Below are 50,618 nucleotides of genomic sequence, written 5' to 3'. Positions count from 1 at the left end.
AAGCCGGGGAGCGGGGAGCCAGGGGGCTGGCGAGCGGCCGAGAGGCGGCAGCGAACAGGAGCGTGCCGGGCCCTGTCTTAAGATTTCCTTAAGCCTGGCCCGATAGGATTCGTGCGGATGAGACGGCCGTCGGGTGGCGCTCAGCGTGGCAGCCGGCGCTCCTTGGCCGGATCCTGCCCCGAGTAGTAGAGCACCCGCTGCACGTACTCCTGGGTCTCCCGATAGGGGGGCACGCCGCCGTGGCGCAGGACGGCCTGCTCCCCGGCGTTATAGGCGGCGCTGATCCTGACCCAGTCGGGGCCAAACTGCTTCTCCAGCCACTTCAGGTAGATCATGGCGCCACGGATGTTCTGCCGGGCGTCGAACGGCCGGGTCACGCCGAAACGGGCCTGGGTTTCGGGGATGAGCTGCATGACCCCCTGCGCCTGCTTGGGGGAGACGGCGGCGCTGTTCAGATTGGACTCGGCGATGGCGATGGCCAGCGCCAGCTGGGGGTTGACTCTGTGACGTTTGGCCGCCTGGCGGATCATGCTGGCCAGCTGCTGCTTGCTCGTGGATTGGCGGGCCAGGTAGCTGTCCTGATCGAAGGGGGTGCTGGGCCGCACCCAGGGCGCGCCGCCTCCGCTGCCACCGACGCCACAGGTGCCGAGGGGGGCGTTGCCGACCCGTTCGTTGTAGTAGCGGGCGGCCTGCTGATTGCCGAGGCGCATGGCCATGGCCAGGTAGGCGTTGGCGTGGCGCGCGTTGCGTATCCCTTGAGGACCGCGAGCCAGAAGGCGACCGATGCGGTAGTAGGCTTCCGGGTTGCCCAGGCTGGCGGCGGTGCAGTAGTGGGCGATGGCCTGCCTCGGGTTGCCGCGCTCCATGGCGGCGCCCTGGCGCAGGGCGCTCATCGCCTTGGGGGCCTGGCGAAATGCATCGGCATGGGCCGATGCCGTGGTCAACAGCAGGAGCAGCCCCCAGCCCCAGGCGCAGAGTCTCTGCATGATGGTTACCTCGTTGGCTTGTCCGGAAGATATAGGTTCTCCACGGGTTGGCTGCCAGCCAGACGATGGAACATGTGGTTATGTGTCAGGTCATCAGAGACGAAAACGGTATGGAACTTTTAGGCGGGAGAAGATCCTGCTGGTGGTGACGACCTGAGGTGCGGGCAGGGCGCGCTGTTGTGCTGCCCCTCTTAGTTGATGCGATTGTTAGTTGTCGGGTGATAGACGGCGATCATCATGATGTAATACCTTGTATTTGTGCGGGTTCTGGCGCTCAGTCCACCTTCTTCATGATGTGCGCAACAGGATCCCTTGGATTCTTTTCATTGTCGGGAAGCTCATATGGGTGATTCAGTCGATGTGTCAGTCGTAGTACCAGCCAAGGATGAACGGGACAATCTGGCTCCCCTCATCAGTGAAATCGACGCCGCTCTGGGGGGCGGATACGAGTACGAATTGATCTACGTGGATGATGGCAGCGAGGATGACAGCTATACCCTGCTGTGCGAGCTGAAGTCCCGCTTCACCAGGCTGCGGGTGGTGCGCCACGCCAGGGCCGTCGGCCAGAGCATGGCGGTGCTGAGCGGGGTGCGCCAGGGGCGCGGCGACTGGCTGGTGGTGCTGGACGGCGACGGCCAGAACGATCCGGCGGACATTCCCGCCATGCTGGAGGAGGCCAAGCGCCGTTTCGCGGCGGACAGGAATCAGGTCGGGCTCATCGGCCACCGGGTCACTCGCCGGGATGACTGGGTGAAACGCCTCTCGTCCAGGCTGGCGAACGGTTTTCGCGATCTGCTGCTGCGGGACGGCATCCCGGATACCGGCTGCGGCCTCAAGGTGGTGCGCCGCGACTGGTATCTGCGCCTGCCCGGCTTCAACCACATGCACCGCTACATCCCGGCCTTGATCCAGGCCCAGGGGGGCCGCATGTCCCCCTGGCCGGTCAACCACAGGCCGCGGCAGGCGGGCGTTTCCAAGTACGGCGTCTGGAACCGGCTCTGGGTCGGGCTGGTGGACGTGGTCGGCGTCTGGTGGTTGCAGCGTCGCTCCAAGGTGGTCGAGATCCGGGAGATGCTGGAGTGATGGACACCCTGCTTTCGTTGTCATCGGTCTGGCCGGACCGGGATGAGGTCGCCCCCCATGTCGGCGGTTTGAACCGGGGAGGGCGGCGATGATCGATGCCCTGCTTTCCATGGAGCTGACCTGGTTTGACTGGACGGGTCTGCATGTCACCGGCTGGAAGCTCATCGGCTACACGGGGGCGCTCATGTTCGGCGGGCGCTGGCTGGTGCAGTTCCTGGCCTCTAAGCGGGCCGGCCGGCCCGTCATTCCCCGCCTGTTCTGGTACATGAGCGTGCTCGGCAGCCTGATGACTCTCAGCTACTTCATCTTCTCCCCCAAGCAGGACTCCGTCGGCGTGCTGCAGAACCTCTTCCCCACCTTTACCGCCCTCTACAGCCTCTATCTGGACATCCAGCACAGAGGGTGGAAGCGGGACAAGGTCGTCGACGACTATGAGGTTCGTCATGGTAAATGATCGTTATCTGCTCAGGCAGGAGTCGCTGGGCTGGCTGCTGCTGATCGCCCTGGTGGTGCTGGGGGCGGGCCTCGGCCTGCGGGATCCCTGGCCCGCCGACGAGCCGCGCTTCGCCCTGATCGCCAAGGAGATGGTGGAGAGCGGCCAGTGGCTCTTCCCCATGCGCGGCGGCGAGATCTACCCGGACAAGCCCCCCCTGTTTATGTGGGGGATAGCGATAGGGTATCTGCTGACCGGCTCCATCAAGGTGGCCTTCCTGCTGCCCTCCCTGCTGGCGGGCCTGCTGACCATCGCGCTGGTGTGGGATCTGGGGCGCCGGCTGTGGAGCGCACAGGTCGGCTTCATGGCCGGTCTGCTGCTGCTCTTTACGGTCCAGTTCACCCTGCAGGCCAAGACGGCGCAGATCGATGCGCTGGTCACCTTCTTCATCACCTTGGGGGTCTATGGCTTCGTCCGCTTCCTGCTCTGTGGTGGCGATTGGCGCTGGTACTGGCTCGGCTGGTTCGCCGCCGGGCTCGGCATCATCACCAAGGGGGTGGGGCTGCTGGCCCTGCTGATCCTGATCCCGGCCGTCTGGACCCACAGGGAGAAGATCCGCGCCGCCACCAGGGGCGATTGGCTCAAGGGGCTGGCGGGGCCGCTCTTTATGGTGCTGGCCATCGCTCTCTGGCTGGTGCCCATGTTGCTCGCCGTGGCCCAGAGCGGGGATCCCGTGCTGCAGGCCTACCGGGACAACATACTGCTGCGCCAGACGGTGACCCGCTATGCCAACGCCTGGCACCACGTCAAACCCTTCTGGTACTACCTCACCTCGGTGATCCCGCCATTCTGGCTGCCGATCTCCCTGCTGCTGCCCTGGCTGGTGGTGGCCTGGCGCAAGGCCATCCAGGGGCAGGACAGGCGCATCATATTGCTGCTCGGTTACCTGGTGCTGGTGATCCTCTTCTTCTCGGCCTCGCCGGGCAAGCGCGGCGTCTATGTCACGCCGGGTACGCCGGCGCTGGCCCTGCTGACGGCTCCCTTCGTCGCCGATCTGCTGGCGCGGGTCTGGCCCGCTCGCCTGCTGGGGGGGCTTGGCTGGCTGCTGGGGATCGTCTGCGTGGGCGCCGCCGGGGCCCTGGCCTTCAGCGCCAGGCTGGCGAGCAGACTGGGGGATCTGGGCCCAGCCCCCTGGCTGCCCCTGCTGGCGATGGGGGGCGCGCTGCTGCTGGTCAATGCGCTGCTGCGCCGGGCGCCGCTCAGTGCCCTCCTCTGTTCGCTGGCGGTGGGGTGGCTCATCTACTCCAGCTGGATCTGCGTGAGGCTCAACGACATGCGCACCCCGGAGGGGGTGATGGCGCTGGCGGCGGAGCGGGTGCCTGCGGGGAACGAGCTGCTGCTGGCCGGTTTCAAGGAGCAGCACCTGCTGTTCAGCCAACGGCCCCTGCGACATTACCCTTATCTGATGGGGGATGGGGAGCAGGCGCGCGAGGCGGCGGCCTGGATTGCGGCCGCTCCCGGTCGCTGGGTGCTGGGCGCAGCCGATCTGATGGCGGTCTGCTTCGACGCAGATCGCATGGAGAGCCTCGGCAACCGCCACCGCACAGGCTGGCTGCTGGCCGGGCCTGAGGCCCTCAAGCCGGCCTGTCGCTGTCTCAGCCCACAGATAGTACCCTTCAGCTATGCCCCCGGCCCCTGAGGCTGGAGACCCGAACCCGGATAAACAAAAGGGGCTGCCATTGGCAGCCCCTCTCTCTTTTATGATGATGCGGCGCGATCAGACCTTGTAATACGCCTTGTACCAGTGGACGAAACTCTCGACCCCTTCGGTCAACCCTACCTTGGGGCGATAGCCGGTTGCCTCGAACAGCGCCTCTGTGTCGGCCCAGGTGGCGAGCACGTCGCCGGGCTGCATGGGCAGCATGTTGCGGATCGCCCGTTTGCCGAGCGCCGTCTCTATGGCCTCCACGAAGTCCAGCAGCCGCACCGGGCTGCCGTTGCCGATGTTGAAGAGGCGGTAGGGGGCCGGGCTGGCATCCGTCTGCCCCCGCCAGTTGGTATCGCCGACCGGTGGCCTGTCCGCGACCCGCACTATCCCCTCCACGATGTCGTCCACATGGGTGAAATCCCGGCTGAGCTGGCCCTGGTTGTAGATGTCGATAGGCTCGCCCTTGAGGATGGCGCGCACGAACTTGAACAGCGCCATGTCGGGGCGACCCCAGGGACAGTAGACGGTGAAGAAGCGCAGGCCCGTGGTGGGAAGGCCGTAGAGGTGGGAGTAGGAGTGGGCCATCAGCTCGTTCGCCTTCTTGCTCGCCGCGTAGAGAGAGACAGGGTGATCCACTCCGTCCGAGGTCTTGAACGGCATCTGCTCGTTGAGGCCATAGACCGAGCTGGACGAGGCGTAGACCAGGTGCTGTACCCCGTGATGGCGGCACCCCTCCAGCACGGTCAGGGTGCCGGTGAGGTTGCTGTCGGCGTAGGCGAAGGGGTTGTCCAGGGAGTAGCGGACCCCGGCCTGGGCGCCGAGGTGGATCACCCGCTCGAATTGCTCCCGGGCGAACAGCTCGGCCATGGCGGTGCGATCGGCGAGATCGAGGCGCTCGAAGCGAAAACCGGGCAGGGGGCCGAGCCGCACGAGGCGCGCCTCCTTCAGGCTCACCTCGTAGTAGTCGTTGAGGTTGTCGATGCTGACCACCTCGTGGCCCTCGGCGCACAGCCGTCCAGCCAGGTGAAAGCCGATGAAACCGGCGGCGCCGGTGACGAGATACTTCATCGCGGCTGCCCCAGACCGTGCGCCTGTTCCAGGCTGTCGCCTCGGCCGATGGCGTAATAGGTGAAGCCGCGCTGGCGCAGGCGGGCCGGATCGTAGAGGTTGCGACCATCGATGATGACGGCCTGCTTCAGGGTGCGCTGGATCAGCTCGAAGTCGGGGGCGCGGAACTGCTGCCACTCGGTGCAGATGAGCAGGGCATCGGCGCCCTTGAGGGCCGCCTCCTGGGTGCCGCACAGGGTCAGGTCGTCCCGCAGGCCGTAGAGGTGCTGGGCCTCTTTCATGGCCTCGGGGTCGTACGCCTGCACCCTGCCGCCGGCGGCCCAGATGGCGTCCATCAGCACCCGGCTCGGGGCCTCCCGCATGTCGTCTGTGTTGGGCTTGAAGGCGAGCCCCCAGAGCGCGAAGGTGCGGCCGCTCAAGTCGGCACCGAAGTGCTGGTACAGCCGCTCGGCGAGCCTGTGCTTCTGCCTGTCGTTAACCTGTTCCACCGAGCGCAGCAGCGGCGCCTCGCAGCCCGCCTCCTTGGCGGTGTGGATCAGCGCCTTCACGTCCTTCGGGAAGCAGGATCCGCCGTAGCCGCAGCCCGGATAGATGAAGTGGTAGCCGATGCGCGGATCGGCGCCTATGCCCTTGCGCACCGCCTCGATATCGGCCCCCAGCTTCTCCGCCAGATTGGCCATCTCGTTCATGAAGGAGATCTTGGTGGCCAGCATGGCGTTGGCGGCGTACTTGGTCAGCTCGGCGCTGCGCTCATCCATCTGGATGATGCGATCGTGCTGGCGGTTGAAGGGGGCATAGAGCTCCTCCAGCAAGGCGAAGGCATGGGACGAGCCGGTGCCGATGATGATGCGATCCGGTCGCAGGCAGTCACTGACGGCGGCCCCCTCCTTGAGAAACTCGGGGTTGGAGACCACCTCGAGCGGCAGCGAGACGCCGCGCTGGTGCAGGATGGCCTCGATGTGCCGACGCACCCTGGTCGCGGTGCCGACCGGTACCGTGCTCTTGTTGACCACCACCTTGCCCGTTTCCATCAGGCGGCCTATGGTGCCCGCCACCGCCAGCACGTGCTGCAGATCGGCTGAGCCGTCCTCATCCGGCGGGGTGCCGACCGCGATGAAGATGAGCTCGGCGAAGCCCACCCCCTCGGCCACGTCCGTGGTGAAGTGCAGGCGACCGGCCTGGTGGTTGGCCTGCACCATGGGGGCCAGGCCGGGCTCGAAGAGGGGAATGTGTCCCGCTTTCAGGGCCGCGACCTTGTCGGCATCCACATCCACACAGGTCACCTGGTGACCCATCTCCGCCAGTACGGCGGCCTGAACCAACCCGACATAACCTATTCCGAATACGGCGACTCTCATCCGCTGTTGTTCCGCTGGCAGTGACAAGCGACTCATTCTAGAACGATTCGGGTGCGGGGGCAGCGCCCCGTTTCAGGTTTTTCAGCATCATGCCGGCGGTGAGCGTGGGACATTTTGGTGCAAGGATTGTAACGCTTGGATGACGCGCACCATTTTGGCGCGTGAAGGGCGGGACTTGTGATCCATCTCACTCAAAATGGAGACTGTCGGCATAACGAAGCCCCGGTTCACGGGGCTCGCTCCGCCCGACGGGGGCCAACACTCTCTTACTTCGCGACTGGATACCTGGTTATGGACAACACTTCACGCTCTGCGCACCCGCTCTATGAGGATGTGCTCGCCCTGCTGACCGCGGCAGGCTTCGTCTCCCTCGGCATCTTCCTGTTCCATCAGGTCGGCCTGCTCACCGGCGGCACCGCAGGGCTGGCGCTGCTGCTGCAGCAGGTGACCGGCATCAGCTTCGGCCTGCTGTTCTTCGCCATGAACCTGCCGTTCTACGCCCTGGCCTGGCTCAGGATGGGGCCGCGCTTCACCCTCAATACCTTTGCCGCCGTGGCCACCGTCTCCTTCATGACGGATCACCTCAACGCCGTGCTGCAGATAGGCAAGATCGAGCCCGTCTACGCGGCGCTCATCGGCGGCACCCTGATCGGCATGGGGTTGCTCATCATGTTTCGCCACAAGGCGAGCCTGGGTGGCTTCAATATCCTGGCGCTCTTCATCCAGGACAGGTTCGGCATCCGGGCAGGCAAGCTGCAGATGGGACTGGATTGCGCCATCGTCGTCGCCTCCTTCTTCGTGGTCTCTCCCTGGCTGCTGGTACTCTCCGTGGTGGCCGCCATCATCTGTAACCTGGTGTTGACACTCAATCACAAGCCGGGCCGCTACCAGATCGCCTGACCAATCCCGCAGACAAAAACAAACAGAGCGCCCGAGGGCGCTCTGTTTGTTTCTGAATCTCACCAATATGCCGGCCAATCACACCACCATGGGTTGTTCCATGTCGGGGTGGTGGATGGCTGGTACGGGATGGTCGTGGACTGAGAGGGCGATGCGCCCGCCATCACACCGCCATGGCGGACTGCCCCGTCTCGGGATGGTGGATGAACGGCATCACACCACCATGGGTTGTCCCGTCTCGGGGTGGTGGATCACCTGGGCGGGGTAGTCGTAGAGCCGGGCGATGAGCGCCGGGGTGAGCACCTCGGCCGGGGGGCCGTCCGCCATCAGGCGACCGCGCTCCAGCATCACCAGCCGATCGGCGTAACGGGCCGCCAGATTGAGGTCGTGCAGCACCACCAGCACGGCGGTGTTGCGACCGGCCAGGGCGCGGGCCATGGTGAGCAGCTGGTGCTGGTACTTGAGGTCGAGGGCCGAGGTGGGTTCGTCGAGCAGCAGCAGCCGCGCTTGCTGCGGTTCGTCCGGGGCCTGCCAGATCTGGGCCAGCACCCGGGCGAACTGCACCCGCTGGCGCTCCCCGCCGGAGAGGCCGGGGTAGAGGCGGCCCGTCAGGTGATCCACCCCGGCGTGGGTCATGGCGGCACGCACAATCTCGTCGCGTCGGCTTGCCGGCTCGCTGTGGGGCAGTCGCCCCATGGCCACCACCTCCTCGCACAGGAAGGGGAAACTCAGGGACGAGCTTTGCGGCAGCACCCCGAGCCTGTGAGCCAGCGCGTTGCCGGCCCACTCCTGTCGTTTCTGGCCGAACAGGGCGATGGTTCCCTCATGTGCCAGCTCGCCGGTCAGGCATTTGAGCAGCGAGCTTTTTCCGGCGCCATTCGGGCCGAGCAGGGCGGTCAGACTGCCGGCCTGCAGCTCGAGATCCAGGCGGTCCAGAATGAGGCGGTTGCCCAGGCGGAGGCTGAGCTCCCGGCAGACAAGCAGGGGGGATCCGGGCAAGGTGACGTTCTCCTGTTACAGCGTCCGGCGGCTCTTGACCAAGAGCCAGATGAAGAAGGGCGCCCCCATCAGGGCGGTGATGATGCCCACCGGCAGCTCGGCCGGCGCCAGCAGGGTGCGGGCCAGCATGTCGGCCCCCAGCAGCAGGACTGCCCCCAGCAGGGCCGACAGCGGCAGCAGGCGGACATGGTTGGGCCCCGCCAGCAGCCGCACCAGGTGGGGCACCACCAGGCCGACGAAGCCGATCATGCCCGCCACTGCCACCGCCACGCCGACCCCGGCGGCGGTGAGCAGGATCAGGCGCCGCTTGAGCGCCTGCACGTTTACCCCCAGATGACGGGCCTCTCCCTCTCCCAGCAGCAGGGCGTTGAGGGGGTTGGCATCGCGCATGAAGAGCCACAGCAGGGCGGCCAGGGTCGCCAGGGCCAGCGCCACGTCCAGCGGCTTGCCCGCGGCCAGCGACCCCATCTGCCACAGGCTGAGGTTGCGCAGCATCTGATCGTCCGCCAGGTAAGTCAGCAGCCCTATCACGGCACCGGACAGCGCCGTGATGGCGACGCCGGCCAGCAGCATGACGGTGACCGAAGTGCCGCCTTCCCGGGTGCCCAGCAAATATACAAGCGTGGTGGTCAGTGCCCCGCCGAGAAAGGCGAGCAGGGGCAGCAGGCCGAGGCCGAGCAGGTTCTGCCACTGTTGGCTTAAGGGGGCCAGCTGCACTATGGCCAGGGCGGCGCCCAGGGCTGCTCCGCCAGAGACCCCTATGATGCCGGGGTCGGCGAGGGGGTTGCGAAACAGCCCCTGCATCACGGCGCCGCAGAGGCCGAGAATGGCCCCCACCGCGATGCAGAGCAGGGTGCGTGGCAGGCGGATCTCCTGCACGATCAGCAGCTTGTGTGCCTCTATCCCGCTCTGTTGTCCGGCGAACAGGGCCTGCAGGCTTTCGCCGAAGGAGAGCGACATGGGACCGGTGGCGAGGGACCCGACCAGCAGCAGCGCCAGGGCGGCGGTGGTGAGGGTGAGCAGCCAGGGCAGCGGCAGACGCATCATGAACCCTGCTTGATCCACTGGGCTATCTGGTTCGCCTGCTGCAAGGATCTCAGGCTGAGCCCCCCTTGCAGGGCGTGACCGTCGATGGCGTGGATGGCCCTGTTCTTGCCGGCCGGCGTGGCGGCCAGGGCGGGCACCTGGCTCAGCACGGTTTCAGGATCCTGATACCGCTGCCAGTCGCGGCCGCTCACCAGCACCAGATCGGGCTGCAGCTCGATCAGGGATTCGGTGGAGACGGGCTTGTAGTCGTGGAGCCCAGCCACCGGGTTGATGCCGCCGGCCAGGGTGAGCAGGGCACTGGCGGTGGTGTTGCCGCCGGCGATGCTGGTGGGCTGGCCCTTGTGCAGCAGCAGGAAGACCACCTTGAGCGGCTTGATCTGCTTCGCCTGGGCGGCCAGCTGCTCGCTCTGGGCCTGGATCTCGGCCTTCAGGCGGGTGCCGGCGGCCGGGTTCTTGAGCAAGCCGGCCAGGGTGTCGATCCGCTCGTTGAGGTTGGCCAGGGTCGGGGCCGTGGCCATGACCTTCACCTCGACGCCGGCCCGGCGCAGTTGATCAAGCGTGCTGCTCGGACCCATCTCGTCGCTGCCGACCACCAGGGTCGGAGCCAGGCTCAGGATCCCTTCGGCCGCCAGGGCGCGGTGGTAGCCGACTCTCGGCAGCCCCTTGGGTTCTGGGCTGCTCACATCGGTGGCGACCAGGCTCTGCTCGCCCCCCAGGGCCAGGATGAGTTCCGTGGTGGCCGGGCCTATGCTGACGATACGCTCCCCTGCCATGACGGATGGGGAAGAGAGGGAAAGGGCACAGCCGAGCAGGCTGAATGCGAGGGCAAAACGACGGCCCATGGGAACCTCCGAAGGGTGAGTGGGATTGCTGCCGAGAATATCAAGCGCAGAAGAAAAATGCACTGATAATGAAATCGATTATCAATTGCATTGAAGGGGCTGCTTTATTACAGTATCCGCCGCGATACCGAGCACCATCGCCAGATCATCCAGGGGAGAACCGATGAGCATTGCACAACGCATTCACGCGCTGCTGGAGCAGGATCCCAGCGCCCATCCTTCCATCATCGCCACCCAGCTGGCCGTCAGCGAGTGGGAGGTGGTGCGCCACCTGCCGACCGAGCTGGTTACCCTGGTGCCCGCCGAGCAGGCCGAAGCCCTGCTGGCGGAGCTGGCCGGCTGGGGGCCGATGACCACCATCGTCGAGTCAGACGGCTCCATTTTCGAGGTGAAAGCCCCCTTCCCCAAGGGCAAGACGGCCCGTGGCTACTACAACCTGATGGGGAGGGACGGCGAGCTGCACGGCCACCTCAAGCTCGACAACGTGGTCGGCATTGCCCTGGTCAGCAAGCTGTTCATGGGCAAGGAGGGGCACTCCTTCCAGTTCTTCGGCCACAGCGGTCGCTGCATTTTCAAGATCTACCTGGGGCGGGACGAGCAGCGTCGGCTGCTGCCTGACCAGGTGGAGCGTTTCAAGGCACTGCGCCACCAGTATCAAGAGGAAGTGAAAGCATGAGTGAACGTCAGGAGCGCCTGCAGAACCGCCTGCAACCGGAGATCCGCGAATTTCGTGACGGTTGCCGCACCCTGCAGCTCGCCACCGTGGACAGTGAAGGCAATCCCAATGCCAGCTATGCCCCCTTCGTGCTGCAGGAGGATGGCTACTATGTGCTGATCTCCGAGATAGCCCGCCATGCCCGCAACCTGCAACAGGTGCCCAAGGTGTCGCTGATGCTGATCGAGGACGAGACCGGCGCCCGCGAACTGTTCGCCCGCAAGCGCCTCACCTTTGACGCCGTGGCCGAGGTAGTGGCCCGCGACGACGTGCGCTGGGAGAAGGCCATTACGGCGCTGGAAGGGCGCTTCGGCGACATCGTCAAGGGGCTCTCCAACCTCAAGGACTTCGTGCTGTTTCGCCTCAAGCCCGAGCAGGGACTGTTCGTCAAGGGCTTCGGCCAGGCGTTTCGGGTCTCCGGTGACGAGCTGGTGGACTTCGTCCACCTGGTGGAGGGGCACAAGCGCGTCGACAACGGCGCCGAGTTGACCAGCGAGACGGACGCACCGGTCTGAGGAGCGGGATCATCAGATGAAAAACGGGCAGCCTGGGCTGCCCGTTTTGTTATCGGTGGAGCATTACTCCTGCCAGGAGGCCTTGTTGGGGAAGGCGTCCCGATCGGCCTGGGTGGCGGTCTCGTTGCACTCCCCCCGGATCTTCCAGGAGGTCTGGCTGAGGACTATGTAGCCGGTGCGGCAATAGTTGCGCGCCGCCAGCGTCTCGGTCAGCTGCTCGTCCTGTAGCGCCTCGCGGCGCTCCAGCAGGCTCTTGCTGTTGCGGCTCAGCCGGCTGTCATCCTCCTGCAACCGACTCGGCAGGACGTCGAGGGGAGCGGCCTCGAAGGTGAAGCGCTTGCTCCCCTCTTCGTTGATGTGGGTGTGAAACAGGGGGGCCGGACCGCCCTGCGCCGTCCCCGGCAGACCGGAGCAGGCGGTGATCGCCGGTAACGACAGCACGAGGGCAACGGCAGAGAATAAACGCACGCAAGACTCCAAGCAGGTGAACACGGAAAGGCGGGCAGCTTAGCACGCCTGGGCGGGTTGAGCGGGAGCGAGCAGTTCATCCGTGGTGAGCAGGGTCACGCTTCTGCCCTGTGGCAGGCTGAGGTGCCGCCACATGAAGTGGTGGTGCTCGATGATCTGCTCGGCGCTCAGGTGAGGCCTGTCTGCCGTGGTGTGGGCGTCGGTCACCACAAAGACGTCAAACCCCTGGGCGGCGGCACTGCGCAACGTGGTATCGACGCAAAAGTCGGTGGCGCAGCCGCAGATGAGCAGCCTGTCCACCGGCTGTTCCGCCAGCAGGAAGCCGAGCTCGGTATCGAGGAAGCTGTCGCAGGCGGTCTTGCGTACCCGGCTGTCATGGGGAGTCGGGGTCAGATCGGCGTGCAGTTGCCAGCCAGCACTGCCAGGTTCAAGTTCGGAGCCCGGTTCGTCGTGTTGCACATAGATGACACGCCCGTGTCGGGCCCGCACGCCGTCAGCCAGGCGATTGACGTTGGCGATGACCCGGGCGTCCTGATGACGGGGGTTATCAAACAACCCCTGTTGCATGTCGATGACGAGTAACACATCCATATGAAATCCTTGGGCTATTTTCAGGGTTGCAGCCACTGGCTGCAGTCACGGCTTCGGGATTGATGCAGTGCGCCCATATCTTGCTTCATTTCCTCTGCATTTAGCCAGCGTTCCGGCAGGGGGGCGATGCGCACCCTGACGTCGGCATCCCGCCCCGGGGCCGCCTTGTCATCCGTTTGCGGCACGATCAGCGCCACCTTGAGCGCCGGGTTGCGGCTCGCGATGCGGCTCGCGATGCCAAGCCCCCCCTCCACGTGGAAGTTGCCGGCGATGTGCATGATGCGCCGGCCGGGATGCTTGGCCAGATAGTCCACCATGCTCTCGGCCATGGTGTCGTCCCAACTGGTCTGGGCGGCGAAGCGGCGGGCATTGCCGTCCGCATCCCCGTGGTGCATGGAGGCCATGAACTTCTGGCGGTAGCCGTCATCGGCGAGCGTAAGGGTTCGTGCCAGCTGGCTGCGGCGGTTGGCGGGCAGCGTGTCGAGCCACTCGGGACCCTCCTGACCGACGCAGCTCACCAGGGGTTTGGGGGCGTTGGCGGCGATCACCGGCAGGTGCTGCGCCCTGGCAAACTCCACCAGGGGGCGGTAGTCGCTCGGGTAGTTGGGCCAGGCATGGCCATCTCGAATGAGGGCCGACTCGCCGATGCGCCCGGCCAGGTAGGCATCCAGCACCGGCTGATCGGCGCGGCTGAACTGCTCCATGGAGAGCACCAGGGCCCGGCCATCGACGCGCGACATGCCGGCCAGTTCCGCCAGCAGGTTGGCCTGCATCAGGTGCACGGCCGGATGGCTGTGCAGCTCGCCCACCAGCACTATGTCGGCATCCCTGACCTTTTCCACCGCCTGGGCGAGGCTGAGGGGGCTGTCGTCCGTCCCCTTGCCAAGCTGGTAGTGATAGAGGGTCTGGGGAGGCTGGCTCTGCGGCGTGGTGGCACAGGCGGCCAGCAGCAGGGGCAGGGCGAGCAGGGGGAGTCGTCGAGTCATGGCATCTCACAAATGGCAAGGGCACTGCACCATACGATGGCAGCATGGCGGGCGGAAAAAAAGTGGCGCCAGTGTAAAGGGGAATAGATCTAAAAGAAAATGAGAATGATTCACTTTACTGTTGATCTTTGTGCCTGTCGGGGTAAGATGCCTTCCGCTTGATAATGATTCTCAACAAGGACTTTGCAGTGGCGCACAACAACCCCCCCTCACTGATTGCCTTCGCCGTGGCGGCAGGGCTGGTTTCCCCCGCTTTCGCCGCAGACAAGAAAACGGATGAAGTCATGGTGGTCAGCGGCTCCCGCATGGAGCAGAAGCTGGAAGACGTCTCCGGCCCCATCGCCGTCATCACCTCGGAGCAGATAGAAGAGCAGGTCGTCAGCAACGTGGCCGACCTGTTCCGCTACGAGCCCGGCGTGAGCGTGCAGGGGGGGGCTGGGGATGCCCAGACCTTCACCATCCGCGGCATGAGCGAGAACCGGGTCAAGGTGGTGCAGGACGGCGTGCGCCAGAACGACGCCTACAAGAACGGCGGTGTGGGTCAGACCTACTTTGACACCGACATGATCAAGCAGGTGGAGGTGGCCAAGGGGCCGGCGTCCGCCGCCTACGGCTCCGATGCCCTGGGAGGCGTCATCGCCATCACCACCAAGGATGCCGGCGATTTCCTGAAGGGCCGCGACAGCTACCTGGACGCGACCACGGGCTATGCCTCCAGCAGCCACCAGAAGATGGGGGGCATCACGGGGGCGCTGCGCACCGGGGAGTTCGAAAACCTGCTGCGCTACACCTGGCGCGACGGCGGGGTGACCCAGAACCATGACGGCGACAAGGAGGAGTTCGACATCGTCAGCCAGGCGGTGCTGTTCAAGAGCAAGTGGAATCTCAGCGACGATCAGTTCCTGAAGCTGACGGTCGACTACTTCACCGAGGGGCAGGATCCGCACGCGGTCGACCTGACCAAGGCGGGTTCCGTCTTCAACCAGCCGATCACCGACAAGGAGACCGACAACCTCTCCCTGGTGCTGGATCACGGCCTCGCCCTGAACGTCCCCTGGGCGGATCGGGTGGACAGCAAGATTTACTACAGCCGCGCCAAGCAGACCCTGGATCAGTACGCCTCCTCCAAGTATCCGGTCATGCCGGGCAACCCCTATGTGACCAAGAACTCCCTGGATCACAACGGTTTCGAGCAGGAGAGCCTGGGTGCCCAGGTGAAGTTCAGCAAGGCGCTCGTCAATCAGCGTCTGGCCTGGGGCCTGGAGTATGAGCACACCGACAACGAGCGTACCCGCTTCAAGGCGCCGACCGTACCGGGCGATTTCGTCGGTTACAGCGAGCTGAGCTTCCCGTCCACCACCAGCGAGCGCAGCGCGCTCTGGGCCTTCGACGAGATCAAGTTCGGCGAGCGCTGGGTGCTGACCCCGGGCGCCCGTTACGACTACTACAAGATGACCCCGGACGAGGATCCCGCCTACACCGGCGAGAACATGCAGAAGATCTCCGAAGGGGAGTTCTCCCCCAAGCTGGGGCTGGTGTTCAAGGCTCACGAGGCAGCGAATCTGTTCGCCCAGTACAGCCACGGCTTCAAGGCGCCCATGTATGACAACGCCTTCTCCACCCTGAACCACCAGGCGTACGGTTATCGCATCGAGCCGAACCCTAACCTCAAGCCAGAGAGCAGCGATGGCATCGATCTCGGCGTGCGTGGCAGCCGCGGCGGCTTCAGCTATGAGGTGGCCACCTTCTACAACAAGTTCGACGACTTCATCGAGCTGACGGCCGTGGGCACCGAAGGCCGTACCGCCCTCTATCAGTACCAGAACCTGGACAAGGCGACCACCAAGGGGGCCGAGGTCAAGGCGGACTACTGGCTCAGCGATCTGGTCAACGTCTGGGGCAACCTGGCCTACATCGAGGGCAAGGATGGCGAGGGCAACTACATCAACAGCCTGAGCCCCCTCAACGGCAGTGTCGGGGTGCGTCTGGAGCAGCCGAACTGGAATATCAACACCGCCCTGCGCTTCTCCGACGACATGGACAAGGTGGGCAAGGATTCCCGCGGCAACGACAACATCAAGAGTGCCGGCTGGGGTGTGGTGGATCTCTACGCCCAGTTCAAGCCGATGCAGGATCTGCAGCTCAACGTCGGGGTCTTCAACCTGTTTGACAAGGAGTACGTGAGCTACGAGAGCATCACCGGCCTTGCCGCCAGCGCGGACACCAGCGGCCAGACCGAGCCGGGTCGCAACCTGAGTGCAAGGGTAAAATACGTGTTCTGATATTTGCCAATGAAAATGATGATGAAGGGGCCCCGGGGCCCCTTCTCTGTTTCTGGCGGCCCAAACCGACCCCAAAAAGAAACCCGCCAGGGGCGGGTGGAAGGATTGCAACACTCATCAGGAAGCGGTGTTATCCAGATAGACAGGGGGATGTGACAAAGGTTCAACTTTATTGATATTTCTGGTTTTTACCCTGGGTGATGCCTGGGGATCCCCGCCCCGAAATCGGTTATCATTTGTGCCCCTTGTCCCGCAGCCGAGCCCCTATGCCCGCCTTCTCCTGGTTAGCCCTGTTCTTTGGCGCCTTCTACTTCGTCTATGGCGCCTATCTGCCGTTCTGGTCCCTCTGGCTGGAAGGCATAGGAGTGAGCGCCGAACAGATAGGCCTGCTGCTGGGGATCGGTATGGCCATCCGCTTTGCCGGCAACCTGATGGTGATGGGACGGGTCAAGGGGGCGGGCCAGTTGCTGCCCGTCACCCGGCTGCTCTGCCTGCTGAGCCTGCTGGCGTTTCTGGGCTTCTATCTCGACCACAGCCTCTGGTGGCTGGTGGCGCTGACCCTGGCGGCGAACTTCATCTACCCGACCCTGATGCCCATGGGGGAGGCACTTGCCACCCGCATGGTGGTGCAGACCCACCTCGATTACGGCAAGGTGCGGTTGTGCGGCTCCTTCGCCTTTATCGTTGCCTCGACCCTGGTAGGGGCCCTGGTGGGCAACTTCGGCAGCGACTGGGTGCTGCACACCATGGTGGCCGGGCTGCTGATCATGCTGGGGCTCAGCCTGCTGCCGCTGCGACCCGCCCCCCGGGAGCTGCAAGGGGAGCGGGCCAAGGCCTCCCTGAAGGAGACGCTCAAGTCCGCGTCGGTGCGGCGCTTTCTGCTGATCACCGCCCTGCTGCAGGGGAGCCACGCGGCCTACTACGGCTTCAGCGCCATCTACTGGAAGGCCGAGGGCTACGGCGGCACCCTGATCGGCTATCTGTGGGCCCTGGGGGTGGTGGCGGAGATCGCCATGTTCGCCGCGGACAAGCGCTTCCTCCAGCGCTTCGGCGCCCAGACCCTGTTTCTGATTGGGGCCCTTGGCTGCGTGGTGCGCTGGGTGCTGCTCGGCAGCTCTACCGAGCTTTGGGTGCTGGTGCTGGGCCAGCTGCTGCACGGGGTCACCTTCTGCATCAGCCACCTCGGCGCCATCCGCTTCATGACCCGGCAACTGCCCGCGGAGCAGCAGATCCCCACCCAGGCGCTCTATGCGGCCCTGGGGCTCGGCATGACGGTGGCCGCCCTGATGACGGTCTGCGGCCTGCTGTTCGAGCCCCTGGGCGGCGGCATCTTCTTCATCATGGTGCTGGTGGTGCTGCCGGTCTTCGTGCTGCGGCTGCGCGAGGAGAGGCCCGAACCGGGCCGATGACACCGGCCTGCCGGTCTCTGGCCCGGCAGGCTCCTGACTTATCTGGACAAGGGAAGTAGAGAGATGCACCAAGGATGGCTGCTGATCGGGTTGTCGCTCGCCTATCTGGGCTTGCTGTTCCTCATCGCCTACGTGGCGGACAAGAACAAGCGCCGCCGCCCCAAGGGGCAGCCCCTGCTCTACAGCCTGTCGCTGGCGGTCTACTGCACCTCCTGGACCTTCTTCGGCACCGTGGGCCAGGCCAGCGAGTCCCCCTGGTCGCCGGTGCCCATCTACCTGGGCCCCATGCTGGTGTTTCTGTTCGGCTGGCGCCTGCTGGCCCGCCTCATCCTGGTGGCCAAGCGCGAGCACATCACCTCCATTGCCGACTTCATCGCCGCCCGTTACGGCAAGTCCCAGCGCCTGGCCATGGTGATCAGCCTCATCGCCGTCATGGGGATACTTCCCTACCTGGTGCTGCAGCTCAAGGCGATCGTCACCGGGCTGGACCTGCTGATGGCCAACAGCGCGGGGGCCAGCCCCACCAGCAACATGGCCGAGCTGGCGCTAGGCGTCACCCTGCTGCTGGCCCTGTTCAGCATCCTGTTCGGCACCCGCAACCTGGACGCCACCGAACACCACAGGGGCATGGTGGTGGCCATCGCCTTCGAGTCCGTGGTCAAGCTGCTTGCCTTCATGGCGGTGGGGGGCTTCGCGCTCTGGCTCATCGTCGCCAGGCCGAGCGAGGCCCGCACCCTGGTGGCCAGCGACTTCCTTGAGGCGGTGGTGGCGGTGACGCCGGGCAGTGTGCTGGAGCTCGCCATCTACACCCTGATCGCCATGTGCGCCGTCATCTGTCTGCCGCGCCAGTTCCACGTGACTGTGGTGGAGAACAACCAGGGGCAGGATCTGCACTGGGCGCGCTGGATCTTCCCGCTCTACCTCTTCCTGATGGGGCTCTTCATCTGGCCGCTGGCGCTGGCGGGCAAGCAGTGGGTGGGGGCCGACATGGCCTCCGACACCTATGTGATCAGCCTCCCCATGTCCCTCGGCTACGACGGCATGGCGATGCTGGCGTTTCTCGGCGGCACCTCGGCGGCCACCGGCATGGTGATCGTCTGCACCATCGCCCTGGCCATCATGGTGAGCAACGATCTGGTGCTGCCAGTCTTGCTGCGCCGCGTCTGGCAGCAGGGGCGGGACGAGCGCCTGATGCGGCTGCTGCTGCAGGTGCGCCGGGGCGCCATCTTGCTGATTTTGCTGGCGGCCTGGGCGCTCTACCTCTGGCTCGGGGATCTCACCAGCCTGTCGCGCATCGGCTACCTGTCGTTTGGTGCCGTGGCCCAGTTCGCGCCGGCCCTGCTGCTCGGCCTCTATTGGCGCCATGGCAACCGCAAGGGGGTCTACCTCGGCCTGGCGCTCGGGGTCAGCCTCTGGTTCCTCACCCTGCTGGCGGAGAGCGGCCTGCTGGCGGGCTCGCCCCTGGAGGCCTTGCTGGCGCCCCCAAACTGGCCCGCGTTCCGGGAGCTGAGCCTGGGGGCCTGGTGCCTCTTCCTGAGCCTCTTGCTCAACCTGGTCGGCTATGTGGCGGGCTCCCTGCTCTCCCGGGCGGCGGTGAGCGAGCGGCTGCAGGCGGCGAACTTCGTCGGCAAGCCGAGCCGGGACACCACGGCGCTCTACCAGGCGCGGGTCTCGGTCAAGGAGCTGGAGATGCTGGCGGCCCGCTTCGTCGGGTCGAGCCGGGTCAAGCGCGCCTTCGGCCGCTTCGCCGGCGAGCACGGCGGCACCCTGGCGCCCCAGATGCAGGCCTCCGCGGATCTCATCGCCCACACCGAGCGGCTGTTGGCCGGGGTGTTCGGCACCTCGTCCGCCCGTCTGGTGCTGGCCTCGGCCCTGCAGGGGCGCAACATGCAGCTCGAGGAGATCGCCACCATAGTGGACGAGGCCTCGGACGTGTTCCGCTTCAACCGCGGCCTGCTGCAGGGTGCCATAGAGCACATGGGGCAGGGGATCTCGGTGGTGGACAGGGAGCTCAGGCTGGTGGCCTGGAACCGGCGCTACATAGAGCTGTTCTCCTATCCCCCCGGCCTCATCCAGGTGGGGCGCCCCATCGAGGAGATCATCCGCTACAACGCCGGGCAGGGGCTGTGCGGCGCGGGGGACGTGGAGGCCCAGGTAGCGCGCCGGGTCGCCTTCATGAAGCGCGGCAGCCCCCACATCTCGGCCCGGGAGCGCCCGGATGGCCGGGTGATCGAGATGCAGGGCAACCCCATGCCGGCGGGGGGCTTCGTCATGACCTTCACCGACATCACCCCGTTCCGGGCGGCGGAGCGGGTACTGCGCGAGGCCAACGAGCACCTGGAGGCGCGGGTGGCCGAGCGTACCCACGAGCTCTCCGAGCTCAACCGCCAGCTGCTGCTGGTAAACCAGCAGGTGGAGCGGGCCAACCAGTCGAAGAGCCGTTTCCTCGCGGCGGTGAGCCACGACCTGACCCAGCCGCTCAACGCGGCCAAACTCTTCACCTCCTCCCTGCTGGAGATGCTGCCCCCGGAGGACGAACCGGCCCGCATCGCCCGTCACATCGACGATGCCCTGGGGGCGACCGAGGATCTCATCACGGATCTGCTGGACATCTCGCGCCTCGAGGCGGGCAAGTTCAAGGCCAAGAAGCTCGACTTCGCCCTGAGCGACGTGCTGGGCAACCTCAAGGCGGAGTTCGGGGTGCTGGCCCAGGCCGGGGGGATCCAGTTCTCCGTGGTGGAGAGCAGCCTCGCCGTCTACAGCGACGTGCGCCTGCTGCGCCGGGTGCTGCAGAACTTCCTCACCAACGCGTTTCGCTACAACCCCGGCGGCCGGGTGCTGCTCGGCTGTCGCCGCATGGGGGACAAGGTGCGCATCGAGGTGTGGGACAACGGCCCCGGCATCCCGGAGGGCAAGCAGGAGGCGATCTTCGACGAATTTTCCCGCCTCGATCACTCCCGCACCGCCAGGGAGCAGGGGCTCGGCCTCGGACTCGCCATCGCCCGCGGCATCTCCCAGGTCCTGGGTCACCAGCTCTCCCTGCGCAGCTGGCCCGGGGCGGGATCCGTCTTTGCCATCACCCTGAACCTCGCGACCCGGCCGGTGACGCCGAGCCAGGTGACGACCCCCGCCCAGCGGGACAGCCAGCTGGAGGGGGTGAGGATCCTCTGCATCGACAACGAGGAAGACATACTCATCGCCATGGCGTCCCTGCTGGGGCGCTGGGGCTGCGAGGTGCGCTGTGCCCAGAGCCAGGAGCAGGCGCTGGCCCTCATCGGCGACGGTTTCCTGCCCGCCCTGGTGCTGTCTGACTATCACCTGGACGACGGCAAGACGGGGTTGCAGGCGCTGCACATGATCCGGCTGGCATATGGCAACGAGATAGGCGGCATCATCATCAGCGCGGATCGCAAGAGCGAGCTGCAGGCGCAGATCCGCGAACACGGCTTCGGGTATGTGAGCAAACCGGTCAAACCCCTCAAGCTCCGGGCCCTGATGAACAGCCTGTTGCTGCCGGTACAGTGACGGCATTCACATTATCGCGCATTGGATGGTGATTTTTTAAAGGCCGTTTCGGCGCCATGAATGGGGTTTTTATCGCCATGTTGCCGGCCTTTTCCCCACCATGTCGGACAAATGAGTCCCTATTGATGTCACTTCTGTCAGGTGGCGCGAAGGCGTCTCTCCTTTATAGTCATTCGGCGATTATTTTCATCGCAAACCAAGTTGTGCAAAAAAGGCAAACCGGGCGAAAGCCCGGGACGCAAAGCTTCCGGTCTAAGGGTCAGCGAACCTAGGATAGCGGGGCCACCACAGGTTGTATCGTCCATGGGCCAAGCCATGGTGGCGATGTTGTCTGCGTTACCTGTCAGGTTGCGTTGCCTTTTTCGTTGTTCATTCCAATAACGAAATAAGGAAATTCAATGATGTTCAGTCCAAAACATTCCCTGCTGGCGCTCCTGGTCGGGGGCCTCTGTGCCGCTCCCGCCTTCGCCGCCGCCCCGGGCAAACCCACCATAGGCTCGGGCCCCACCAAGTTCGCCATCGTCGAAGTCAATCAGTCCGCCTCGGCCTACAACCAGCTGGTGACCGTCCACAAGGACGGTGCCCCGGTCAGCGTGACCTGGAACCTCTGGTCCGGCGACGTGGGTCAGACCGCCAAGGTGCTGCTCGACGGCAATGAGGTGTGGTCGGGCCCGGCGTCCGCCGCGGGTACCGCCAACTTCAAGGTCACCAAGGGGGGGCGCTACCAGATGCAGGTGGCCCTGTGCAACGCCGACGGCTGCACCCTCTCCGACAAGAAGGAGCTGGTGGTGGCCGACACGGACGGCAGCCACCTGGCGCCGCTCAATGCGCCCCTCAAGGAGAACAACAAGCCCTATGCCAACAAGTCCGGCAAGGTGGTGGGGGCCTACTACGTGGAGTGGGGTGTCTATGGTCGCAAGTTCACCGTGGACAAGATCCCGGCCCAGAACCTGACCCACATCCTCTACGGCTTCACCCCCATCTGCGGCGGCAACGGCATCAACGACAGCCTGAAAGAGATCTCCGGCAGCTTCGAGGCCCTGCAGCGCTCTTGCGCCGGTCGCGAAGACTTCAAGGTCTCCATCCACGATCCCTGGGCGGCGATCCAGATGTCCCAGGGCAACCTCAGCGCCTGGGACGAGCCCTACAAGGGCAACTTCGGCAACCTGATGGCCCTCAAGCAGGCCCGTCCGGACCTCAAGATCCTGCCCTCCGTCGGGGGATGGACCCTCTCCGATCCCTTCTACTTCCTGGGTGACAAGACCAAGCGCGATACCTTCGTCGCCTCGGTCAAGGAGTTCCTGCAGACCTGGAAGTTCTTCGACGGCGTGGACATCGACTGGGAGTTCCCGGGCGGCCAGGGGGCCAACCCCAACCTGGGCGGCCCGAACGATGGCGCCACCTATGTGGTGCTGATGCAGGAGCTGCGCGCCATGCTCGACGAGCTGGAAGCCGAGACCGGTCGCCAGTATGAGCTCACCTCGGCCATCAGCGCCGGCGGCGACAAGATTGCCAAGGTGGATTATCAGGCGGCCCAGCAGTACATGGACCACATCTTCCTGATGAGCTACGACTTCAGCGGCGCCTTCGACCTGAAGAATCTGGCCCACCAGACCAACCTCTTTGCCTCCAGCTGGGATCCGGCCACCAAGTACACCACAGACAAGGGCGTCAAGGCGCTGCTGGGTCAGGGGGTGGCGCCGGGCAAGATAGTGGTCGGTGCAGCCATGTACGGCCGCGGCTGGACCGGGGTGAGCGGCTACCAGGCCGGCAACCCCTTCACCGGCACCGCCACCGGACCTGTGACCGGCACCTGGGAAAATGGCGTGGTGGATTACCGCGACATCGTCAACAACCGCATGGGCGCAGGCTGGGTGCAGGGCTATGACGAGGCGGCCGAGGCCCCCTATGTCTTCAAGGCCGGCACTGGGGATCTCATCAGCTTCGACAACGATCGCTCGGTCAAGGCCAAGGGGCAGTACGTGCTGGCGAACCAGCTCGGCGGTCTGTTCGCCTGGGAGATAGACGCGGACAACGGCGACATCCTCAACGCCATGCACGAGGGGCTGGGCCACGGCGAGGGTAGCCTGCCGCCGGTCAACAAGCCGCCGGTGGCCAATGCCGGCAGCGATCTGAGCGCCACGGGCCCGGCCGAAGTGACCCTCAACGGCAGCGCCTCCCACGATCCGGAAAACGGCGTGCTGACCTACGGCTGGAAGCAGGTCTCCGGGCCCCAGGCCAGCCTGCTCGATGCTACCCAGGCCAGGGCCCGCGTGGTGCTGGACGCCGTCAGCGCCGACATCAACCTGGTGTTCGAGCTGACCGTGACCGACGATCAGGGCCTGACCGCCAAGGATCAGGTGGTGGTGACCAACAAGGCACCGCAGCCGAACTTGGCCCCCGTGGTGACGGTTCCGGCCACCGCAACCGTCGAGTCCGGTAAGCAGGTGAGCATCCAGGCCAGTGCCTCCGATCCCAATGGCGACACCCTGAGCTATCAGTGGAGCCTGCCAGCGGGCCTCACCGCCACCGGTCAGAACAGCGCGACCCTGGTGGTCACGGGCCCGAGCGTCACCAGCGACACCGCCTATGACCTGACCCTGGTGGTCACCGACGGGGCGCTGGATGCCAGTGCCACCACCCGCCTGACCGTCAAGCCGGCCAGCACCGGAGGCGGCTGCAACGCGACCGATCCGGATGCGGCCAACCATCCGGCCTGGAACGCCAGCACCGTCTACAACACCGATAACAAGGTGAGCCACAACCAGCTGGTGTGGCAGGCCAAGTACTGGACCCAGGGCAACGAGCCGAGCCGCACCGCCGATCAGTGGAAGCTGATAAGCCAGGTACAGCTTGGATGGGATGCAGGGGTTGCCTACAACGGCGGTGATTTCACCAACCACAATGGCCGCAAGTGGCAGGCCCAGTACTGGACCAAGGGTGACGAGCCCGGCAAGGCCGCGGTCTGGGTCGACAAGGGGGCAGCCAGCTGTAACTGATTGCCATCGCAACGGGAATGGGGCCTGGGCCCCATTCTTCCCGCCGACGCTGTACCGGCAGGGGCCATCCGCCCCTGCCATTGCAACCAGAGTGTCCGAGCACTCATTCCCTATGAAGGACAGATCCCATGAAGAATCAACACCCCCTGTTTCGGGCGGGCGCCCCCCTGCTCGGCTGTGCACTGCTGGCACCGCTCGCGATGGCGCAGCAGAGCAGCACGACGGGCGCGTTTCGCAAGGACAACAGCGCCCCCCAGATCTACAGCCAGGAGGGGCTGGTCAACCATTTCGCCCAGCAATTGCCCTTGGGGGCGACCTTCGCCCCGCGGCTGATCGCCCGGGACGTCGAGAATGGGGATCTCAGTGCCCGCATCAGCCAGAAGAGCGGGGTCAATACCCAGGTGCCTGGCAACTATGTGGCCCAGTATCAGGTCAAGGACGATGGCCTGCCCGCGGTGGATGGCTTCAAGGGATGGGGGAGCACCACCACCACCTTCTCGCTGCCGGTCACCGTCTATGACCCGGAGCGGGAGCATCCCGTCAACCAGCTTGCCCTGGGGGCGCTCTGGGACGAGGGTCCCGTCATCAACAACAGCCTCCTCATGGCGGTGGGGGGCGAGCTGAGCCGTACCCTGTGGATCCCGGGTTCGAACCTGCCGCTGCTGGGGGATCGGCTGTCCATCCGGACCTTCCAGGTGAAGGAGGGGGTCTGGGGTGGCAGCAACCGCCAGTTTGCGCTGCGCCTCACCGATCCCGACAGCGGCGAGGCGCTCTATGACGGGCCCCTGGCCTTCAGCAGCGGGACCACCTTCACCCCCAGCGCCCCGATCCCGGTGCTGGCGGGACGGGATTACCACGTCACCCTGCGCTATCTGGCCGGTACCGGCCAGCAGGGCTTCAAGCGCAACGAGGCGGGGCAGTTCTGGCTCGGTGCCGAGGGAGTGCAGGAGCAGGCGCTCTATCCCTATGCCCAGGTGCTGGCCGATCCCGCCAACCGGCTCGCGTTCGACCCGGGTTTGAGCCGCCCGCTCAAGGAGAAGCTGCTGAGCAGCGCGGGGGGCGAGGAGGTGCTCCACATCCGCAAACTGCCGGGGGCCGAGGCCAGGGTGTTGAGCTACGCCATCGCGGATCCGGCACTGGCGACGCTCCAGATCCAGCCGGGAGAGGAAGAGGACAGGCTGGTGCTGAGCGGGCTGCAGAAGGGGGAGACCAACCTGGCGATCCTGGCCAACGGCGAACCGGTCGATCTGGTGCGCCTCGTCGTCACGGCGCCCAAGGTGGTGAGGCTTTCCTACAGCTACATCGCCTTCCCCGGAGAGACCCAGACCCACCTCTGGGATGACGGTGCCCTGATCCAGCGCGACATCGGCCGCCGCTACGCTCCCTACAACATCCGGCTCAGCTGGGTCGACAACGGCGTGCTGGTACACGAGTGGGACAGGGACGGTGACGGCGACTCGTACGAAGGGGATCGCTCCGAACAGGAGGCCCCCTTCTCCGAGGGCTGGATCCCGAACCAGGGGCAGGTCTTCTCCAACCTCTATGTGATCCGAAGATACAAGGATCCGGCGCGGGCATGTGGCGGGGCCGGGGCAGGGTCGTCCATGGGCATGGGGCCGGACGACGCGCCTCCCCGCGCCGGTTATCGCGCCGCCTGTCCCGGCAACGCCACCGAGCTGGGCCAGTCCCTGACCCTGGCCCACGAGCTGGGCCACAACCTGGGGCTGTGGCACGCCAAGGACACCGATCCCAATGGCGCCGCCAACCTCATGTATGTCGGTCGTCAGGAGGGGATCTTCTTCGCCCCCCAATGGCGGGTGATCCACCAGACCCTGAGCCGCCGAATCGCCGCGGGGGATCCCGGAGTGAGCGAAGACGGGGCCCCTGGCCAGAACCGATGAGCGGCATGGGGCGATGACAGGTTCTGGATGGACCTTTCCTCCCCGGCACCGCGACTCACCTCCGAAGAGGGGGGCAAGGCCGAGGCGTTGCCACCCGCTTCATCAGGCTTACCACAACAAGGCATGTGGACATGCCCGCCACAATGAGAACCATAACAATGAAAAAAACACAGCTAGCCAGCCTGATCCTGACCGCCCTGGCGAGTGGCCCCCTGTTGGCCGCCGTCCAGGCTCCCGCGTCCTTGCCCTTCAATACCCAGCCACCGGTAAACGACCTGCAAGGCTCCCTGGCGGCGCAGGTGCAATTCGCCCAGAGCCAGATCCTGCCGGCCCATGTCGCCGAGGGAGACAACCAGCCCAGGCTGACCGCCCTGCGCAAGAGCCTGTTGCTGGTCAGGCCCCTGCAAGCCGAAGCCGGCGTGCCGATGACGGTGACGGCGCGAGATGGCGCCGGGCAGACGCTCGGGACGCTCACCCTCAACCCCCCCGGACAGTTGCCGAAGACGGCCTATTACCTCGAGGGTTCGCCGGAGGAGGGGGTCGACTTCACCCCGGGGCCGGGCACCAGTGGCCTCATCGACAGCAGCAGCGAGCTGGCCAGACTCAGCGACCCCGCCGGAGCCTTCCTGCAGAGCAAGTTGCAGCCCCACGCCCTGGTCACCATCCAGACCGCGGATGGCCGCTGGGTGCGGGATATTCATCTGCCGGTCGGGGCCGAGCTGGCGGGCAAGATGGTGCGGCTGGCCTCCAACGCCGGTTACAACTCGACCATTTATTACAGTGGCCGCCAGGTGACCCTCTCCCGCGGCCAGAGCCTGCAGTTCAAATTCGTGGCCGGCCAGTGGATCCGTGACGGGGAGCTGGAGAACAACGGCATCCGCTACGCGACCGATGCCTGGAGCGCCGTGCTGCCGGCGGACTGGATCCGGCCTGGCCTGGCGCTGCGACTCAGCCAGGGCGGGCTCAGTGGCGAGCTGACGGATCTGCAGGTCGGCGCCCCGAGCGAGCTGCTCATCCACACCATCGACATCGGCATGCTGACCACTCCCCGGGATCAGTTTGCCTTCGCCAGGGATCCCGAGGCCCACCGTGAATATTTCCAGACGGTGCCCACCAGCCGGCTCATCGTCAGCCAGTACGCCCCCCTGTCGCTGTCGGAGGTGATGCTGCCAAACGGCACCCTGCTCACCGACTTCGATCCCAGCCAGGGCGGCTGGCACGAGGGCACCATGCGCCAGCGCATCGGCAAGGAGCTGATCTCCCACGGCATCGACAACGCGAACTACGGCATCAACAGCACGGCCGGCGAGGGGGAGGGCAGCCATCCCTATGTGGTGGCCCAGCTGGCGGCCCACAACAGCCGGGGCAAGTACGCCAACGGCATCCAGGTGCACGGGGGCTCGGGTGGCGGCGGCATCGTCACCCTCGACAGCTCCCTCGGCAACGAGTTCAGCCACGAGGTGGGCCACAACTATGGCCTGGGGCACTATGTCGGCGGTTTCACCGGCTCGGTGCACCGCAGCGCCGAGGCGGTCAACTCGACCTGGGGCTGGGACGGGGATCGCAATCGCTTCATTCCCAACTTCGGCCCCGCCCGCACCGGCCAGAGCGCCTGTCTCGACGGCCAGTGCCAGGCACCGTTCGAGGGCCACGCGTTCGGCTTCGATGCCATGGCGGGCGGTGCGCCCTTCTCCGGCTTCAACCGCTTCACCCTCTACACCCCGAACTCGGCCGCCATCATCCAGCGCTTCCTCGAGAGCAAGGCGGTGTTCGATGCCGCTTCCCCGACCGGATTTCGCAAATGGGATGCCGCCACCGCCACCATGGTGCCCTATCAGCACAGGGTCGAGCGGCTGGAGCAGATCAGCGCCCCGGTCAATGACCTGAGTGAAGCCAGGCTGGCGGCCCTGCTGGCGGAGTATGACCTGGTCAAGGTAGCCATGTGGGACGGCAACTGGACGCGCAACATCCAGGCGCCGGCTGCCGGAGCCGGGAATGCGGGGCGCATCCTGACCGTGGAGCACAGTGCCGGCTACAACAGCATCCTCTTCATCAACGGCCAGCAGATCACCGTCTCCCGTGGCTTCAAGAAGAGCTACACCTCGGACGGCAGCCGCTGGCACGAAGGGCCTGTGGTGGATACTCGGGTGGCGCGCAAGCCGCAGGCATTCGGGGTGCCGGTGACGACCCTGGTGGGCTATTACGATCCTCGCGGGCTGTTGCCGAGCTACCTCTATCCGGCCCTGCACGGCGCTTACGGTTTCGGCTATGGGGATGACGGCGAGGGGAGCGGGACGGGGGATTGCCAGCTGCAGGTGGAGACCCGGGATGGCTTGCTGCACTTCCGGCTCGCCAATCACCGGCTCAATGCCGGCGTGATGAACAAGTTCCATGTCAACGTGCCCACGGCCAGCGAACCACGGAGCGCCGCCGTGATCTGTGCCGCCCGTACCCTGGATCAGAGGCTTGTCCCGGCGCCGGGGGCGGTGCTCTCCTTCACTGTCAACGGGCGTCCGCTCGAGTAGGAGGCCTCCCCGTCAGACCAGGGGCGAGCCCGGCCCATACAGACAAAAATGCCAAACAAAAGGCCCATACGGGCCTTTTTTCATCCGGAATGGCGCGCTCAGAGCGGCTTCTGCCACAGGCTCAGCAGCAGATCCTGCTCGAGCTCGTCAGGTCCCTGGTGGGTGAAGGCGTGGCGCTGCTCACCGCTGGCGCGCCAGCCGAGGCGGCTGGTCTCCAGGATGTGCTCGCGCAGGGCCTGATCCAGGGCCGTGCTGAACTGGCTGCGCTGCCGGGCAACCGGGGTGAGCCCGGCGAGGCTCGGCCAGCTCAGGGGGTGTTCCATGCTCACCGGGTTCAGGCTGACGCGCAATTGCCACTGGTGGCGAGGGCCCGGCTGCACATGGAGCAGGTAGCCGCCCGGCGCCAGCCAGTTGACCAGCTGCTCGGTCTTGACCTTGAGGTCGTTGACCAGCAACACCTGGGCCTTGCCCGGTTGCAGCGGGGCGCGCGCCGGATCGGCGATGACGAACTGAGCCTCAGGCTGCGCCTTGTTGGCGGCGAAGATGGCGTTCTTGGCGATGTCGAACCCGGCGAATTGCCAGCCAGGGAGGCGCTCGGCCAGGGCGCGGCAGTAGTAGCCCTCGCCACAGCCCAGATGGATCAGCTCATGCTCCCCGAGTGGCGCAAGCAGCTCGACCATGGCCTCCACCAGGGGCCGCTGGTGGCCCTGCTCCAGGAAGCGGCGCCTGGCGCGCAGCAGGGCCCGGCTGTCGCTGTCCTTCGGGTTCTTGGTGCCGGGGATCAGGTCCAGATAACCTTCAGGAGCGGGATCGAAGTGGTGCTTGTTGGCGCAGTAGCGGCCCTTGGAGGCGTCATGCAACTGGAGGGGGCTGCGGCAAAGGGGGCATTGAAGGTGCATAGGTGTTCTCTTGGCGAAGGCCATGTCGGCGGGGGCGTTCGGGATTATAGGGGAGAGGATCAGAAAAGGCTGCCGTGGCAGCCTTTTTATCCAACGGCGCTGTGCGGGCGCCGTCGGGGAACCCGATCAGCGGGTACCAAACACCACTATGGTCTTGCCGTGGGCGGAGATGAGCTCCTGCTCCTCCAGCATCTTGAGGATGCGGCCGACGGTTTCGCGAGAGCAGCCGACGATCTGGCCGATCTCCTGACGGGTGATCTTGATCTGCATGCCATCCGGGTGGGTCATGGCATCCGGCTGTCTGGCCAAGTTGAGCAGGGTCTGGGCAATGCGGCCGGTCACGTCCAGGAAGGCGAGGTTGCCGACCTTCTGGCTGGTGTGCTGCAGGCGCTTGGCCATCTGGCCGGAGAGGCGCATCAGGATGTCCGGGTTGACCTGGATCAGCTGGCGGAACTTCTTGTAGGAGATCTCGGCGACTTCACAGGCGCCTTTGGCACGTACCCAGGCGGAACGTTCCGGATTCTCGTTCTCTTCGAACATCCCCATCTCGCCCAGGAAATCCCCCTGATTCAGGTAGGAGAGGATCATCTCCTTGCCTTCGTCATCCTTGATCAGGACGGCGACGGTACCCTTGACGATGTAGTAGAGGGTTTCCGCTTTCTCACCGGCGTGGATCAGGGTGCTCTTGGCGGGATACTTATGAATGTGGCAATGCGACAAGAACCACTCGAGGGTGGGATCGCTTTGCGGTTTGCCAATGATCATGAGACTTCCTCTGTAGTGTCATTTTTATGGACTGTGCGTCCAGGCAAGTTGCCAAGCTTGCCATTCCTTACTCTTTGGTCGCAGTAGAATAAGAGCCTTTGCCTGTGCTGACAAGGCTTTGGGGCATTGCCGTCCGTCAGTGAGCCGCGATCTGCTGCGCCGTTCGGGGCATTCTAGGCAAGAAGGGGAGGGCAGATGTTGATTTCGATCTATTTCCCCCCGGGTCTGCGGCAGTTTCGCAAGGTACGGCCGGGACGGCACGGGCGGGTCGGGATCCCGCGACGATGCAGGATGACGAGTCATGTGCCACTCGACCCCTGCTTGAGGTATGCTATGGGCGTCAGAACCGTCGTCATTGAGAGGAAGTAGAGATGAAAGCCAAGGTCAGCTGGGTCGAAGGCATGAAGTTTGTGGGCGAGAGCGAGTCCGGTCATCAGGTGACCCTGGACGGCGCCAACCCGGGGGAAGGTGCCAGCCCGATGGAGATGATCCTGCTGGCGGTTGGCGGGTGCAGCTCCATCGACGTGGTCTCCATCCTGGAGAAGGCCCGTCAGACCGTGACCGCCTGCCATGTGGAGCTGGAAGGGGAGCGCGCCGACTCCGTGCCCCGGGTATTCCAGAAGATCCACCTCAAGTTCGTCGTGACCGGCAAGGGTCTGGCCGAGAAGCAGGTGGCCCGTGCGGTGGACCTGTCCATGGAGAAATATTGTTCCGTTTCCCTGATGTTGGAAAAAGCGGTAGAAATTACCCATAGTTATCAAATTCTTGAAGCTTGACAGTCGTAGTTTGTCCCGTCGATAACGCCATGACATAAGGAAAGTGCGATGAAAAAAATGATGATGTTGCTTCCCCTGTTCGGGCTTGCCGCCTGCAGTGCGCCGCAGCCGACCCAGTATCAATACAGCCAGTATCAGTGCGGGGAAGAGTTGCTGGGGATCACCTATGATGCCCAGGCCGACATGGTGCAGTTCCCTTATGCCGGCGTGTATCACAAGCTGGGGCGCATCGAGTCGCCCAAAGAGATCGCCAGCTATTCCGACGGGGTGACCACCTTCTCCCAACAGGACAAGCAGGCTACCCTGGTCAAGAGTGGCGTGACCCAGCTCACCTGCGAGCTGAAATGATCCTCATGCCGTCACGGCGTGTATGCAAAACGGCCTGCTTTAAGCAGGCCGTTTTTGTTGAACGAGACATCAGTCTGACGGTAGTGAGCCCAGCAACTGGGCGGCCAGTTGCTGGCTGAGCTGGCCGCGGGCCTCCTCGGCGACGGGCACGTCGCTGGCTAGCTGGATGGCGCTGCTCCACACCGTCTGCTGGGTGTGTCTGTCGAGCAGCAGTATGGCCAGGGTGCCCTTGCGAGCATCGGCGGCGGCATTCAGACCCGGGGTCATACCGAGGCGGGAAAAGACCTCCCCGTCGCTCATGTCCTGGCTGCCCGCCACCCCGATGGCGACCCAGACGTCGGCGTCATCCAGGGGCACGCTGCGCCAGCCCTTGCCGTCGAGTTCCCGGGTCACGGCCTGCTGTACCGGCTCCAGCCAGGGCGCGGCGCTGTTGCCCGCATACTGGAACTGCTCGGCGAGTGCATAGCGTGGCGTCGCCCCATAGGGCCAGTTGTCTGCCGGACGCACCACCATGGTGCCCGTTTCGACGGTGGGGGCCGCGGGGCCCGTGCTGCAGCCGCCCAGCAGGGCAGCCAGTGTGAATGAGAGAAGTGCACCGCGCATCGATAAGCTCCTTGGCTCAGGTGATCTTGCCCGTTTCGATCAGTTGCTGGATCAGGGGGCGCAGGATCAGCTCCATCGCGAAACCCATCTTGCCGCCCGGCACGACTATGGTGTTCATCCTGGACATGAAGGCGCCGTCTATCATCGACAGCAGGTAGGGGAAGTCCACCTGCTTGATGCCCCGAAACCGTATCACCAGCATACTCTCGTCCAGGCTGGGTATCACCTTGGCGCTGAAGGGGTTGGAGGTGTCGACGGTCGGTACCCGCTGGAAGTTGATGTGGGTGCGGGAGAACTGGGGCGTGATGAAGTTGATGTAGTCGTCCATGGAGCGGACGATGGAGTCGGTCACCGCCTCCCGGGAGTGGCCGCGCTCCGAGGTGTCGCGAATGAGCTTCTGGATCCACTCCAGGTTGACGATGGGCACCACGCCGATGAGAAAGTCCACGTGCCGCGCCACGTTGTGCTCGCCGGTGACCACGCCCCCATGGAGCCCCTCGTAGAACAGCAGGTCCGTCTCGCCCGGCAGATCCTGCCAGGGGGTGAAGGTGCCCGGCATCTGGTTGAAGGGCACCGCCTCGTCGAAGCTGTGCAGGTAGCGCCGGTACTGGCCGGTGCCGCTCTGGCCGTACTCCTGGAAGAAGGACTCCAGCAGCCCGAAGTCGTTGGCCTCGGGGCCGAAGTAGCTGATGTGCCGTCCCTGCTCCCGGGCCTTGCGGATGGCGACATCCATCTCGGGCCTGGTATAGCGGTGGAAACTGTCCCCCTCGACCACGGCCGCCTTGTACCCGAGCTGGTGGAACATGGAGCGAAAGGCGTTGGTGGAGGTGGAGGTGCCGGCACCGGATGAACCGGTGACCGCGATGATGGGATGCTTGGCCGACATAGAATTCTCTCTTCCTTGGGAGTTCCGTTATAAGGGCTGGCCCAAAGTGCGGTCAAGTGCGCCGTCTCGTCGCACTATCCTCCGGCCGGCTCTGCCAGCCTAGCGCACAGTGTGCCTCGCACCGGGGAGATGGCGGCCCACGGGCGGCCTTCCCGGCGGGCACCGCGCCCCGGCCGAACGCCGGATGGCCAGAGGAACAGGGAAAAACGGACGAAGATTCTTCAGCCCGGGTCCCCCATCCTGTGTCATTCTTGCTGGAAGTCGTCAGTCGACGCCTTGCTTAAATGAGTCTTGTGCACGACATTGACGCTCTCGTGCAACTCGCTGTAAACGAGCACGGCGCTGCCTTGTTGTAATTGTTGCCGGACCTCTTCGACCTTGTCGGCCAGGCTGACATCCTGCTCGCCATACTCGGTGCCCTCTTGCAGGACAAAGTGCTCGAGCAGGTTGGTGAGGGTGTCGGGATCCAGTTCTTGCCAGGGGATAATCATGGTTTCATCTTCAGTCAGTGGAGTGCGGATATTGTCGGTGTCTCGCCGGCCAGCGCAAGGGGTTTGTCACGGACCGGGCGAGGGGTGGTATGTATCCTTCTGAAGCCCGCCGCCCCTCGGGTCAGTTCGAACAGCACCTGTTCGATGCCCGCCGCCACGCCCTCTGCGCCGGACTGCGCTGGTTCTGGGCCATCAACCTGATCGCCATCCTGTTCCTGCTGACCCGCTTCCACATCTACCAGGAAGCGCACCTGGTGCTCGTGGACCGCCTGCCCTGGTCCTACGAGTGGCAGCTCCTCGCCATGGCCGGCGTCTGCCTGCTGTTTCCGCTCGGTTGGCGCTGGCTCGCCCGCCAGCCCCACGTCCTCTGGCAGGTCTCCCTGTGGGCCTGCGCCCTCGGCTGGGGCCTGGCCTGGGCTCTGGCGGGCTACACCATCTCGATCGTCGATCTGAAGGGAGGCTTCAGCTTCATCTTCAACATGGTCAGCCTGCTGCTGCTGACCGGCCTGATCGCGGCTTATTGCGACGTGCGGCTGTTTTACGCGCTGGTGTTCGCCCCTTTGCTGTTTCTGCTGCTGAGGGCTTCGTGGAGCCCTGAGCCCTTTGTGCTGGTCAACATCATAGTGGTCTGCATGCTGCTGGTCGTGCTGGAAACCGGGCGGCGCATGCTCAACGGCTGGTTCGAGCTGGCCGTGTCGAGGGAGTATGACAACCTGATGCTGGCGCACAAGATGAATGCCATGGCCCACCGGGATCCCCTGACCGGCCTGGCCAACCGTCGGCACTTCGATCAGGTATGCAAGCGCGCCATCCCGCAGGGCACGACCCTGGAACTGCCGCTCACGGTGATCCTGCTCGATGTGGACTTCTTCAAGCGCTACAACGATCGCTACGGCCATCAGGCGGGGGATGCGTGCCTGATCCTGGTGGCCGAGTGCCTGGAGGAGAGCGTGCGCGAGCCCGGCGATCTGGTGGCCCGCTACGGCGGGGAGGAGTTCGTGGTGCTGCTGCAGGAGACGACGCTGGCCGGTGGCCAGGAGGTGGCGGAGCGCATTCGCGCCACCCTGGCGGCCCGGGCGCTGCCCCACGAGGACTCCGACGTGTCGCCCTACCTCACCCTGAGCCAGGGCATAGCCCAGTGGCGTCCGGGGGAGAGCCTCGTCATGCTGCTCGAGCGGGTCGACGGCGCCCTCTATCGTGCCAAGGAGGAGGGGCGCAACGGTTATCGCATCGCGCCCTGAGTCTGCTCCTGCAGCCACAGGCTGATGCGCTCATCCAGCCAGAATCGGGGCCGCCAGGGGGAGCCGTGCAGGAAGCCCACGTGGCCGCCCCGTCGACTCAGCTCGTAGCGCACCTGGGGGGAGAGCTGCTCTGGCCCCGGGATGACGGCGCCAGTCATGAAGGGATCGTCGGCGGCGTGGATGACCAGGGTCGGGATGGGAATGCGGGCCAGCAGACCCAGACCGGAGCAGGTCTGATAGTAGTGATCGGCGCTGGCGAAGCCGTGAAGTGGTGCCGTCACCTGCTCGTCGAACTCCCGCAGGGTGGCGATGCGCGCGATCTGCGCCGGTTGCCAGCGGGCCCGGGCGGTGGCCAGGTGCCGGATCTTGCTCTGCAGATTGGCCCGCATGGTGCGCAGCAGATAGCGCTGATAGACCCGTGAGAACCCCTGATTGACCCGATCGGCACAGCTTGCCAGTTGCAGCGGGGCCGAGATCACCACTGCGGCCTTCAGTTCGGCCGGGCAGGCGCGCGCCAGCAGATTGACCAACATGTTGCCCCCCAGGGAATAACCGATGGCGATGAGCGGCTTGCCGGGGAAGCGCCGACCCAGCTCGGCGATCACCGCCTCTGCATCCTCGATGGCGCCGGAGTGGTAGGCCCGCAGCAACCGGTTCGGCTCGCCGCTGCACCCCCGAAAATGCATCAGCACCGCCTCCTGCCCCTGCCGTTGCAGATGGGCGAACAGCCCCTTGGCATAGTGGGAGTGAATGCTCCCCTCCAGCCCGTGAAACAGCACGATCAGCGGCCCCGGGCCCTGGCTGACGTCGCCGCTCCAGGCGAGATCGACGAAGTCGCCATCTGCCAGCTCGAAACGCTCCTGAATGAAGCGGGCCGGCGAGCGGCGCAGCCACTTGGGCAAGATGGTCTGCAGGTGGGCATTGCGGGCCCACCAGGGGGCGTGGAAGTGGCTTTCTGTCAGCATGGGATGACTCGGAACGACGGGAATAGATAGAGGCGGCGAGCCAAGGCCCGCCGCAACATCAGGCCGGCAGGTGATCGTGGTGCTCGGCACCGCGCAGCATGGCCTGGATCAGCTCGTTGGCTTCAAACTTGGTGAGCGCCTCGTGGGCCCCGACCTGGTGGGCCCGCTCCACGCTGATCTCGCTGGAGAGGGAGGTGTGCAGGATGATGTAGGCCTCCGCCAGCCTGGGGTCGCTCTGCACCTCGAAGGCCAGCTCGTACCCGTCCAGCCCCGGCATCTCGATGTCGCTCACCAGGATGTCGATCCGCTTGCCCTGGGTCGCCCTGGCCTGCATCAGGGCGAGGGCGTCGCGGCCGTTGGTGCACACCTCGTAGGGAATGTTGATGTAATCCAGCGCCGCCATCAGCTGGCGGCGGGCGACGGAGGAGTCGTCCACCAGCAGAATCCGCATCGGCTTGAGCCGCTCGCGCTGCACGTCGGTCAGCACGGGGTAGAGGTGGCTGGGATCGTCCGGATAGACCCGCGACAGGATGAGCTCCACGTCCAGCAGCTGGATCAGCTGCTCCCCCACCCGGGTCACGCCGGTGACGAACACGTTCTGCCCGAGGGAGGGGGGCGGCGGCTCGATGTCACGCCAGTTGCACTCGGTGATCTTGTCGATGCCCCGCACCAGGAAACCCACCAGGGTGCGGCGGCAATCCGTGATGATGATGAAGCAGTGGGGCATCTCCTCCCTGCTGATGGGGCGATAGCCCACCGCCATGGCCATGTCGATCACGGGGATGGTGGTGCCCCGCATGCTGGCGGCCCCGAGCACGGTCGGATGCGACTGCGGCAGGGCGGTGAGCTGGGTGTAGGGCACTATCTCCTTCACCTTGAGGGTGCCGATGGCGAAGGATTGTCTGGCAGAGAGGTGGAACAGCAACATGCCCTGGGATTGGTTGGCCTTGCTCGTCATGGCGGATGTCCTGTTGATCTAGTCGGTGACGGTCAATCTGGTGTTCAGCATAGAGGATGGTGACAAGGATGACTCCTTCGTTGTTAGCGACCGCACGCCGCAAAACTGGATCCCTTTCACCATCTTTTATTTTGTCGTCTGGCTCAGCGGGAGGGCGAGGGCTCGGCGTCGAGGGCGTGACCCAGCCACCGCAGGGAGGCCTCGGCCAGCGCCGCGTCATCCCGGTAGCCCAGCCTGGCCACCACCTGGGCCGGCGTGCTGCCGCTTCGACGCAGGCGAACCCCCTGCAGCAGTCGCCACTGTTCCTGCAGGGCCTGGGCGTCTGGCCCACCGAGACCGCGCTCGGCAAGCAGGGCCTGCCAGGCCGTGTCGCTGCCCGGTTGCTGGCTGGCCAGCGCCTGCCAGGCGGTTTGCAGCGCGGTGTCCGGCTGCGGCGCCAGGACGCATGCCTGCAGCTCGTCCCCCAGAATGCGCAGGCGCTCGCCAAAGGGGCCCTGCCAGTCGCGGGGGCGCAACCAGGTGGCCAGGTTGTCCAGCAGGGCATCCATCAGCGGGCTCGCCTGCAACCAGCCGGCCTGGGCCGGCTGCGCCACCCGCACGGAGCAGGCCAGCAGATCGTATTGGCAACCCGCAAGGGGCGTCAGGGCGGCGAGGGCATCGGCGCAGAGCCAGAAGTGGCTGCCCTCGGTCAGCAGCAGCTCGTGGGCGCCGAGTCTCAGCAGTGCCGCCCCCCGGGTGACGCGCAGCAACTGGCCCATGGGGGAGCGTTTGCGGGGGCCGACCTGGAGGCTGGGAGTGGAAAAATGCTGATACTCGATGGCGTGATGCATGTAAAAACCCTGATATGATGCTGCCCGGAGGTAACAAAAATGGAAACCAGACGTAAAAAGCGCTTCATTGCCGGGGCAGTGTGCCCGGCGTGCGGCAAGATGGACACCATGATGCTGTATATGGAGCATGGAGTCGAGAAGGTGACCTGTGTCGACTGCGGGGATACCCAGGTGCAGACCCAGGCCGAGGTGGACAAGGCGACCCGCGAGGCGGAGCAGGTCATCGGGGTGTTTCGTCCCGAATGATGGGCTGCCGGATGGGGGCATTGAGCGAAGGCATGCACGATGCAGGGTGTGCGTTTGTCGCGCCTCGCCGCGAGTGAGGGCCTCTCGGGAATAGCCGGGGTGAGATCAGACCCGTGCCGGACTGCCGACTTTTTCAGCACGACGGGGCGGGGCAGATCATATGCTTGGCCACCTTTTTAAGGTATTCTGGGCCCGTTTTTTTCTATCCGCAGGATCCCTGACATGAAAGTAGCTCCCCTGAGCGTGGTTACGCTGGAATACACGGTCACCGACGAACACGGTGAAGTCATCGACACCACAGTCGGTAAAGAGCCGCTGGTGTATCTGCACGGCACCCGTTACCTGGTCTCCGGCCTCGAAGCCGAGCTGGAAGGTCGCAGCGTGGGCGAGGCATTCGACGTCACCCTGACGCCGAGCCAGGCCTATGGCGAGTATGACGAGAACCTGGTGCAGGAAGTGCCCGGCGAGTTGTTCGATGGCATGGAAGTGTCTGAAGGGGATACTTTTGTGGCCGAGACCGACGATGGCCACCGTCCGGTGACCGTCATCGAGGTGTCCGAGGAGTTCGTCAAGGTGGATGGCAACCATCCCCTGGCCGGCGTGACCCTGGGCTTCAAGGTCGAGATCAAGGACGTGCGTGCCGCCACCGCCGAAGAGCTGGCCCACGGCCACGTGCACGGTGCCGGTGGTTGCGGTCACGACCATGGTCATGACCACGATCATGATCACGACCATGGCCACGGCGGTTGCTGTGGTGGTCACGGCCACGATCACGGTCACGACCACGGCGATGAGCATGGTCACGGCGGCTGCTGCGGTGGCGGCGGTTGCGGTGGCAAGGGCCATCACCACTGATTTCGGCCTGGCCGATGATAAAAAAACCCGCGCATGGTGCGGGTTTTTTCATGGCTGGCACTCAGTAGTGCGGGGGCGGGGTCTCTTCGGCCATGCTGGCAATCTGGCTCGGCTGCACGCTCTGCAGCTTCTCCACCAGCAGATGGATCTGGTGCTTGAGCCGATCCAGCTCGCGGCCCTGGGTGGTGACTTCATCGTTGAGCTGCTCCACCGTGTATTCGGCATAGGCGAGGCGGCTTTCCAGGGTTTCGAGGCGATCGTTTAGTTGCTGACTCATGGGCCTTTGGGTCCTTACTTGATAGTCCAGATTTCGGCCAGGCCGCTGGAGCTGGCGCTGACGAGGTGGCCATTGTCGCGCAAAGCCACGCCGTAGACCACAGCGCTCGGCGGTTTCACCCTGGGGTGGGGCGAGACGCGCCAGCTCTGCAGCTGGTGGCCGTCGCTCACCCGCCACAGGGAGAGCTGGCGGGAGGGGGCGCCTGTGATGAGCCAGTTGCCGTCGTTGGCAAAGCGCGCGCTGGTGTAGACCTCGAAGCGGTGGTCGAACCGCAGCCTGCTGTGTTCCTTGCCGGTTTTCAGATCCCAGATGCTGGCCTGGCGGCTGTCGGCGGTGAAGGCGAAGCGCCCGCCGGGGTCTAGCCTCGCCATCACCACCCGGCCGCCGTGGTGGAAGCGCCACAGCACCTGGCCGCTGCGGGTATCCCACAGATAGGCGCTGTAGTCGTTGCCGCCGGTGAGGGCGTAGCGGCCGTTGGCGGAGAGATCCACGGTATTGACCTGCTCGGTGTGACCGAGGAACTGCAGCCGGCGGCCGGTCTGGGTGTCCACCAGCTCCGCCTTGCCGTCGGCACGGCCGATCAGCACCTGGCGGCCATCCGCCGAGAGCGCCGCATCGCGCAGGCTGGACTCGGGCAGGGAGTAGTAGCCCTGGGAGCGACCATCCTGCAGGCGCCAGATGGCAAAGGTGCCCTGGGTGGCGGTGATGGCGTGGCTGTCGTCAGGGGAGAAGCGGGTCAGGGTGACGAACTCTTCCCGATCGTCGCTCTGGCGCCAGCGCCAGCGCTCCTTGCCCTGGTCCAGATCCCACACCACAGTGCCCTGACCCAGGCTGGAGACCAGGGCCAGCTTGCCGGAGCCCGCGAGATCCGCGCTCAGCAGGCCCTGTTCGGCGAGGCGGATCTGCCGACCGGGCTGCGAGCTCTGTTCGCATCCCGCCAGCATCAGGCAGATACCGATGAGATAAATGGCACTTTTGATCATTTTTCCTGTCTCATGCTTTCGTTACCTGCGATCACGGCGTTAGTATAAGGCGCTTATCACGATAAACCTCTCATTTCACGAAGGAACCGAGAGCGGTATTTAGAGTTTTGGAGAAACTGATGAACAATTTTCTGAAGGTGTCCCTGTTGGCTGCGGCGGTTGCCGTCGGTCTGACTGCTTGCCAAAAAGACGAGAAGCCTGCTGCGAATACCGCAGAGGTCAAGGCAGAAGCCAGCAAGTCGGCAGAGGCCCCCAAGGCAGAAGCCAAGAGCTTTGAAGAGCAATCCGGCTATGCGATCGGCCTCTCCATGGGTCGTTATATCGCCAATACCCTGGAGCGTCAGCAGGAGCTCGGCATCAAGCTGGACAATACCGTGATCCTCCAGGGGGTCACCGACGGTCTGGGCAAGAAGGCCAGCATGACCGACGAGGAGATCCAGAAGGTTCTGCAGGAATATGACGCCAAGATCAACGAGCTGACCAAGGCCAAGGCCGACAAGGACGCCGTGGAAAACCTGAAGAAGGGCGAAGAGTACCTGGCAGCCAACGCCAAGAAAGAGGGCGTGAAGAGCACCGAGTCCGGTCTGCAATACCTGGTGGAGAAGATGGGTGACGGCGCCAAGCCGAAGGCCACCGACATCGTCAAGGTACACTACACCGGCACCCTGACCGATGGCACCAAGTTCGACAGCTCCGTCGATCGCGGCGAGCCGGCCACCTTCCCGCTGAACCAGGTGATCCCGGGCTGGACCGAAGGCGTGCAGCTGATGCCCGTCGGTTCCAAGTTCAAGTTCTTCCTGCCCTCCAAGCTGGCCTACGGCGAGCACGGTGCCGGCTCCATCCCGGCCAACGCCGTGCTGGTATTCGACGTCGAGCTGCTGGCCATCGAGAAGCCCGCCGCCAATGGCGACGACAGCAAGAAATAAGCTGATCATGCGATGAAAACGGCTCCCCAGGGAGCCGTTTTTGCTTGTGTGGCGTCGAGGGCGGTGGGAGAAAGCCGCGAGCCCGTCTTGAGTGTGCGGCGGCTAGCCCCCAGAATAGATAACAAAATCAAGCGCAAGGATGGATCTCGTGGCTGAAAGCAAACCCCGTGTCCTGCTGGTGGAAGATACCCGCAGTCTGGCCGTCGTCTATGAGCAGTACCTGGCCCAGGATGGCTATGAGGTACAGCTGGCCGATTGCGGCCAGCAGGCGCTGGCGCAGCTGCTGGCGAGCCCTCCTCCCGTGGTGCTGCTGGATCTGGAACTGCCCGACATGTCCGGCATGGACATTCTGCAGCAGATCACCGAGCGGCAACTGCCCTGCTCCGTGGTGGTGATCACCGCCCACGGCTCGGTGGACGTGGCGGTGGAGGCGATGCGATTCGGCGCCTTCGACTTCCTGACCAAGCCGTTCGACGGCAAGCGGCTGTGCGCCACGGCCCGCAACGCCCTCAAGCACCAGCAGCTCAGCTCCCTGGTGGCCCAGTATAGGGAAAACTTCGAGCGCAGCTCCTTTGCCGGCTTCATCGGCGCCTCCATGGCGATGCAGGCGGTCTATCGCATCATAGAGAGCGCGGCGCCAAGCAAGGCGACCGTCTTCATCACCGGCGAGAGCGGCACCGGCAAGGAGGTGTGCGCCGAGGCCATCCACCAGTGCAGCCCGCGTCGTGAGCAGCCCTTCATCGCGCTGAACTGCGCCGCCATTCCCCACGATCTGATGGAGAGCGAGATCTTCGGCCACGTGAAGGGTTCCTTTACCGGTGCCCAGGGGGATCGCAAGGGGGCGGCCAGTCTGGCGGACGGTGGCACCCTCTTCCTCGACGAGATCTGCGAGATGGATCTCGACCTGCAGAGCAAGCTGCTGCGCTTCATCCAGACCGGCACCCTGCAGCGGGTCGGCAGCGGCAAGCTGGAGACGGTGGACGTGCGCTTCGTCTGCGCTACCAACCGGGATCCCCTAGTGGAGGTGAAGGCGGGGCGTTTTCGCGAGGACCTCTATTATCGCCTGCACGTGATCCCGCTCCCCCTGCCCCCCCTGCGCGAGCGCGGTGAAGACATCCTGCTGCTGGCCCGCGACCTCCTGCTGCGATATGCCAGGGAGGAGAACAAGCGCTTCAAGGATTTCGATGCTGACGCCGTGCGGGTGCTGCTCGATTACCCCTGGCCAGGCAACGTGCGCGAGCTGCAGAACGTGGTGCGCAACATAGTGGTGCTCAACGACCGCGAGCTGGTGAGCCCGGAGATACTGCCGCCCCCGCTCAATGGCGGACGCGTGCTCGCGGTGCCGGCCCCCGCGCCCGAGACGTCGGACGTCCCGGTCGTGCCCGTGCAGGCCCGCCTTCCCGTTCGCCCGCTCTGGCTGGTGGAGAAGGAGGCCATCGAGCAGGCCATCGCCAGTTGTGACGGCAACATCCCCAAGGCGGCGGCCCTGCTGGAGATCAGTCCCTCCACCATCTATCGCAAGAAGCAGAGCTGGGAAGAGGCGAGTCCGGCCTGAGCCGTCATATCTGCCCCCGGGCAGACATACTGATGTGCGGGGCGGCCAATTGGCCGCCCCGCTGTTGTCTTGCTAGAGCTTGGCGAGGCGCTTGAGCCTGGCCAGCCGCTCTGCCTCGTTGGCGGTGAACCACTCATCCTGTGACAGCAGAAACCAGGCGCGGGCAAAGTATTCGGCCGCAGCCGTATCCTCCAGCACCAGGGCATTCTCCCCCAGCTCTTCAAACAGATAGCCGTCCTCGGGAGCTCCGGCGGCGGCCATGTCGGCCCGCAACTGAGCCAGTGCCGCCATGGCCTGCTCGTGCAACCCCTGGGCCCGGCTCAGGCGCGCCAGGCTCCAGCGGGCGATAAAGGCCTTGCCCTGATTGTTGTGCCCCTCGTGCCAGGCCAGGCACTTCTGCTGACAGGCGATGGCCTCGTCGAGGCGCCCCAGCTCGAACAGGGTCCAGCCCTGATTGTTGTAGAGGGTGGCGAGCCAGCCGCGCGCCTTTGTATCGGTACTGCGCTCGGCCAGCTCCATCGCCAGCTGGTGCCAGCGGCTCTGCTCCTCCAGCGGGGCGGCGATGGCGATCATGTGGGCGGCGTCGATGGCAAGATATAACTCCTTGTGCTTGAGTCCCTGCTGCCAGGCCTGTTCAAACAGGGCTCTGGCGCTGGCCTTGTCGCCGGCGGAGTTGAAGGTGCGACCGCGCTCCAGCAGGACGCGCAGGCGGGCCCTCGGGGTGGTCTCGGTGAGGCGGGGTTCTATCTCGTCGAGCAGTTGGTGCGCCTGTGCAAACTGGCGTTGCAGGGAGTGGGTGCGGGCTATCTGGGTGAGCAGTTCCAGTTCGCACTGCAGGCCGGCTGCGCGCGCCTCGGGCAGCAGGGCATGAAAACGCAGGGCGCTGGCGGCGGGATCCTGGTAATCCCACTGCGCCATGAAATCGGGCGGACTGTCCATCTGGCCTCCTTGCCGGTTATCCACTCACCAAGATGCCTGCCGACCATTGTTTGTACAAGGGGCGCCCGTCACAGAGCGCCCCTTGAGTCATGTCCATATGGCTGAGTCAGTAGACCATGGCCAGGCTCATCAGCATCAGGCCGAGGGCGGCGAAGGCCCCCTCCTTGATGGCCAGGCGCGGCACCAGCGCCTTGGGCAGGGCCGGGAACAGGCTGAGGGCGAAGCCCAGCCCCGGCATCAGCCAGTGGAAGGCCGGATTGCGCGAGGCGGGATCGGCCGCCCCGTTGATGATGATGAGCAGGATGAAGAGGGTGAACGCGGGCAGGATAAACCAGCGGGCGTGCCCGGCGGCGACCGCCCGCAGCGGGGAGATGCGATAGAGCACCAGGGTCACGAGGAAGAGGGCAAGGGGAGCCAGCAGGTAGAGCGGGGCCGGATTCATGATGAGGGGTCTCCAGACAAGGGGGGCAGAGTGTAAGCAGTCCGGGCGAGGGATGACCAGTTCCCCGCTCCCGGGCTGTGAGGCCGATCCCAGGGCAAAGGTTTGCCCAAGACGGGATCAGCGCAGCCAGAACCAGAGGCAGGCAAACGCCAGCCAGCTCAGTCCCAGCAAGACCCAGGGCAGCGGGTGCTGGCGGGGGATCTCGATCACCTCGACCTCGTTCTCCTCCTCCTGTACCTCTCGGGGGGCCTGCTTCGCCCTGGCTTGCAGCTTCTTCTGGCGGCTGGCCTCCCGGGCCTTGGCCTTCATCTGTTTCTTGTATTCGTCTATGCCCTTCTGGATCCCATGGGCGATCAGCTGGGTCTGCTCCTTGGTCTGCCCCGGCTTCTGGTTGGCGCGGGCGATCTTCATCGCCTCCTGCTGGGTCTCGGGGGAAATTTTGTCGTACTTGGCCATTCCAGGCACTCCTTGGCATTGATTGGCGGGCAGTATGCCATAACTGTTTCCGGCGGGCTGCCATGTCGCGGCGAAATGCGCGGCTGGCACAGCGGTGGCTGAGCCAAATAGGGGAAACAGGTTGCGCGAATGATCACATTTGGCGGAATTTGTGAGTCGCCGATGAAAAACCGTCACATGTTGTTTGTTATATTACCGCCCGACCCAAGAAGGGGTCATCCAATAACAAAATAACAAGGTGATATGGAAATGAATTATAAATTGGTCAAAGGAAGTATCGCACTGGCAGTACTCGCCGCCTTGAGCGGCTGTAATACCTCACAAAATGAAAGTGTCGCCCCCTGTACCGAAAATGTCTGCAAACTGACCGTCCTCCACACCAACGATACCCACGGCCGTTTCTGGCACAACGCCGATGGTGAATATGGCATGGCGGCGCAGAAGACCCTGGTCGAGCGCCTGCGCGCGGAGGCCAAGGCAGCGGGCAGCGAAGTGCTGGTGCTCTCCGGCGGTGACGTGAACACCGGGGTGCCCGAGTCCGACCTGCAAGACGCCGAGCCCGATTTCATCGGCATGAACAGCATTCGCTACGATGCCATGGCGGTGGGCAACCACGAGTTCGACAACCCCTTGAGCGTCCTCGAGAAACAGCGTGACTGGGCCCAGTTCCCCATGCTGTCCGCCAACATCTATGACAAGGCCAGCGGTCAGCGCTACTTCGATCCCTACAAGGTGTTCAAGCTGGACAACGGCCTCAAGGTGGCCGTGCTGGGCCTGACCACGGAAGACACCGCCCAGCTGGTGGATCCCAACAACGTCAAGACCCTGGAGTTCCGCGATCCGACCACGGAGGCGGGCAAGCTGGGCAAGGAGATCCGCGACCGCAAGGAGGCGAACCTGGTCTTCGCCATCACCCACATGGGCCACTATGCGGATGGCCAGCACGGCAGCAACGCGCCCGGGGATGTGGAGATGGCCCGCGCACTGCCGGCCGGCACCCTGGATGCCATCATCGGCGGCCACTCCCAGAACCCGGTCTGCATGGAGCCGGGCACGCCGGACCAGTATGCGGACTTCAAGCCGGGCGACGACTGTCAGCCGGATCAGCAGAACGGTACCTGGATCATGCAGGCCCACGAGTGGGGAAAATATGTGGGGCGTGCCCAGTTTGATTATCAGAATGGCAAGCTGACATTGACAGGCTACGAGCTTATTCCGGTCAATCTGGTGCAGCGCGATGGGAAAAACAACGCCATTAAAGATGATAACGGAAATGTTCAGTTCATTCAGGACGAAATAATCAAGGATCCCGAGCTGAACGCGACCTTGCAAGTATTCCAGGAAAAGGGAGAGGCCGAACTGGGCGTGAAAATTGCCTCCACGGATGATCTCCTGATGGGGGAACGCAAGACGGTCCGTTATATGCAAACCAATCTGGGACGCCTTATTACCACGGCCACGGCGCAAAAGCTGAGCGCTGATTTTGGCATTGTGAACTCGGGCGGGGTACGTGCCTCCATCCAGACCGGCGATATTGCCTATCGTGACGTGCTGACCGTCCACCCGTTTGGCAATACGGTCAATAAGGCCACCATGAAGGGCAGCGATCTCGTGGACTATCTCGGCAAGGTGGCCACCCTGACCGGCGGCGGCTATCCCCAGTTTGGCGGCATCAGCATGGAGGTCAACTGCAGCGCCCAGAGCGTCACCATCAGCACCATAGGCGGCAAGGCGTTCGATGCCAATGCCACTTACAGCTTCGCCATCCCGAGCTTCAGCGCCGCTGGCGGGGACAAGTATCCCGTCATCAACACCATCAATGCTGGTCTGGTCGATGCGGGGGTGCTGAAGGAGTACATGGAGTCCAAGCAGGTGATCCACGCTGCCGACTATCAACCGGCAGGGGAAGTGACCTTCATCAACAACAGTGTCAACCCGGCCAATACCAACAACTGTGGTCCGGATGTGACCGGCAATTGATGCCCGGTTGAGGTCAGGGACGATGGCGTGAACGCCGCTCAGGCGCTGTCTGATGCGATATGCGCCTGGGCGCGGTCACGGGAGAGGGAGGCGCACCGCCTCAGCTCCTGACCTGACTGGCAACCAATGGCAAGAGGGAGGCATGATGCCTCCCTCTTTTTTTGACCTTCGCAACCAGGATGCCGGGGTGGAGGCCTCCCAACTGAACTGTGGGTGTGCCATCAACATCGGCACGCTTCATCGCGCTGACTGGCGGTGCTCGTCGGTCTGGCACCAGGGCGATGGGCCGGACAGAATAAAAAGGCGACCCCAGGGTCGCCTTGTTGATGTCACCGGAGGGGCTGCTGTTACAGCTGCTCTATGCCGACGATGTGCCAGGGGGCATTGTCCTTGGCCAGGTTGCGCTCGAGGTGCCACACCTCCTTGATGTCCTCCTCGACCTGCTCCTGACGGTCCATGTAGCGGCCGCTGAAGCGCACGCTGACCTGGGCCCAGTCGCTGCCGTAGTCGGCGCGCACCAGCTGGGTGTCCACGTACATCACCTCGGTGTGCTGAGCGCCCACCAGTTCGGCACGCTCGGCCTTGAGGTGTTCGAACAGTTCCGGGCTCACGTACTCCCGTACCTTCTCCAGATCGTTCTTGTTCCAGGCTTCTTGCAGGGTGCGATAGTGATCGCGGGCGCCGGCCAGGAAGCCGTTCATGTCAAAGCCCGGGGGCAGGCGGAAGGGCACGTCGCTGTCGGCAAAGCCGGTGGCCTGCGGGGCGCCGTGGCTCTGCTCGAACTGCTGCGGCGCGGCGCTCTGGGGCGGCTGGTAGCCGGCGTAGGCCGTCTGTGGCTGGGCCGTCGCCGCCTTGTTCTTGCGCAGGGCGCGGAAAAGGAAGACGCCGCCCAGGGCCAGCAGGGCGATCAGCAGGAAGTCCATGCCCTGCATACCTTCAAAGGCACCGCTGCCCAGCAGGTAGGCGAACAGGCCGCCGGCCAGCAGACCGCCAAGCAGGCCGCCCATCATGCCGCCCTTCTTGGGTGCCTGGGCGCCCACGGTCGGGTTCTGGGTGTCCACCGGCTTGGCCGCAGGCTGGGCCGGGGCCGTCTTGTAGCTCTTGCCGAAGGATTTGCCGCCGCCAAACTTCTTGGCCTCGGCGATGGGGGCCCCGAGGCCGATGGCCAGGATCAGGGCAAACAGGGTCAGCATCTTTTTCATTTTTGACTCTTTCACTCTCATGTAGGTGGGGGCATGCTCTGCTTGTGCAAGCTCAGCGAGGCGCATGGCAGGCTGCCTGTCCCTTTTTGTGTTGCAGCTTGCGGTTATGATTAACATGGATGGCATGAATTATTCATGAACAGATTGACCCGTCCGCCATAGGAGGCGCCCATGAGAAACAGACGGCCGAGCCGCTCGGTGCGCAGGTTGCGCAACAAGCAAAGAGCCAAGGTGAAAGACCAGACCCTGGTCTGGCCCTTTCTCGTACTGTGAACTACAACAGGAGCCCGGGAGTCCGTGAATCCGATTGCACCTGCGTCCTGGCTTGTCACCGGATGAGGTGAATACGCGCATTAGCGCTCGCGATGGCGGGGTTTCTTTTGTAAAATTCCCGTCCCCTTCCCGCTGCGGTTTTTATGTGTATGGCAGAGCAAGTGACGGCGAAAAAAGACGCCAAGACACAACAGCTGAAAGTCCCCCCCCACTCCTTCGAGGCCGAACAGTCCGTACTGGGCGGCCTGATGCTGGACAACGAGGCCTGGGATAGGGTCGCCGAGCGGGTGATCGACAAGGATTTCTACAGCCGCCCGCACCGCCTCATCTTCCAGGCCATGACCCGCCTCTCCAACGCGGGCAACCCCATCGACCTCATCACCCTGCAGGAGGAGCTGGAGCGCTCCGAACAGCTGGAAGAGGCCGGTGGCTTCGCCTATCTGGTGGAGATCGCCAAGAACACCCCGAGTGCCGCCAACATCAGCGCCTACGCCGAAATCGTGCGCGAGCGTGCCGTGGTACGGGAGATGATCTCGGTCGCCAACGAGATAGTCGAAGCGGGCTATGAGCCCCAGGGACGCACCTCCAACGATCTGCTGGATCTCGCCGAGAGCAAGGTGTTCCAGATCGCCGAGCAGCGCACCAGCGCCAACGAGGGCCCCCAGCCCCTGAAGCTCATTCTGGAGCAGACCGTCGACAAGATTGAGGAGCTGTTCAAGACCCCTCACAACGGGGTGACCGGCGTCTCCTCGGGCTACAACGATCTCGACAAGATGACCGCCGGCCTGCAGCGCTCGGATCTCGTCATCGTCGCGGCTCGTCCCTCCATGGGCAAGACCACCTTTGCCATGAACCTGTGCGAGCACGCGGCCCTCACCGCCGACAAGCCGGTGCTTATCTTCTCCCTGGAGATGCCCTCCGAGCAGATCATCATGCGTATGCTCGCCTCGGTGGGGCGCATCGACCAGACCAAGGTGCGGACCGGTCAGCTCGACGACGAGGACTGGGCGCGGCTCTCCTCCACCATGGGGTTGCTGCTGGAGAAGGGCAAGATGTACATCGACGACTCCTCCGGCCTGACCCCGACCGAAGTGCGCTCGCGCGCCCGCCGGGTGGCGCGGGACAACGGCGGCATCAGCATGATCATGGTGGACTACCTGCAGCTGATGCGGGTGCCCAGCCTCTCCGACAACCGTACCCTGGAGATCGGTGAAATCTCCCGCTCCCTCAAGGCGCTGGCGAAAGAGCTGCAGTGCCCCGTGGTGGCGCTCTCCCAGCTCAACCGAAGCCTGGAGCAGCGGGCCGACAAGCGCCCGGTCAACTCAGATCTGCGGGAATCCGGCTCCATCGAGCAGGATGCGGACTTGATCATGTTCATCTACCGCGACGAGGTCTATCACGACGACAGCCCCGACAAGGGGATCGCCGAGATCATCATCGGCAAGCAGCGTAACGGCCCCATCGGTCGTGTGCGGCTCACCTTCCAGGGGCAGTTCTCGCGCTTTGACAACTACGCGGGTCCGGCGTTTGACGATGACTACTAAGCCGGGAGCCTGCTCCCGGCTTCCAGACACAGTTTTCCCGGTTCGACAATTCTGCCGGTCCGGCCTTAGACGATGAGATTTGAGGGCTGACACCCCCCGGTGCCTGAATATCATGCCCTCGTAAGGGAAAACAGATGAAAGCGGCTATCGCCCAGATCAATACAGCGGCCCTGCGCCACAACCTCGCCGTGGTGAAACGCCACGCTCCCCAATGCAAGATCATCGCCGTGGTCAAGGCCAACGCCTATGGCCATGGGCTGCTGCCGGTGGCCCGCACCCTGGTGGATGCGGACGCCTACGCGGTGGCCCGCATCGAGGAGGCGCTGATGCTGCGCTCCTGCGCCGTGGTCAAGCCCATAGTGCTGCTGGAGGGCTTCTTCAGCGCCGCCGATCTGCCGGTGCTGGCGGCCAACAACCTGCAGACCGCGGTACACACCTGGGAGCAGCTCGAGGCGCTGGAGCAGGCGGATCTGCCTGCCCCCGTGGTGGCCTGGCTCAAGCTCGACACCGGCATGCACCGTCTCGGGGTGCGGGCCGAAGAGATGCCCGCCTTTATCGAGCGGCTCGCCAGGTGCAAGAACGTGGTGCAGCCGTTCAACATCATGACCCACTTCAGCCGCTCCGATGAGCTGGAGCAACCTACCACCCGCGAGCAGATCGACTTGTTCTGCCAGCTGACCGCGCCGCTCGCGGGCGAGCGGGCCATGGCCAACTCGGCGGGCATCCTGGCCTGGCCGGACTCCCACTGCGACTGGATCCGCCCCGGCGTCATCCTCTACGGCGTCTCCCCCTTCCCCAATACGGTGGCGGCGGATTACGACCTCAAGCCGGTGATGACCCTCAAGACCCAGCTGATTGCCGTGCGGGATCACAAGGGGGGCGAACCGGTGGGCTATGGCGCCAACTGGGTGTCGGATCGCGATACCCGGCTCGGGGTGATCGCCATCGGCTACGGCGACGGCTATCCGCGCATGGCCCCCAACGGCACGCCGGTGCTGATCAACGGCCGCATCGTGCCGCTGGTGGGACGGGTCTCCATGGACATGACCACGGTGGATCTCGGTCCCGGCGCCACCGACAAGGCCGGCGACGAGGCGGTGCTCTGGGGTGAAGGGCTGCCGGTGGAGCAGGTGGCCGACCGGATCGGGACCATTCCCTATGAGCTCATCACCAAGCTCACCTCCCGGGTGTTTATGGAGTACGTGTAGACGAGTCGCTCCACATCCCCGACTTCTCTCCCTCAAGGGGAGAAGGGGAAACAAAGAGGCCGCCCCAACAGGGCGGCCTCTTTGTTTCTGCGCGCAAGGGACTGAAAAGAACAAGCCCCGCATGGACGGGGCTTGAGTCAGTGTCGTGGGCGCTTAGCCTATGGTCATCAGGCTGGCGTTGCCACCCGCGGCGGCGGTGTTGACCGAGAGGGCGTGCTCGATGAGCAGCCGCTCCAGCGGGATGTCGGTCTCGCCGCGATGCAGGCCGTGCACGCCTATGATGGCGCAGTTACGCGCCGTCTGGCGGGCGGCGGCGAGCTTGCTCACCTCGCTCAGCTGATCCGAATCGCCGTGGTGCAGCAGGGCATCGAAGTCCGCCTCGCCCGTGGCCCAGTCTGCCACCAGCGCGATGCGATCCCGTACCTCGGTCGGCAGGGAAGAGAGCAGGGTGCGGTTCTGGGCGTGGTCCTGCCACAGCACCCGGCTGCCCACCGCCAGACAGGCGGCCAGCTGGGCCAGCAGATCCCCTTTCTCTTCGGCGAGGCAGAGCACCGTCTCCCGGGGCAGCAGGCTGTAGCTGTTGCGCTCGCCGGTGGGGCCGGCCAGCAGCTGGGTACGGCCGCTCTGGGA

At 64.7% G+C, this 50,618-nt stretch carries 46 protein-coding genes and 1 riboswitch (1 of these 47 running past the window's edge); of the genes, 22 read left to right on the top strand and 24 right to left on the bottom strand.

Translation table 11 applies throughout. The features are described from left to right. Positions 1-140: 140 nt before the first annotated feature. Positions 141-986 (bottom strand): lytic transglycosylase domain-containing protein, encoded by an 846-nt coding sequence (locus BN1132_RS03400; RefSeq protein WP_042075010.1) that lies wholly within the window; start codon positions 984-986, stop codon positions 141-143. Positions 987-1,346: 360 nt separating this feature from the next. Between BN1132_RS03400 and BN1132_RS03395 the strand changes: the two genes are divergently transcribed. From BN1132_RS03395 to BN1132_RS03385, 3 genes are all read left to right on the top strand, one after another. Further along, positions 1,347-2,069 (top strand): glycosyltransferase family 2 protein, encoded by a 723-nt coding sequence (locus BN1132_RS03395; protein ID WP_244462902.1) that lies wholly within the window; start codon positions 1,347-1,349, stop codon positions 2,067-2,069. 88 nt (positions 2,070-2,157) lie between these two features. After that, positions 2,158-2,523 carry a lipid-A-disaccharide synthase N-terminal domain-containing protein gene (locus BN1132_RS03390; protein WP_042075006.1) on the top strand — a complete coding sequence of 122 codons (366 nt, stop codon included), beginning with the start codon at positions 2,158-2,160 and terminating at the stop codon, positions 2,521-2,523. Further along, positions 2,513-4,201, top strand: coding sequence for an ArnT family glycosyltransferase (locus BN1132_RS03385; protein WP_244462901.1), 1,689 nt, complete (start codon positions 2,513-2,515; stop codon positions 4,199-4,201). Before BN1132_RS03390 ends, BN1132_RS03385 begins: the two co-directional genes overlap by 11 nt. Before the next feature lie 78 nt (positions 4,202-4,279). On the opposite strand, the gene BN1132_RS03380 is transcribed toward BN1132_RS03385, so the two are convergent. Continuing rightward, a complete protein-coding gene (locus tag BN1132_RS03380) occupies positions 4,280-5,278 on the bottom strand; it encodes an NAD-dependent epimerase (RefSeq protein WP_042075003.1) in 999 nt (332 codons plus the stop codon). Beyond that, on the bottom strand, positions 5,275-6,636 hold the full coding sequence (locus BN1132_RS03375; RefSeq protein WP_042075002.1) for a UDP-glucose dehydrogenase family protein: 1,362 nt from the start codon (positions 6,634-6,636) through the stop codon (positions 5,275-5,277). Before BN1132_RS03375 ends, BN1132_RS03380 begins: the two co-directional genes overlap by 4 nt. Positions 6,637-6,927: 291 nt before the next feature. On the opposite strand from BN1132_RS03375, the gene BN1132_RS03370 reads away from it, so the two are divergent. After that, positions 6,928-7,536, top strand: coding sequence for a YitT family protein (locus BN1132_RS03370; protein WP_042075001.1), 609 nt, complete (start codon positions 6,928-6,930; stop codon positions 7,534-7,536). Between the two features lie 213 nt (positions 7,537-7,749). Here BN1132_RS03370 and BN1132_RS03365 read toward each other — a convergent pair whose 3' ends face one another. From BN1132_RS03365 to BN1132_RS03355, 3 genes are read right to left on the bottom strand one after another with little or no spacing between them, the layout of a single operon-like run. Beyond that, entirely contained in the window at positions 7,750-8,535 is a 786-nt protein-coding gene (locus tag BN1132_RS03365; RefSeq protein ID WP_042075000.1) for a heme ABC transporter ATP-binding protein, read from the bottom strand. 15 nt (positions 8,536-8,550) lie between these two features. Then, positions 8,551-9,582, bottom strand: a complete 1,032-nt coding sequence (locus BN1132_RS03360) for a FecCD family ABC transporter permease (RefSeq protein ID WP_042074998.1) — start codon at positions 9,580-9,582, stop codon at positions 8,551-8,553. After that, a complete protein-coding gene (locus BN1132_RS03355; protein ID WP_042074995.1) occupies positions 9,579-10,424 on the bottom strand; it encodes a heme/hemin ABC transporter substrate-binding protein in 846 nt (281 codons plus the stop codon). The genes BN1132_RS03360 and BN1132_RS03355 overlap by 4 nt, the downstream gene beginning before the upstream one ends. Before the next feature lie 163 nt (positions 10,425-10,587). Between BN1132_RS03355 and hutX the strand changes: the two genes are divergently transcribed. Next, positions 10,588-11,100 carry a heme utilization cystosolic carrier protein HutX gene (gene hutX / locus BN1132_RS03350; protein WP_042074993.1) on the top strand — a complete coding sequence of 171 codons (513 nt, stop codon included), beginning with the start codon at positions 10,588-10,590 and terminating at the stop codon, positions 11,098-11,100. Next, complete coding sequence (gene hutZ, locus BN1132_RS03345) at positions 11,097-11,654, top strand: heme utilization protein HutZ (RefSeq protein WP_042074991.1); 558 nt, start codon at positions 11,097-11,099, stop codon at positions 11,652-11,654. Before hutX ends, hutZ begins: the two co-directional genes overlap by 4 nt. 63 nt (positions 11,655-11,717) lie before the next feature. On the opposite strand, the gene BN1132_RS03340 is transcribed toward hutZ, so the two are convergent. From BN1132_RS03340 to BN1132_RS03330, 3 genes are read right to left on the bottom strand one after another with little or no spacing between them, the layout of a single operon-like run. Then, the gene (locus BN1132_RS03340; protein ID WP_042074988.1) at positions 11,718-12,122 is read right to left on the bottom strand and encodes a hypothetical protein; all 405 of its coding nucleotides are present in this window, start codon (positions 12,120-12,122) and stop codon (positions 11,718-11,720) included. A 39-nt stretch (positions 12,123-12,161) separates the two neighbouring features. Further along, the gene (locus BN1132_RS03335; protein ID WP_042074987.1) at positions 12,162-12,713 is read right to left on the bottom strand and encodes a cysteine hydrolase family protein; all 552 of its coding nucleotides are present in this window, start codon (positions 12,711-12,713) and stop codon (positions 12,162-12,164) included. Positions 12,714-12,733: 20 nt separating this feature from the next. After that, on the bottom strand, positions 12,734-13,699 hold the full coding sequence (locus BN1132_RS03330; protein ID WP_042074986.1) for a ChaN family lipoprotein: 966 nt from the start codon (positions 13,697-13,699) through the stop codon (positions 12,734-12,736). Between the two features lie 188 nt (positions 13,700-13,887). Here BN1132_RS03330 and BN1132_RS03325 point away from each other — a divergent pair, with 188 nt between their 5' ends. From BN1132_RS03325 to BN1132_RS03300, 6 genes are all read left to right on the top strand, one after another. After that, a complete protein-coding gene (locus BN1132_RS03325; RefSeq protein WP_042075031.1) occupies positions 13,888-15,981 on the top strand; it encodes a TonB-dependent hemoglobin/transferrin/lactoferrin family receptor in 2,094 nt (697 codons plus the stop codon). A 266-nt stretch (positions 15,982-16,247) separates the two neighbouring features. After that, positions 16,248-17,390 (top strand): 3-phenylpropionate MFS transporter, encoded by a 1,143-nt coding sequence (locus tag BN1132_RS03320; protein WP_042074985.1) that lies wholly within the window; start codon positions 16,248-16,250, stop codon positions 17,388-17,390. A 63-nt stretch (positions 17,391-17,453) separates the two neighbouring features. Next, the gene (locus tag BN1132_RS03315; protein WP_042074983.1) at positions 17,454-20,915 is read left to right on the top strand and encodes a hybrid sensor histidine kinase/response regulator; all 3,462 of its coding nucleotides are present in this window, start codon (positions 17,454-17,456) and stop codon (positions 20,913-20,915) included. A 203-nt stretch (positions 20,916-21,118) separates the two neighbouring features. Further along, positions 21,119-21,205, top strand: a riboswitch (cyclic di-GMP riboswitch). Between the two features lie 111 nt (positions 21,206-21,316). Further along, positions 21,317-23,914, top strand: a complete 2,598-nt coding sequence (locus BN1132_RS03310) for a glycosyl hydrolase family 18 protein (RefSeq protein ID WP_042075030.1) — start codon at positions 21,317-21,319, stop codon at positions 23,912-23,914. 128 nt (positions 23,915-24,042) lie between these two features. Continuing rightward, positions 24,043-25,815 carry a hypothetical protein gene (locus tag BN1132_RS03305; protein WP_042074980.1) on the top strand — a complete coding sequence of 591 codons (1,773 nt, stop codon included), beginning with the start codon at positions 24,043-24,045 and terminating at the stop codon, positions 25,813-25,815. Positions 25,816-25,973: 158 nt separating this feature from the next. Next, positions 25,974-28,340, top strand: coding sequence for a M66 family metalloprotease (locus BN1132_RS03300; protein ID WP_411914127.1), 2,367 nt, complete (start codon positions 25,974-25,976; stop codon positions 28,338-28,340). A 98-nt stretch (positions 28,341-28,438) separates the two neighbouring features. Here the strand turns inward: BN1132_RS03300 and BN1132_RS03295 are convergent, their stop codons facing one another. Both BN1132_RS03295 and crp read right to left on the bottom strand, forming a co-directional pair. Next, positions 28,439-29,239: a putative RNA methyltransferase gene (locus BN1132_RS03295; protein WP_042074978.1), complete on the bottom strand. Its 801-nt coding sequence runs from the start codon at positions 29,237-29,239 to the stop codon at positions 28,439-28,441. Positions 29,240-29,365: 126 nt separating this feature from the next. Beyond that, positions 29,366-30,004 (bottom strand): cAMP-activated global transcriptional regulator CRP, encoded by a 639-nt coding sequence (gene crp / locus BN1132_RS03290; protein ID WP_042074976.1) that lies wholly within the window; start codon positions 30,002-30,004, stop codon positions 29,366-29,368. Positions 30,005-30,375: 371 nt separating this feature from the next. Here crp and BN1132_RS03285 point away from each other — a divergent pair, with 371 nt between their 5' ends. Both BN1132_RS03285 and BN1132_RS03280 read left to right on the top strand, forming a co-directional pair. Beyond that, positions 30,376-30,780 (top strand): OsmC family protein, encoded by a 405-nt coding sequence (locus BN1132_RS03285; RefSeq protein ID WP_042074974.1) that lies wholly within the window; start codon positions 30,376-30,378, stop codon positions 30,778-30,780. Positions 30,781-30,828: 48 nt separating this feature from the next. Continuing rightward, positions 30,829-31,128 carry a hypothetical protein gene (locus BN1132_RS03280; protein WP_042074972.1) on the top strand — a complete coding sequence of 100 codons (300 nt, stop codon included), beginning with the start codon at positions 30,829-30,831 and terminating at the stop codon, positions 31,126-31,128. Positions 31,129-31,197: 69 nt separating this feature from the next. Here BN1132_RS03280 and BN1132_RS03275 read toward each other — a convergent pair whose 3' ends face one another. The 3 genes from BN1132_RS03275 to BN1132_RS03265 all read right to left on the bottom strand — a co-directional run bounded on the left by BN1132_RS03275 (position 31,198) and on the right by BN1132_RS03265 (position 33,108). Beyond that, positions 31,198-31,731, bottom strand: coding sequence for a DUF4136 domain-containing protein (locus BN1132_RS03275; protein ID WP_042074969.1), 534 nt, complete (start codon positions 31,729-31,731; stop codon positions 31,198-31,200). A gap of 16 nt (positions 31,732-31,747) precedes the next feature. Further along, on the bottom strand, positions 31,748-32,617 hold the full coding sequence (locus BN1132_RS03270; protein ID WP_010673241.1) for a phosphoribulokinase: 870 nt from the start codon (positions 32,615-32,617) through the stop codon (positions 31,748-31,750). A 245-nt stretch (positions 32,618-32,862) separates the two neighbouring features. Next, positions 32,863-33,108 (bottom strand): YheU family protein, encoded by a 246-nt coding sequence (locus BN1132_RS03265; protein WP_042074967.1) that lies wholly within the window; start codon positions 33,106-33,108, stop codon positions 32,863-32,865. A gap of 89 nt (positions 33,109-33,197) precedes the next feature. On the opposite strand from BN1132_RS03265, the gene BN1132_RS03260 reads away from it, so the two are divergent. Next, the gene (locus BN1132_RS03260; RefSeq protein ID WP_042074965.1) at positions 33,198-34,349 is read left to right on the top strand and encodes a GGDEF domain-containing protein; all 1,152 of its coding nucleotides are present in this window, start codon (positions 33,198-33,200) and stop codon (positions 34,347-34,349) included. Here the strand turns inward: BN1132_RS03260 and BN1132_RS03255 are convergent. The 3 genes from BN1132_RS03255 to BN1132_RS03245 all read right to left on the bottom strand — a co-directional run bounded on the left by BN1132_RS03255 (position 34,331) and on the right by BN1132_RS03245 (position 37,102). Beyond that, entirely contained in the window at positions 34,331-35,314 is a 984-nt protein-coding gene (locus BN1132_RS03255; protein ID WP_042074962.1) for a hydrolase, read from the bottom strand. The genes BN1132_RS03260 and BN1132_RS03255 overlap by 19 nt on opposite strands. Positions 35,315-35,372: 58 nt before the next feature. Beyond that, complete coding sequence (locus BN1132_RS03250) at positions 35,373-36,272, bottom strand: chemotaxis protein CheV (RefSeq protein WP_042074960.1); 900 nt, start codon at positions 36,270-36,272, stop codon at positions 35,373-35,375. Positions 36,273-36,415: 143 nt separating this feature from the next. Continuing rightward, a complete protein-coding gene (locus BN1132_RS03245) occupies positions 36,416-37,102 on the bottom strand; it encodes a hypothetical protein (RefSeq protein WP_042074959.1) in 687 nt (228 codons plus the stop codon). Positions 37,103-37,141: 39 nt separating this feature from the next. On the opposite strand from BN1132_RS03245, the gene BN1132_RS03240 reads away from it, so the two are divergent. Further along, entirely contained in the window at positions 37,142-37,348 is a 207-nt protein-coding gene (locus tag BN1132_RS03240) for a YheV family putative zinc ribbon protein (RefSeq protein WP_033130616.1), read from the top strand. Between the two features lie 222 nt (positions 37,349-37,570). Next, positions 37,571-38,203, top strand: coding sequence for an FKBP-type peptidyl-prolyl cis-trans isomerase (locus BN1132_RS03235; RefSeq protein ID WP_042074956.1), 633 nt, complete (start codon positions 37,571-37,573; stop codon positions 38,201-38,203). A gap of 61 nt (positions 38,204-38,264) precedes the next feature. Here BN1132_RS03235 and BN1132_RS03230 read toward each other — a convergent pair whose 3' ends face one another. Continuing rightward, entirely contained in the window at positions 38,265-38,480 is a 216-nt protein-coding gene (locus tag BN1132_RS03230; RefSeq protein ID WP_042074954.1) for a SlyX family protein, read from the bottom strand. Between the two features lie 14 nt (positions 38,481-38,494). Continuing rightward, positions 38,495-39,463, bottom strand: a complete 969-nt coding sequence (locus tag BN1132_RS03225; RefSeq protein ID WP_042074952.1) for a WD40 repeat domain-containing protein — start codon at positions 39,461-39,463, stop codon at positions 38,495-38,497. Between the two features lie 119 nt (positions 39,464-39,582). Between BN1132_RS03225 and fkpA the strand changes: the two genes are divergently transcribed. Together fkpA and BN1132_RS03215 are read left to right on the top strand one after the other, a co-directional pair. Then, positions 39,583-40,389, top strand: a complete 807-nt coding sequence (gene fkpA / locus BN1132_RS03220; protein WP_042074950.1) for an FKBP-type peptidyl-prolyl cis-trans isomerase — start codon at positions 39,583-39,585, stop codon at positions 40,387-40,389. Positions 40,390-40,537: 148 nt separating this feature from the next. Next, positions 40,538-41,944: a sigma-54-dependent transcriptional regulator gene (locus tag BN1132_RS03215; RefSeq protein ID WP_042075026.1), complete on the top strand. Its 1,407-nt coding sequence runs from the start codon at positions 40,538-40,540 to the stop codon at positions 41,942-41,944. Between the two features lie 72 nt (positions 41,945-42,016). On the opposite strand, the gene BN1132_RS03210 is transcribed toward BN1132_RS03215, so the two are convergent. The 3 genes from BN1132_RS03210 to BN1132_RS03200 form a co-directional block, all read right to left on the bottom strand. Continuing rightward, positions 42,017-42,883 (bottom strand): tetratricopeptide repeat protein, encoded by an 867-nt coding sequence (locus BN1132_RS03210; RefSeq protein WP_042074949.1) that lies wholly within the window; start codon positions 42,881-42,883, stop codon positions 42,017-42,019. Between the two features lie 106 nt (positions 42,884-42,989). Continuing rightward, positions 42,990-43,325, bottom strand: coding sequence for a hypothetical protein (locus BN1132_RS03205; RefSeq protein WP_042074946.1), 336 nt, complete (start codon positions 43,323-43,325; stop codon positions 42,990-42,992). Positions 43,326-43,442: 117 nt separating this feature from the next. Continuing rightward, a complete protein-coding gene (locus BN1132_RS03200) occupies positions 43,443-43,781 on the bottom strand; it encodes a DUF2956 domain-containing protein (RefSeq protein ID WP_042074944.1) in 339 nt (112 codons plus the stop codon). A gap of 249 nt (positions 43,782-44,030) precedes the next feature. Here BN1132_RS03200 and ushA point away from each other — a divergent pair, with 249 nt between their 5' ends. Continuing rightward, positions 44,031-45,761, top strand: a complete 1,731-nt coding sequence (ushA, locus tag BN1132_RS03195; RefSeq protein ID WP_042074941.1) for a bifunctional UDP-sugar hydrolase/5'-nucleotidase UshA — start codon at positions 44,031-44,033, stop codon at positions 45,759-45,761. Between the two features lie 347 nt (positions 45,762-46,108). Here ushA and BN1132_RS03190 read toward each other — a convergent pair whose 3' ends face one another. Beyond that, positions 46,109-46,963: a Tim44 domain-containing protein gene (locus tag BN1132_RS03190; protein ID WP_042074938.1), complete on the bottom strand. Its 855-nt coding sequence runs from the start codon at positions 46,961-46,963 to the stop codon at positions 46,109-46,111. Positions 46,964-47,385: 422 nt separating this feature from the next. On the opposite strand from BN1132_RS03190, the gene dnaB reads away from it, so the two are divergent. Together dnaB and alr are read left to right on the top strand one after the other, a co-directional pair. Next, positions 47,386-48,780 (top strand): replicative DNA helicase, encoded by a 1,395-nt coding sequence (gene dnaB / locus BN1132_RS03185; protein ID WP_010673258.1) that lies wholly within the window; start codon positions 47,386-47,388, stop codon positions 48,778-48,780. 134 nt (positions 48,781-48,914) lie between these two features. Then, complete coding sequence (gene alr / locus BN1132_RS03180) at positions 48,915-49,988, top strand: alanine racemase (protein WP_042074936.1); 1,074 nt, start codon at positions 48,915-48,917, stop codon at positions 49,986-49,988. A 153-nt stretch (positions 49,989-50,141) separates the two neighbouring features. Here alr and putA read toward each other — a convergent pair whose 3' ends face one another. After that, on the bottom strand, positions 50,142-50,618 hold the end of the coding sequence (gene putA / locus BN1132_RS03175) for a trifunctional transcriptional regulator/proline dehydrogenase/L-glutamate gamma-semialdehyde dehydrogenase (protein ID WP_042074933.1). It continues 3,471 nt past the right edge of the window; only the last 477 of its 3,948 coding nucleotides appear in the window; its start codon lies off the right edge, out of view; the stop codon is at positions 50,142-50,144.

Source organism: Aeromonas sanarellii, from assembly GCF_000820085.1.
GTDB classification, from domain to species: Bacteria; Pseudomonadota; Gammaproteobacteria; order Enterobacterales; family Aeromonadaceae; genus Aeromonas; species Aeromonas sanarellii.
The sequence above is the reverse complement of the archived record's forward strand: the minus strand, read 5'-3'. Positions and strand labels throughout refer to the sequence as shown.

Bases quoted from the DNA above. Each gene is read 5' to 3' on its own strand.
- BN1132_RS03400 (WP_042075010.1), bottom strand. From the start codon at position 986: ATGCAGAGACTCTGCGCCTGGGGCTGGGGGCTGCTCCTGCTGTTGACC.
- BN1132_RS03390 (WP_042075006.1), top strand. From the start codon at position 2,158: ATGATCGATGCCCTGCTTTCCATGGAGCTGACCTGGTTTGACTGGACG.
- BN1132_RS03385 (WP_244462901.1), top strand. From the start codon at position 2,513: ATGGTAAATGATCGTTATCTGCTCAGGCAGGAGTCGCTGGGCTGGCTG.
- BN1132_RS03380 (WP_042075003.1), bottom strand. From the start codon at position 5,278: ATGAAGTATCTCGTCACCGGCGCCGCCGGTTTCATCGGCTTTCACCTG.
- BN1132_RS03375 (WP_042075002.1), bottom strand. From the start codon at position 6,636: ATGAGAGTCGCCGTATTCGGAATAGGTTATGTCGGGTTGGTTCAGGCC.
- BN1132_RS03370 (WP_042075001.1), top strand. From the start codon at position 6,928: ATGGACAACACTTCACGCTCTGCGCACCCGCTCTATGAGGATGTGCTC.
- BN1132_RS03360 (WP_042074998.1), bottom strand. From the start codon at position 9,582: ATGATGCGTCTGCCGCTGCCCTGGCTGCTCACCCTCACCACCGCCGCC.
- BN1132_RS03355 (WP_042074995.1), bottom strand. From the start codon at position 10,424: ATGGGCCGTCGTTTTGCCCTCGCATTCAGCCTGCTCGGCTGTGCCCTT.
- hutX (WP_042074993.1), top strand. From the start codon at position 10,588: ATGAGCATTGCACAACGCATTCACGCGCTGCTGGAGCAGGATCCCAGC.
- hutZ (WP_042074991.1), top strand. From the start codon at position 11,097: ATGAGTGAACGTCAGGAGCGCCTGCAGAACCGCCTGCAACCGGAGATC.
- BN1132_RS03335 (WP_042074987.1), bottom strand. From the start codon at position 12,713: ATGGATGTGTTACTCGTCATCGACATGCAACAGGGGTTGTTTGATAAC.
- BN1132_RS03330 (WP_042074986.1), bottom strand. From the start codon at position 13,699: ATGACTCGACGACTCCCCCTGCTCGCCCTGCCCCTGCTGCTGGCCGCC.
- BN1132_RS03320 (WP_042074985.1), top strand. From the start codon at position 16,248: ATGCCCGCCTTCTCCTGGTTAGCCCTGTTCTTTGGCGCCTTCTACTTC.
- BN1132_RS03315 (WP_042074983.1), top strand. From the start codon at position 17,454: ATGCACCAAGGATGGCTGCTGATCGGGTTGTCGCTCGCCTATCTGGGC.
- BN1132_RS03310 (WP_042075030.1), top strand. From the start codon at position 21,317: ATGTTCAGTCCAAAACATTCCCTGCTGGCGCTCCTGGTCGGGGGCCTC.
- BN1132_RS03305 (WP_042074980.1), top strand. From the start codon at position 24,043: ATGAAGAATCAACACCCCCTGTTTCGGGCGGGCGCCCCCCTGCTCGGC.
- BN1132_RS03300 (WP_411914127.1), top strand. From the start codon at position 25,974: ATGAAAAAAACACAGCTAGCCAGCCTGATCCTGACCGCCCTGGCGAGT.
- BN1132_RS03295 (WP_042074978.1), bottom strand. From the start codon at position 29,239: ATGCACCTTCAATGCCCCCTTTGCCGCAGCCCCCTCCAGTTGCATGAC.
- crp (WP_042074976.1), bottom strand. From the start codon at position 30,004: ATGATCATTGGCAAACCGCAAAGCGATCCCACCCTCGAGTGGTTCTTG.
- BN1132_RS03285 (WP_042074974.1), top strand. From the start codon at position 30,376: ATGAAAGCCAAGGTCAGCTGGGTCGAAGGCATGAAGTTTGTGGGCGAG.
- BN1132_RS03280 (WP_042074972.1), top strand. From the start codon at position 30,829: ATGAAAAAAATGATGATGTTGCTTCCCCTGTTCGGGCTTGCCGCCTGC.
- BN1132_RS03275 (WP_042074969.1), bottom strand. From the start codon at position 31,731: ATGCGCGGTGCACTTCTCTCATTCACACTGGCTGCCCTGCTGGGCGGC.
- BN1132_RS03270 (WP_010673241.1), bottom strand. From the start codon at position 32,617: ATGTCGGCCAAGCATCCCATCATCGCGGTCACCGGTTCATCCGGTGCC.
- BN1132_RS03265 (WP_042074967.1), bottom strand. From the start codon at position 33,108: ATGATTATCCCCTGGCAAGAACTGGATCCCGACACCCTCACCAACCTG.
- BN1132_RS03260 (WP_042074965.1), top strand. From the start codon at position 33,198: ATGTATCCTTCTGAAGCCCGCCGCCCCTCGGGTCAGTTCGAACAGCAC.
- BN1132_RS03255 (WP_042074962.1), bottom strand. From the start codon at position 35,314: ATGCTGACAGAAAGCCACTTCCACGCCCCCTGGTGGGCCCGCAATGCC.
- BN1132_RS03250 (WP_042074960.1), bottom strand. From the start codon at position 36,272: ATGACGAGCAAGGCCAACCAATCCCAGGGCATGTTGCTGTTCCACCTC.
- BN1132_RS03245 (WP_042074959.1), bottom strand. From the start codon at position 37,102: ATGCATCACGCCATCGAGTATCAGCATTTTTCCACTCCCAGCCTCCAG.
- BN1132_RS03240 (WP_033130616.1), top strand. From the start codon at position 37,142: ATGGAAACCAGACGTAAAAAGCGCTTCATTGCCGGGGCAGTGTGCCCG.
- BN1132_RS03235 (WP_042074956.1), top strand. From the start codon at position 37,571: ATGAAAGTAGCTCCCCTGAGCGTGGTTACGCTGGAATACACGGTCACC.
- BN1132_RS03230 (WP_042074954.1), bottom strand. From the start codon at position 38,480: ATGAGTCAGCAACTAAACGATCGCCTCGAAACCCTGGAAAGCCGCCTC.
- BN1132_RS03225 (WP_042074952.1), bottom strand. From the start codon at position 39,463: ATGATCAAAAGTGCCATTTATCTCATCGGTATCTGCCTGATGCTGGCG.
- fkpA (WP_042074950.1), top strand. From the start codon at position 39,583: ATGAACAATTTTCTGAAGGTGTCCCTGTTGGCTGCGGCGGTTGCCGTC.
- BN1132_RS03210 (WP_042074949.1), bottom strand. From the start codon at position 42,883: ATGGACAGTCCGCCCGATTTCATGGCGCAGTGGGATTACCAGGATCCC.
- BN1132_RS03205 (WP_042074946.1), bottom strand. From the start codon at position 43,325: ATGAATCCGGCCCCGCTCTACCTGCTGGCTCCCCTTGCCCTCTTCCTC.
- BN1132_RS03200 (WP_042074944.1), bottom strand. From the start codon at position 43,781: ATGGCCAAGTACGACAAAATTTCCCCCGAGACCCAGCAGGAGGCGATG.
- ushA (WP_042074941.1), top strand. From the start codon at position 44,031: ATGAATTATAAATTGGTCAAAGGAAGTATCGCACTGGCAGTACTCGCC.
- BN1132_RS03190 (WP_042074938.1), bottom strand. From the start codon at position 46,963: ATGAAAAAGATGCTGACCCTGTTTGCCCTGATCCTGGCCATCGGCCTC.
- dnaB (WP_010673258.1), top strand. From the start codon at position 47,386: ATGGCAGAGCAAGTGACGGCGAAAAAAGACGCCAAGACACAACAGCTG.
- alr (WP_042074936.1), top strand. From the start codon at position 48,915: ATGAAAGCGGCTATCGCCCAGATCAATACAGCGGCCCTGCGCCACAAC.